Source organism: Acinetobacter sp. SWAC5 (assembly GCF_003419885.1).
GTDB lineage: Bacteria > Pseudomonadota > Gammaproteobacteria > Pseudomonadales > Moraxellaceae > Acinetobacter > Acinetobacter cumulans.
The window spans coordinates 57,672-115,342 of the sequence record NZ_QUWR01000005.1; the positions used below are offsets into that span (position 1 = coordinate 57,672).

The 57,671-nt window shown below is 41.6% G+C and carries 49 protein-coding genes, 6 tRNA genes and 1 riboswitch (2 of these 56 cut by a window edge); of the genes, 26 read left to right on the forward strand and 29 right to left on the reverse strand.

From position 1 onward, the window contains the following. From mraY to DYI81_RS05115, 8 genes are all read right to left on the reverse strand, one after another. Positions 1 to 789 carry the 5' portion of a phospho-N-acetylmuramoyl-pentapeptide-transferase gene (gene mraY / locus DYI81_RS05080; RefSeq protein ID WP_106983924.1) on the reverse strand. 330 nt of this gene lie to the left of the window's left edge, so 789 of the gene's 1,119 nt are visible here — the first part of the coding sequence; its start codon is at positions 787 to 789; the stop codon falls past the left edge of the window. Next, complete coding sequence (gene murF, locus DYI81_RS05085) at positions 790 to 2,199, reverse strand: UDP-N-acetylmuramoyl-tripeptide--D-alanyl-D-alanine ligase (RefSeq protein ID WP_117006904.1); 1,410 nt, start codon at positions 2,197 to 2,199, stop codon at positions 790 to 792. A 9-nt stretch (positions 2,200 to 2,208) separates the two neighbouring features. After that, positions 2,209 to 3,702, reverse strand: a complete 1,494-nt coding sequence (locus DYI81_RS05090) for a UDP-N-acetylmuramoyl-L-alanyl-D-glutamate--2,6-diaminopimelate ligase (protein ID WP_117006905.1) — start codon at positions 3,700 to 3,702, stop codon at positions 2,209 to 2,211. Between the two features lie 10 nt (positions 3,703 to 3,712). Further along, positions 3,713 to 5,539, reverse strand: coding sequence for a penicillin-binding protein PBP3 (gene ftsI / locus DYI81_RS05095; protein WP_117006906.1), 1,827 nt, complete (start codon positions 5,537 to 5,539; stop codon positions 3,713 to 3,715). A 13-nt stretch (positions 5,540 to 5,552) separates the two neighbouring features. Continuing rightward, a complete protein-coding gene (gene ftsL / locus DYI81_RS05100; RefSeq protein ID WP_106983920.1) occupies positions 5,553 to 5,885 on the reverse strand; it encodes a cell division protein FtsL in 333 nt (110 codons plus the stop codon). 10 nt (positions 5,886 to 5,895) lie between these two features. Beyond that, positions 5,896 to 6,807, reverse strand: a complete 912-nt coding sequence (gene rsmH / locus DYI81_RS05105; protein ID WP_106983919.1) for a 16S rRNA (cytosine(1402)-N(4))-methyltransferase RsmH — start codon at positions 6,805 to 6,807, stop codon at positions 5,896 to 5,898. A 348-nt stretch (positions 6,808 to 7,155) separates the two neighbouring features. Continuing rightward, positions 7,156 to 8,175, reverse strand: a complete 1,020-nt coding sequence (locus tag DYI81_RS05110; protein WP_117006907.1) for a sulfate ABC transporter substrate-binding protein — start codon at positions 8,173 to 8,175, stop codon at positions 7,156 to 7,158. A gap of 249 nt (positions 8,176 to 8,424) precedes the next feature. Beyond that, positions 8,425 to 9,426: a sulfate ABC transporter substrate-binding protein gene (locus tag DYI81_RS05115; protein WP_117006908.1), complete on the reverse strand. Its 1,002-nt coding sequence runs from the start codon at positions 9,424 to 9,426 to the stop codon at positions 8,425 to 8,427. A 374-nt stretch (positions 9,427 to 9,800) separates the two neighbouring features. Here DYI81_RS05115 and DYI81_RS05120 point away from each other — a divergent pair, with 374 nt between their 5' ends. From DYI81_RS05120 to DYI81_RS05135, 4 genes are all read left to right on the forward strand, one after another. Beyond that, positions 9,801 to 10,103 carry a hypothetical protein gene (locus DYI81_RS05120; RefSeq protein ID WP_117006909.1) on the forward strand — a complete coding sequence of 101 codons (303 nt, stop codon included), beginning with the start codon at positions 9,801 to 9,803 and terminating at the stop codon, positions 10,101 to 10,103. 141 nt (positions 10,104 to 10,244) lie between these two features. Further along, positions 10,245 to 11,753, forward strand: coding sequence for a glutamate--tRNA ligase (gltX, locus tag DYI81_RS05125; protein ID WP_117006910.1), 1,509 nt, complete (start codon positions 10,245 to 10,247; stop codon positions 11,751 to 11,753). Between the two features lie 91 nt (positions 11,754 to 11,844). Beyond that, positions 11,845 to 11,920: transfer RNA gene (locus tag DYI81_RS05130), tRNA-Glu, on the forward strand. A 175-nt stretch (positions 11,921 to 12,095) separates the two neighbouring features. Beyond that, positions 12,096 to 12,437 carry a hypothetical protein gene (locus DYI81_RS05135; protein WP_106983914.1) on the forward strand — a complete coding sequence of 114 codons (342 nt, stop codon included), beginning with the start codon at positions 12,096 to 12,098 and terminating at the stop codon, positions 12,435 to 12,437. Positions 12,438 to 12,461: 24 nt separating this feature from the next. Here the strand turns inward: DYI81_RS05135 and DYI81_RS05140 are convergent, their stop codons facing one another. Next, positions 12,462 to 13,388, reverse strand: coding sequence for a cation diffusion facilitator family transporter (locus DYI81_RS05140; protein ID WP_117006911.1), 927 nt, complete (start codon positions 13,386 to 13,388; stop codon positions 12,462 to 12,464). Positions 13,389 to 13,670: 282 nt separating this feature from the next. Further along, a complete protein-coding gene (ettA, locus tag DYI81_RS05145) occupies positions 13,671 to 15,332 on the reverse strand; it encodes an energy-dependent translational throttle protein EttA (protein ID WP_117006912.1) in 1,662 nt (553 codons plus the stop codon). 318 nt (positions 15,333 to 15,650) lie between these two features. Here ettA and DYI81_RS05150 point away from each other — a divergent pair, with 318 nt between their 5' ends. From DYI81_RS05150 to DYI81_RS05200, 11 genes are all read left to right on the forward strand, one after another. Continuing rightward, the gene (locus DYI81_RS05150; protein ID WP_117006913.1) at positions 15,651 to 16,928 is read left to right on the forward strand and encodes an aminotransferase class I/II-fold pyridoxal phosphate-dependent enzyme; all 1,278 of its coding nucleotides are present in this window, start codon (positions 15,651 to 15,653) and stop codon (positions 16,926 to 16,928) included. A 352-nt stretch (positions 16,929 to 17,280) separates the two neighbouring features. Then, positions 17,281 to 18,168, forward strand: coding sequence for an SDR family NAD(P)-dependent oxidoreductase (locus DYI81_RS05155; RefSeq protein WP_106983910.1), 888 nt, complete (start codon positions 17,281 to 17,283; stop codon positions 18,166 to 18,168). Positions 18,169 to 18,396: 228 nt separating this feature from the next. After that, entirely contained in the window at positions 18,397 to 19,179 is a 783-nt protein-coding gene (hisIE, locus tag DYI81_RS05160; protein WP_106983909.1) for a bifunctional phosphoribosyl-AMP cyclohydrolase/phosphoribosyl-ATP diphosphatase HisIE, read from the forward strand. Positions 19,180 to 19,197: 18 nt separating this feature from the next. Then, entirely contained in the window at positions 19,198 to 20,700 is a 1,503-nt protein-coding gene (locus tag DYI81_RS05165; RefSeq protein ID WP_117006914.1) for a UvrD-helicase domain-containing protein, read from the forward strand. Between the two features lie 44 nt (positions 20,701 to 20,744). Then, positions 20,745 to 22,139, forward strand: a complete 1,395-nt coding sequence (locus tag DYI81_RS05170) for an ATP-binding protein (protein WP_106983907.1) — start codon at positions 20,745 to 20,747, stop codon at positions 22,137 to 22,139. A gap of 340 nt (positions 22,140 to 22,479) precedes the next feature. Then, positions 22,480 to 25,317: a monovalent cation/H+ antiporter subunit A gene (locus DYI81_RS05175; RefSeq protein WP_106983906.1), complete on the forward strand. Its 2,838-nt coding sequence runs from the start codon at positions 22,480 to 22,482 to the stop codon at positions 25,315 to 25,317. A 4-nt stretch (positions 25,318 to 25,321) separates the two neighbouring features. Then, entirely contained in the window at positions 25,322 to 25,687 is a 366-nt protein-coding gene (locus DYI81_RS05180) for a Na+/H+ antiporter subunit C (RefSeq protein ID WP_106983905.1), read from the forward strand. Continuing rightward, positions 25,687 to 27,495 carry a monovalent cation/H+ antiporter subunit D gene (locus DYI81_RS05185; RefSeq protein ID WP_117006915.1) on the forward strand — a complete coding sequence of 603 codons (1,809 nt, stop codon included), beginning with the start codon at positions 25,687 to 25,689 and terminating at the stop codon, positions 27,493 to 27,495. Before DYI81_RS05180 ends, DYI81_RS05185 begins: the two co-directional genes overlap by 1 nt. A gap of 2 nt (positions 27,496 to 27,497) precedes the next feature. Next, complete coding sequence (locus DYI81_RS05190) at positions 27,498 to 28,019, forward strand: Na+/H+ antiporter subunit E (RefSeq protein WP_106983903.1); 522 nt, start codon at positions 27,498 to 27,500, stop codon at positions 28,017 to 28,019. After that, a complete protein-coding gene (locus DYI81_RS05195; protein WP_106983902.1) occupies positions 28,016 to 28,291 on the forward strand; it encodes a monovalent cation/H+ antiporter subunit F in 276 nt (91 codons plus the stop codon). The genes DYI81_RS05190 and DYI81_RS05195 overlap by 4 nt, the downstream gene beginning before the upstream one ends. A gap of 12 nt (positions 28,292 to 28,303) precedes the next feature. Next, complete coding sequence (locus DYI81_RS05200) at positions 28,304 to 28,699, forward strand: Na+/H+ antiporter subunit G (protein ID WP_106983901.1); 396 nt, start codon at positions 28,304 to 28,306, stop codon at positions 28,697 to 28,699. 99 nt (positions 28,700 to 28,798) lie between these two features. Here DYI81_RS05200 and DYI81_RS05205 read toward each other — a convergent pair whose 3' ends face one another. The 11 genes from DYI81_RS05205 to tpiA all read right to left on the reverse strand — a co-directional run bounded on the left by DYI81_RS05205 (position 28,799) and on the right by tpiA (position 36,010). Continuing rightward, positions 28,799 to 29,206 (reverse strand): ribosome-binding factor A, encoded by a 408-nt coding sequence (locus DYI81_RS05205; RefSeq protein WP_106983900.1) that lies wholly within the window; start codon positions 29,204 to 29,206, stop codon positions 28,799 to 28,801. Next, entirely contained in the window at positions 29,206 to 31,899 is a 2,694-nt protein-coding gene (gene infB, locus DYI81_RS05210) for a translation initiation factor IF-2 (RefSeq protein ID WP_106983899.1), read from the reverse strand. Before infB ends, DYI81_RS05205 begins: the two co-directional genes overlap by 1 nt. A gap of 10 nt (positions 31,900 to 31,909) precedes the next feature. Beyond that, positions 31,910 to 33,394, reverse strand: a complete 1,485-nt coding sequence (gene nusA / locus DYI81_RS05215; protein ID WP_106983898.1) for a transcription termination factor NusA — start codon at positions 33,392 to 33,394, stop codon at positions 31,910 to 31,912. Between the two features lie 35 nt (positions 33,395 to 33,429). Continuing rightward, positions 33,430 to 33,954: a ribosome maturation factor RimP gene (gene rimP, locus DYI81_RS05220; RefSeq protein WP_106983897.1), complete on the reverse strand. Its 525-nt coding sequence runs from the start codon at positions 33,952 to 33,954 to the stop codon at positions 33,430 to 33,432. 199 nt (positions 33,955 to 34,153) lie between these two features. Further along, positions 34,154 to 34,230, reverse strand: a tRNA-Met gene (locus DYI81_RS05225). 94 nt (positions 34,231 to 34,324) lie between these two features. Beyond that, positions 34,325 to 34,401 (reverse strand) — tRNA-Met (locus DYI81_RS05230). A 67-nt stretch (positions 34,402 to 34,468) separates the two neighbouring features. Continuing rightward, positions 34,469 to 34,545 (reverse strand) — tRNA-Met (locus DYI81_RS05235). Between the two features lie 66 nt (positions 34,546 to 34,611). Further along, a tRNA-Met gene (locus DYI81_RS05240) sits at positions 34,612 to 34,688 on the reverse strand. A 49-nt stretch (positions 34,689 to 34,737) separates the two neighbouring features. After that, positions 34,738 to 34,822, reverse strand: a tRNA-Leu gene (locus tag DYI81_RS05245). A 53-nt stretch (positions 34,823 to 34,875) separates the two neighbouring features. Further along, on the reverse strand, positions 34,876 to 35,205 hold the full coding sequence (gene secG / locus DYI81_RS05250; RefSeq protein WP_106983896.1) for a preprotein translocase subunit SecG: 330 nt from the start codon (positions 35,203 to 35,205) through the stop codon (positions 34,876 to 34,878). Between the two features lie 13 nt (positions 35,206 to 35,218). Continuing rightward, complete coding sequence (gene tpiA / locus DYI81_RS05255) at positions 35,219 to 36,010, reverse strand: triose-phosphate isomerase (protein WP_106983895.1); 792 nt, start codon at positions 36,008 to 36,010, stop codon at positions 35,219 to 35,221. A 278-nt stretch (positions 36,011 to 36,288) separates the two neighbouring features. On the opposite strand from tpiA, the gene pilB reads away from it, so the two are divergent. Genes pilB through coaE form a run of 4 tightly spaced genes read left to right on the forward strand, consistent with a single transcriptional unit; the run spans position 36,289 to position 40,741 of the window. Then, the gene (gene pilB, locus DYI81_RS05260; RefSeq protein ID WP_106983894.1) at positions 36,289 to 38,001 is read left to right on the forward strand and encodes a type IV-A pilus assembly ATPase PilB; all 1,713 of its coding nucleotides are present in this window, start codon (positions 36,289 to 36,291) and stop codon (positions 37,999 to 38,001) included. Between the two features lie 28 nt (positions 38,002 to 38,029). Further along, positions 38,030 to 39,256, forward strand: coding sequence for a type II secretion system F family protein (locus tag DYI81_RS05265; RefSeq protein ID WP_106983893.1), 1,227 nt, complete (start codon positions 38,030 to 38,032; stop codon positions 39,254 to 39,256). Beyond that, complete coding sequence (locus DYI81_RS05270) at positions 39,256 to 40,119, forward strand: A24 family peptidase (RefSeq protein ID WP_117006916.1); 864 nt, start codon at positions 39,256 to 39,258, stop codon at positions 40,117 to 40,119. Before DYI81_RS05265 ends, DYI81_RS05270 begins: the two co-directional genes overlap by 1 nt. 13 nt (positions 40,120 to 40,132) lie before the next feature. Next, a complete protein-coding gene (coaE, locus tag DYI81_RS05275) occupies positions 40,133 to 40,741 on the forward strand; it encodes a dephospho-CoA kinase (protein ID WP_117006917.1) in 609 nt (202 codons plus the stop codon). A gap of 46 nt (positions 40,742 to 40,787) precedes the next feature. Here coaE and DYI81_RS05280 read toward each other — a convergent pair whose 3' ends face one another. From DYI81_RS05280 to DYI81_RS05290, 3 genes are all read right to left on the reverse strand, one after another. Further along, the gene (locus DYI81_RS05280) at positions 40,788 to 41,663 is read right to left on the reverse strand and encodes a DMT family transporter (RefSeq protein ID WP_106983890.1); all 876 of its coding nucleotides are present in this window, start codon (positions 41,661 to 41,663) and stop codon (positions 40,788 to 40,790) included. 47 nt (positions 41,664 to 41,710) lie between these two features. Continuing rightward, positions 41,711 to 42,460, reverse strand: coding sequence for a 23S rRNA (guanosine(2251)-2'-O)-methyltransferase RlmB (gene rlmB, locus DYI81_RS05285; RefSeq protein WP_117006918.1), 750 nt, complete (start codon positions 42,458 to 42,460; stop codon positions 41,711 to 41,713). A gap of 145 nt (positions 42,461 to 42,605) precedes the next feature. Then, entirely contained in the window at positions 42,606 to 42,929 is a 324-nt protein-coding gene (locus DYI81_RS05290) for a pyrimidine/purine nucleoside phosphorylase (RefSeq protein ID WP_106983888.1), read from the reverse strand. Positions 42,930 to 43,501: 572 nt separating this feature from the next. Between DYI81_RS05290 and recN the strand changes: the two genes are divergently transcribed. The 3 genes from recN (at position 43,502) to ruvX (ending at position 46,287) form a co-directional block, all read left to right on the forward strand. Continuing rightward, complete coding sequence (gene recN / locus DYI81_RS05295) at positions 43,502 to 45,163, forward strand: DNA repair protein RecN (RefSeq protein WP_106983887.1); 1,662 nt, start codon at positions 43,502 to 43,504, stop codon at positions 45,161 to 45,163. 133 nt (positions 45,164 to 45,296) lie between these two features. After that, a complete protein-coding gene (locus DYI81_RS05300; protein WP_106983886.1) occupies positions 45,297 to 45,851 on the forward strand; it encodes a YqgE/AlgH family protein in 555 nt (184 codons plus the stop codon). Continuing rightward, a complete protein-coding gene (gene ruvX / locus DYI81_RS05305; RefSeq protein ID WP_106983885.1) occupies positions 45,844 to 46,287 on the forward strand; it encodes a Holliday junction resolvase RuvX in 444 nt (147 codons plus the stop codon). Before DYI81_RS05300 ends, ruvX begins: the two co-directional genes overlap by 8 nt. Before the next feature lie 82 nt (positions 46,288 to 46,369). Here the strand turns inward: ruvX and DYI81_RS05310 are convergent, their stop codons facing one another. From DYI81_RS05310 to DYI81_RS05320, 3 genes are read right to left on the reverse strand one after another with little or no spacing between them, the layout of a single operon-like run. After that, positions 46,370 to 47,377, reverse strand: coding sequence for an HlyD family secretion protein (locus tag DYI81_RS05310; RefSeq protein WP_106984096.1), 1,008 nt, complete (start codon positions 47,375 to 47,377; stop codon positions 46,370 to 46,372). Between the two features lie 37 nt (positions 47,378 to 47,414). Beyond that, positions 47,415 to 47,621 (reverse strand): DUF1656 domain-containing protein, encoded by a 207-nt coding sequence (locus tag DYI81_RS05315; protein WP_106983884.1) that lies wholly within the window; start codon positions 47,619 to 47,621, stop codon positions 47,415 to 47,417. A 2-nt stretch (positions 47,622 to 47,623) separates the two neighbouring features. After that, positions 47,624 to 49,705, reverse strand: coding sequence for an FUSC family protein (locus tag DYI81_RS05320; protein ID WP_117006919.1), 2,082 nt, complete (start codon positions 49,703 to 49,705; stop codon positions 47,624 to 47,626). Positions 49,706 to 50,115: 410 nt separating this feature from the next. Here DYI81_RS05320 and DYI81_RS05325 point away from each other — a divergent pair, with 410 nt between their 5' ends. After that, positions 50,116 to 50,898, forward strand: a complete 783-nt coding sequence (locus DYI81_RS05325; protein WP_106983882.1) for an IclR family transcriptional regulator C-terminal domain-containing protein — start codon at positions 50,116 to 50,118, stop codon at positions 50,896 to 50,898. Between the two features lie 326 nt (positions 50,899 to 51,224). After that, the gene (locus DYI81_RS05330) at positions 51,225 to 53,027 is read left to right on the forward strand and encodes an ABC transporter ATP-binding protein (RefSeq protein ID WP_117006920.1); all 1,803 of its coding nucleotides are present in this window, start codon (positions 51,225 to 51,227) and stop codon (positions 53,025 to 53,027) included. 67 nt (positions 53,028 to 53,094) lie between these two features. Here DYI81_RS05330 and phoU read toward each other — a convergent pair whose 3' ends face one another. Beyond that, positions 53,095 to 53,814: a phosphate signaling complex protein PhoU gene (phoU, locus tag DYI81_RS05335; protein ID WP_106984095.1), complete on the reverse strand. Its 720-nt coding sequence runs from the start codon at positions 53,812 to 53,814 to the stop codon at positions 53,095 to 53,097. Between the two features lie 81 nt (positions 53,815 to 53,895). Then, a complete protein-coding gene (locus DYI81_RS05340; RefSeq protein ID WP_106983881.1) occupies positions 53,896 to 55,248 on the reverse strand; it encodes a TolC family outer membrane protein in 1,353 nt (450 codons plus the stop codon). Positions 55,249 to 55,585: 337 nt separating this feature from the next. Here DYI81_RS05340 and DYI81_RS05345 point away from each other — a divergent pair, with 337 nt between their 5' ends. Both DYI81_RS05345 and thiC read left to right on the forward strand, forming a co-directional pair. Continuing rightward, entirely contained in the window at positions 55,586 to 56,554 is a 969-nt protein-coding gene (locus tag DYI81_RS05345; RefSeq protein ID WP_117006921.1) for a hypothetical protein, read from the forward strand. A 105-nt stretch (positions 56,555 to 56,659) separates the two neighbouring features. Next, positions 56,660 to 56,785, forward strand: a riboswitch (TPP riboswitch). 143 nt (positions 56,786 to 56,928) lie between these two features. Continuing rightward, a protein-coding gene (thiC, locus tag DYI81_RS05350; RefSeq protein WP_117006922.1) for a phosphomethylpyrimidine synthase ThiC crosses the window boundary here: on the forward strand, positions 56,929 to 57,671 show its 5' portion. It continues 1,159 nt past the right edge of the window; 743 of the gene's 1,902 nt are visible here — the first part of the coding sequence; the start codon lies at positions 56,929 to 56,931; its stop codon lies off the right edge, out of view.

Here is a 57,671-nt window from a genome sequence, read left to right on the forward strand (position 1 = left end):
CAAACCTGCGCCAATCATCGCCGCACAGATGACCACCAGCTCGGATGCATATTTCACATAAGGTACATGTAAATAGGTCGCAAAACGAATATCACCTGCTAGATATGCAAATACACCTAAACCAGCCGCCACCAATACGATTGGCATAATCGCCAAACCATCGAGACCGTCAGTTAAGTTCACTGCATTTGAAGCACCGTTAATCACCAAATATGTAAAGGCAATAAACCCTAAACCTAATGGAATTGCAGAGAGTGGCAAACTTAATTCTTTAAAGAATGGTATAAGCACATCCAGCATATCTGCAGTATGTTCAGGGTTAGGTTGCTGTGTTGCAATCACATACAACGCAATACCTGCACCTAATGAAGCAATTGATGTCCAAAAGAACTTTTTCTTTGCAGGCAAACCCGCATTGTCTTTGTATCGGATTTTAATCCAATCATCTGCCCAGCCTACGGCACCAAAAATCACCATTACACCGAGTACAATCCACACATAAGGGTTGGATAAATCTGCCCATAACAGGGTAGAAACACCAATCGATAGTAGGATTAAAATCCCGCCCATGGTTGGTGTACCCATTTTTTTTGCATGGTTTTCTGGTGCGAATGAACTTACCGCTTGACCATATTTCAAAGCTTGGAGTTTACGAATCATGACTGGACCCAAGGTCAAGCCAATTAATAATGCCGTCAATACACTCAGTAAAGAACGAAGTGTTAAATAACGGACCACTTGGAATGAGCTATGATAGCCCGCCAAGTGTTCAAATAACCATAACAGCATTTAGAGCTTCTCCATCAATTCAGCCATCAACGTTTCCATGTGGGTAAAACGAGAACCTTTAAACAGGAAACTCATGGACTGAGGTTGATGTGTTTCAACGAGACTAATCAAAAGAGGCAAGGCTTGCTGTTGATTCAGAAAAGCCTGCATTTTTTTACCATATTGTGTACTACGCGCACCCTCTTGCATAGCAGGTGCAAATTCACCAACTGCTATGACAAAATTGATGCCTTTAACCGAAACTAAATCACGACCTAGCATGTAGTGTTGCTGAGCCGCAGATGCACCGAGTTCGCCAATATCACCAACAACCATGACCCGTACACCCTCTTGCTGTGCCAGCACTTCTGCTGCCGCACGCATTGAGGTCGGATTCGCATTGTAAGTATCATCAATAAACAAATGTGTTTTATGTTGAATAAAGTTTAAACGACCTTTTGCACCTTGCGCTTGTTCTAAGCCAGTGACGATGTCATCTAAACCTATACCTATTGCTAAAGCAAATGCAGTTGCAGCCACCGCATTTTGTACATTGTGCTCACCTGCAAAAGGTAGGTTTACAAGGTGTTCTGCAGAAGGGGTATGCAACTTAAACGTTGCAGACTGTGCATGTAACTGAATATCGGTTGCATAAACATCACCACCTAGACCAAAGCTGATCTGTTGCTCTGTTTGTACTGCACCCCGAATTTGATCGGTAAAATCATCTGCCGCAGGCACAATCGATGTGCCCGCTTTTGCAATATGCGTATAAATTTCAGATTTTGCTAAGCAAATGCCTTCACGACCACCAAACTCACCTAGGTGTGCTGTACCGATATTCAAAATGCCCGCAACCTGTGGCTGTACCAGATTTGAAGTATAGTCAATTTCACCTTTATGACTTGCGCCCAGCTCCATCACCGCATATTGATGCTCTGAGCGGAGTTCAAGCAGCATCATCGGTACACCTAAATCATTATTTAAGTTACCACGGGTAATTAAAGTCGGGGCAAGGCGAGACAAAATACTGCCTAACATTTCTTTGGTGGTGGTTTTGCCACTACTGCCTGTCAGCGCAATCACTTTAAGCGCTGGGTGTTTGGCACGGCGATAAGCCCCCAAATGACCCAAAGCCAAACGTGTATCAGCAACCACCAACTGGCAAATATCTGCGTCTATAGGTTGGCTAACAATCGCCAACTGACAACCCTGCGCTGCAACTTGAGCCACAAAATTATGTGCATCAAAGCGTTCCCCTTTTAATGCCAAAAAGGCATCACCCAGTTCTGCATGACGCGAGTCAGTCAATATACGCTTAATGTCCGTGTCTGGCACACGATCATTTAACCAATAGCCTTGAGTAGCCTCAGCTAACTCAGATGCTGTCCATAGCTCTAAAGGCACCGTACTTGTAGTAGATGTATGCATGATGATTTCCTATTGAGCTGGATAGCTTGAATCTGTGCCCTGCAATGCATTAATCGCAGACTGCACCTCAACAACATCGTCAAACCAATGACGTACGCCATCGATTTCTTGATAATTTTCGTGACCTTTACCTGCAATCACAACAATATCTCCATCTTGAGCGTGTTGGACTGCAAATTTAATTGCTTCACGACGATCATGAATTTCATGCACGATATGGCCTGCAAACTGAATACCGGCTTTCATATCTGCAAAAATTTGTTCTGGGTTTTCAGTACGTGGGTTATCCGACGTAATTAAGGCCACATCCGCATAATCTAATGCTGCTTGTGTCATTAATGGACGTTTACCACGGTCACGATCCCCGCCACAACCAAAAACAGCCCAAAGATTTTGGGAAACATGTCGCTTAAGGGTAACGAGTACTTGAATCAGCGCATCTGGCGTGTGGGCATAATCAACAACAAATAAGCGCTCGCCATCACGGATCACTTGCATGCGGCCTGGTGCGCCCTTTAATTTAGGAGTGACTGCGATTAAATCTGCCAGTGCAAACCCTGCCTGCTCGGCTGCAATTAAACTCGCCACAATATTTTCAATATTGAAGTGGCCCAACAGCGGGCTATGCACGTCATACACAGCATCTGCGGTGATTAATTTAAAATGCGCGCCACTCAAACTATATTGAATATCACGCACTTCATAATCCGCTTTTTGCGTGGTTGAATAGCTTAGAATTTTAGGTTGCGCTGGATTTTGACGCGCAGCATTTAACATAACTGAGGCATGCTCATCATCAATATTAATGATAGCCACTTTAAGAGACTCAAAGGCAAATAAGCGAGACTTCGCTTCGGTATAAGCCTCTAAGGTTTTGTGATAATCCAAATGATCACGGCTTAAATTACTATAGGCTGCAATTTCAATGTCACAACCATTTAAACGCCCTTGCTCCAAACCGTGCGAGCTCGCCTCAATAGAAGCAAACTCTGCACCTTGCTGTGCATAATCATGTAAAGCATTTTGTAAGTGCAACGCATCTAAAGTTGTATGCGACGATGCTTCTAAATTTGGCAAAATACCATTACCAGTCGTTCCCATCACGGCACACTTTTTAGCTTGTAGCATCAGCAACTCAGCAATAAGACGAGAAATCGTGGTTTTACCGTTGGTGCCAGTTACTGCAATTACGCGCGCAGCAACAACAGGTTGAGTCGCTTGTAAATACTGCTTCTGCCATTGCCCCATCAGTTGACGCACATTAGGAATGGTTACGGCATTGGCTAAGTTTAAATCCACTTCAGAAATCACAGCCAAAGCACCGCAATCTAGCGCACTTTGGGCAAACTGTATGGTTTTTTCAGGTTGCGAATATGACGTCAGGGCAATAAAAATTTGCCCTTTTGCGACATGTCTGCTGTCCAGACTAAAACCCTGAAAAGGTTGTGTCATCCAGTCAGCAGTAGACGTTAGGCTGTATATCTCATTAAAACAAATCGTCATGGATTGTCTCTTACTGGATTTTAGGAGTATCTAAAGGTTTATCTAAAGGAACGTTCATTAAACGCAATGATTCTTGCATCACACGTGCAAATACTGGCGCTGCAACTAAACCGCCGTAGTATGCGCCTTTCGGGTTTTCCACCACCACAATCATGGCTAAACGTGGATCACTTACAGGTGCAACCCCTGCAAAGAGTGCACGATAATCTGTTTGCGAATAACCTTTACGGTCAGGACGTAATTTATGTGCCGTACCCGTTTTACCAGCGACACGATAACCAGGAATATTCGCCTGCTGTGCAGTCCCGCCTGGTAAGGTTACTGCTTCCATCATCAATAGCACTTGATCAGCAATTTTTGCATCAATCATTTGCTCGCCTTTCGGCGCTTCGTCTAATTTATATAAACTCAACGGCATCTTTTTGCCTTTATTGGCAATCATGGCGTATGCATCTGCAACTTGAAGCACGGTCGCATTCAAACCATAACCATAAGACATGGTCGCAACTTCTGATACATTCCACTTGCTCGGCGGTAAAATTAAACCACCACTTTCGCCAGGGAATTTCACAGCAGAGCGCTGACCGAAACCTAAACGCTTATAAAAAGTGGGTAATGTCGGATATGGCAACGATAAGGTAATTTTTGCGACACCAACGTTCGATGATTTTTGAATAATCCCACCTAGGGTTAATGCCCCATAGTTATGGGTGTCACGAATGGTATGGTTGCCCACACGCATCGACCCTGGCGAGGTATTAACCACCGTATTGGCCGTATATTTACCACTTTCTAAGGCCATCGCGACTGTTAATGGCTTCATTGTCGAACCTGGTTCAAATGAGTCAATCGCACCACGGTTACGCATGGCATCCTTATTCAACACGCCATTTTTATCATTCGGGTTATACGACGGCCAACTGGTCATGGCCAAGATTTCACCGGTTTTCACATCCACTGCAATTGCAGTTGCTGAACGTGCATTGTTTGCCACACCAGCAGCAGTCAATTCACGGTACATAATATATTGTAGGCGCGAATCAATACTTAAGGTAATGTTTTCACCCGGTTCAACTTCTTTAATCACTTCTGGGTCTTTAACTCGGTTGCCCTTTTTATCACGGACAATTTGTTGTTCACCATCAGTGCCTGCAAGACGTTGATTCAACTGCATTTCCAAGCCTTCAATCCCGACACTTTCACTATTGGTCAAACCAATAATTTGAGAGTTCGGCTGTGGCTGTGGATAGTAGCGTTTATAGTTTTTCTCGGTATATACCGCTTGAAACTCACGCTTCATAATCATGTCAGCTTGCTGCGGTGGTACTTCTTTTTTAAGTACCAAGTAGCGTGAACGCGGGCGCTCATTTAACTTTTTGCGAAGCTCTGCGCGATCCATGCCCACTGCATCTGCAAGTTCATCCAAGTTTAAATTTTTATCTGGCAGTTGACGCTTTAATTTACGGTTATGCGGATCATTGGCCAGCTGTGCCGTGGTTTCATCAAACAGTTTTTTGGTATCAAAATAATCACGCGGGTCCATCACCACCTTCATAACAGGTGTACTAATGGCCAAAGGCACACCATGACGGTCATAAATCACGCCACGCATCGCACGAATTTTTTCTGTTCTTAAAATATTGGCATTGGCTTTATTTTGCAAAAAGTCTTTGTTGATAATTTGCACATAAAAAGCACGTCCAACCAATGCAAAAAAGCACAGAAGAACCACACTCCACATTAAATAAAAACGCCACATATCAACACTAATGGCGGTTTTACCTGTGACAGACTGCTGTTTTTTTCGTGCTGTTTGCTTATTTCTCTTTTCAACCATTTGACAGCTAGCCTTATTTTTTCTCTTCTGAAGTTTGCGGCAAAGAAATCACCACCGTTTGCGCAACTGGCGGTGAATACATCCGAAGTTGTGTAACTGCACGTGTGCCAATTTGCGCCGTTGCTCCAAAAGTTTGTTGTTCAATCAACAAACGCCCCCACTCCGCGTTTAAGTCATCACGTTCACGGATATAGGTGTTCAATTGACGATAATCTTGACGGTATTCAAAGACTTGAAAAACCACAAAAATTGCACTAACGAAAACCAAAATCAACATGACGGCGTATGTGATCGTTTTTTTTAGCTTTAATTTTTTTGTGTTTTGTTCTATTGCTTCGGTTTTCATTCTTTGCCTTTTAAGCTAAACGTTCTGCTGCACGTAACCAAGCACTGCGTGAACGCGGATTGGCTTTTACTTCTTCATCGCTGGCACGAACACGGGATACTTTTTTCAATCGACGCGTATCTTCACGTTGTTGTGGCATACCCCAACTCGTATCTTCAGCCAAAGTCGATTCTTTTTGAATAAACTGTTTAATTAAACGGTCTTCCAATGAGTGGAAGCTAATCACCGCTAAACGCGCTTCTGGCTTTAACACGTCCACAGCTTGTGGTAGGAAAGCTTCAATATCATCTAATTCTTTATTAATGGCAATACGAATGGCTTGGAAAGTCCGTGTTGCCGCATGTTTATTTTTTTCCCATTTTGGGTGGGCAACTTTTACAATTTCAGCAAGCTCTGCAGTAGTTGCAATATAACCTGCGGCTTTAATGGCTTTGGCAATACGGCGACTATAACGTTCTTCACCATATTTAAAGATGATATTGGCCAATTCCTCTTCTTCAATATCCACCAACCACTCTGCAGCTGTTGGGCCTTGAGAGTTGTCCATACGCATATCAAGTGGGCCATTTCGCATAAAGCTAAAACCACGCTCTGCTTCATCTAACTGCGGTGACGACACGCCTAAGTCGGCCATAACACCATCTACAAGGTCGATGCCACGTGATTGTAATTCTTGTTGTAAGTCAGCAAAGCTGGCATGAATGATTTTAAAACGTGGATCTTCTTGTTCTAATTCTGCGGCCACTGCCAAAGCTTGTGGGTCTTTATCAAAGCCAAAAACACGTGCATTTTCATCTAATTTTGATAGCAATAATCGTGTATGTCCCCCACGACCAAATGTCCCATCGACATAGATTCCTGTAGTACGCCCAGCAAGCAAGGCATCAACAGTTTCGTGAAGTAATACAGAAATATGCGACATACAGAATCAATCATGACAGTAAAAAAGTAACTGCACATTATTACCTTGTTTTAGTAAAGCTCCAAACGACTTTTTGTACAGAAATATTACTTTCTATAGAGAAAACCGTTTTAGGCATTTATAAAACCAACTGTTGCAAGCTTTTCATCTATTGTTTGCGATAGATCACCCTACATATTCACACTAAAACACCATAATTCAGACAGCTACAGTCATTCATCTCCCGCAAACACAAATCCTTTTCAACCAGTAGCCTACAGATCAATGGCACAAAAAAAGCCCCTGCGAACAGAGGCTTTAAAATAACTTCGACTACGATTAACTCTTCAGAATGAATCCATTCATCAATTAACGCTTCGAATTATAAATTTGATCAAAAATCGCACCATTCACAAAGTGTGTTTGCTGTGCTTTTGCCCAACCGCCAAACACTTCATCAATGGTAAATGTTTTTAATGGTGGGAATTGTGCTTTATATTTGGCTAGAACAGCCGCATTACGTGGACGATAGAAATGTTTAGCTGCCATTTCTTGACCTAAAGGCGAATATAAATAGTTGATATAACCTGTTGCCAACCACTTGTTGCCATTTTTATCGACAGTTTTGTCGACAATTGCAACTGAAGGCTCCGTTAAAATAGACATTGAAGGATAAACAATATCAAACTTACCTTTACCCAAAGTTTTTTGGGTCACAAGCGCTTCATTTTCCCAAGTTAACAACACGTCACCAATGCCACGCTCAGCAAAAGTCGTCATAGAAGCTCGCGCCGCCGAGTCCATCACTTTCACATTGTGATACATTTTGCCGACGAATTCTTTCGCCTTCGCATCATTACCACCTGGTTGCTTCAGTGCATAGCCCCAAGCCGATAAGTATACCCAACGCGGTAAACCACCTGTTTTTGGGTTTGGTGTAATAATTTCTACACCTGGCTTGGTTAAGTCGCTCCAATCTTTAATATGCTTTGGATTGCCTTTACGTACCATAAACACAATTGTCGATGTATATGGTGCTGAGTTATACGGAAATTCCTTTTGCCAACCCGGCTGAATCTGACCAGACTTTACAATTTCATCAATATCATTGGCCAAAGCCAAAGTCACAACATCACCTTTCAAACCATCAACCACCGAACGTGCTTGCTTGCCTGAACCACCATGTGATTGTTTAAAATCAACAGAATAACCTGTACGCTTTTTCCAATATGCGCCGAATGACTTGTTAAATTCGTCATAAAATTCGCGAGTTGCATCATAAGATACATTTAAAAATTGGCGATCTGCCGCCTGAGTTGCTGTTGTAGGAAGCGCTAGACCTAGCGACAACAATGCACCACTCAACAATGCTTTGAATTGAAGTTTCATATCAGCACAAATCAAATATCTAAATTAATGCTAACTATATGAAAGAAAATCATTAATCGCAATTCACAAAATTAAAAGAACATCCGTTAAAGTAGAATAATTTGTTCTTTTATCATCTTGTTTTACTTATATAAAACTTCAAGAACACTTTACCTTTTCCATATATATACTGTTTTTTGCTTTGTATATAAAAAAAATGGATAACAGTAGTCATCCATTTTTCTTATCTAAACAACCTGTATTAATGCCTTATTTTTTATCACTATAAATTTGGTCAAAGATTGCACCATTCACAAAATGGGTTTGCTGTGCCTTTGCCCATCCACCAAAGACTTGATCAATGGTAAAGGTTTTTTGCTTTGGAAATTGAGCTGCATATTTCGTTGCAGCTTTACTATCACGTGGGCGGAAATAATATTTGGCCGCCAGCTCTTGTCCTTTTGGAGAATATAAATAATTCAAATAGCCTTTCGCCAAATTACGATTGCCATTTTTATCCACGGTCTGATCCACAATCGCCACAGATGGCTCAGCCAAAATCGAAATCGATGGATAAACAATATCAAACTTGTCCTTACCTAAGCCTTGTGTCGCCAGCAAAGCTTCATTTTCCCAAGACAGCAACACATCACCAATACCACGCTCCGCAAATGTCGTCAGTGAACCACGTGCACCCGAATCTAATACTTTGACATTTTGATAGAGCTTTTTAACCAATTCTTTGGCTTTCGCATCATTACCACCGGGTTGCTTTAAGGCATATCCCCATGCTGATAAATAAATCCAACGTGGCGCGCCACCCGTTTTTGGGTTTGGCGTAATAATTTCTACACCAGGCTTGGTCAGATCATTCCAATCTTTAATATTTTTAGGATTGCCTTTACGTACCAAAAAAACAATAGTTGAGGTATAAGGCGCAGAGTTATTTGGAAATTCTTTTTGCCAACCTTTTTTAATTAAACCTGCATTTACAATTTCATCAATATCATTGGCTAAGGCCAAAGTCACCACATCGGCTTGCAAGCCTGTCGCCACGGCACGTGCCTGCTTACCAGAACCACCATGTGATTGCTTAAAATTAACCTCTTGGCCTGTGCGTTGTTTCCAAAATGCACCAAACTCCTGATTATATTCTTGATAAAACTCACGGGTCGGATCATAAGACACGTTTAAAAAATCTTTATTCGCATATACAGAAGTTATAGCGCCACTTAAAAGCGCCAATACAGTTGAAGCTATTATTTTTTTCATTGCCAAGTCTCATTTCATTCTTGAAATGCACTATATAAATCTCAATACTCTTGCACAATATCTTGGCTAGATGATTAATTTGTTTAGATTTCTATTTTTTAGATATGCAAAAAACTGCTTAGAATTGATATTTTTTTGCTAAAACAATGCTTCAAAATTCTATTCTCCATGCTATCTTCATAGTTATTTGATATAAAGTAACAATTAAGGAGAAATCTGCTTTATTCAGGTAATCTAACTTGGTGTTTTATTATTTTTTTGTAAAAAATGTGATGTAGTTCTACTTTTTAATCAATTAACGTGGTTAAAGCGTAGTATTAGTATTAAAAAACACCAATAAAAGTTCCATTCATCAAATTAGGGGAAGATTGGACATGAAATTAAATCAATATATGCTTCTTTGTGTCGCTTTAAGTTTTTCAACTTTGCAATTCACGCATAGTGCTGCAATCAACAAGACGACCAGTGCAAAAGTAACTTTGCCAAGTGATAAAACGTCGCCGATTGAAAAAGCCTTAACACAACAAAAAAATGAGTCTTCTAAAGCGCAATCATCTGATGACAGCTTAAAAGTACTTACATCGCTTAAAACTGCACCTGCTCAAAGTTTTTTTGCCTCACAAAACCAAAGTTTTAGCCGTTTTGTTCAAGCGTTATTCTCTACAAATCCATCTTAAGTCTTTAACGCACATATTTTAAGCCCATGCATTCCCCTGCTTGGGCTCGAAGCCTGATCACTGAATGATAAATTAAGCATTAAGTGATCAGGCTTTTTCGTTATAATAGATCCCAATTTACATTCTGATTAATAATTGATTATGACTGTTCGTACTCGTATTGCACCCTCTCCTACTGGTTTCCCTCATGTAGGGACTGCCTATATCGCTTTGTTTAACCTATGTTTTGCTAAGCAACATGGTGGCGAATTTATTCTTCGTATTGAAGATACCGACCAACTTCGCTCTACACCTGAATCTGAAAAAATGATTTTAGATTCATTGCGTTGGTTAGGTCTAAATTGGTCTGAAGGTCCAGATGTAGGTGGCCCACATGCACCCTACCGTCAATCAGAGCGTATGGGCATTTATAAGCAATATGCACTGGAATTGGTTGAAAAAGGTCATGCGTTCTATTGCTTCGCAACAAGTGAAGAACTGGATCAAATGCGTGCAGAACAACAAGCACGTGGTGAATCTCCACGTTACGATGGTCGTGGTTTAAAACACACTGCAGAAGAAGTACAACGTCGTTTAGCTGCTGGCGAACCGCATGTCATTCGTATGAAAGTGCCTGAAGAAGGTATTTGTCAATTTAATGACTTACTACGTGGTGAAGTTGAAATTCCATGGGCACAAGTCGACATGCAAATTCTGCTTAAAACTGACGGCTTGCCAACTTACCACTTAGCAAACGTAGTCGATGACCATTTAATGGAAATCACGCACGTGATCCGCGGTGAAGAATGGATTCCATCTGCGCCTAAACATCAATTGTTGTATAAATACTTCGGTTGGGATATGCCTGTGCTTTGCCACATGCCACTTTTGCGCAACCCAGATAAATCAAAACTATCTAAACGTAAAAACCCAACGTCAATTAACTACTACAAAGACATCGGCGTTTTACCAGAAGCTTTGTTGAACTACCTCGGCCGTATGGGTTGGTCTATGCCAGATGAAAGTGAAAAATTCACGTTGGCAGAAATGATTGCTCACTTCGACATTCAACGCGTATCTCTTGGTGGCCCAATCTTTGATGTTGAAAAACTCAACTGGTTAAACGGTCAATGGATTAAAGCGCTTTCTCCAAGCGATCTGCTAGATACATTATTGGCTTGGAAAGCCGATCGTGCCAAATTAGAAGAAATTGCTGCTGCCATTCAACCGCGTATTAACTTACTTTCAGAAGCTGTGAATTGGTCTGCACATTACTTCAACCACTTCCCTACACTGAGCCAAGAGCAGTTTGTGAGTAAAAAACTCTCTGAAGAACAAGTTCGTCAAAGCTTACAATTTGCGATTTGGCGCTTAGAAAGTCTGTTCACTTGGAATAACGACACTGTTAGCCAAACGCTAATGGACTTAGCTGCGCAAATGGAAGTGAAATTACGTGATTTCATGCCTGCGTTCTTTATTGCGATTGCGGGCTCAACAGCATCTACACCTGTCATGCAAACAATGGTCACGATTGGTCCAGATTTAACTTTCGCTCGCTTACGCCATGCGCTTGAAATTGTTGGTGGTCCAAGCAAAAAAGAACTTAAAGTTTGGGAAAAACTCAATGAAAGCTTAAAATTGCCGAAAAATGACGCAGTTGATGAAGCTTAATTGAATTTTTAGTTGACGCATGGGCCTTATATCCATAATATAGCGCCCATACAGAGACACAGTGTTAAACACTGATCCTGTTGCCTCACTTGTCCCTATCGTCTAGAGGCCTAGGACATCGCCCTTTCACGGCGGTAACCGGGGTTCGAATCCCCGTAGGGACGCCATATTCAAGCAAATCAATATGGTTTGCTTATAAAAAAGCCCAAGCATTATGACTTGGGCTTTTTTTATTGCTTATCTATTTACTAAGACACTGAATCTTATACTGTTACTGAGTATTTTTTGCTTTCTGTACTATTCCGATTAAAATAATACTCAGCTCAAAATTATGGAACTGTAATGCAATACCGTTGCCCTCAATGTCAAAGCCCTAAAATTATGCCCATTGCGCAAGCAGGCCAACCCGCTGCACGCCCTGTTGTGCCTAAAAGTTTGGTATTTTTAATCCCTGCAATTTTCGTGTTGTTACTCCTGGTCATCATTAGTATTGCAATGTGGTTATTTGGCAATGGTGCAGGAAGCACCATACAAACAGCAACCGTTGTGGTTTTTATCATTTGCGTGATTGCAGGTTTCTTATTTTATCGCGACTTACCTGATTTCAAAATTTCAATGCAAGCCTTCATGCAGTCACAAAAAAAATGGAAATGCCGCGATTGTAATCATGAGTGGGAAGTTTAATTCCCACACTTGTTCACATCAGCATTAATGCTGATGTGAATGTTCATCCAAGGCATGATGATGTCCTTCTTCTGCCAGACATGCCTCTTCTTCAATCTGTAAAACCATCTCAGTAATCCCATGTTGATGGCTTAACATCTCCATCGCCTCTTTATATAAGCTGGTACGATCAGCACCCGGCGCATAAAGATGGACTGTCAAATGAATATTTTTAGAACTAATCGCCCACACTTTAAGTTGATGAATACTTTCTACACCATTCAATTGCAATAAATCTTTACGTAGCTTTTCAATATCAATCTCTTCTGGTACACCTTCTAATAATATATTTAAACTCTGCTTTAACAGTACCCATGTGCGTGGCAAAACCCAAAAACCAATCAGCACAGCAATCACTGTATCCACCCACATCCAGCCGGTGAAATAAATCAGCACAGCACCCAAAATCACGCCTACAGAGCCCAAAGCATCACTTAAAACTTCAAGGTATGCTCCTTTCACATTCAAACTGTCTTGAGAGCTAGAAAATAAGATACGCATGGAAATTAAATTAATGACAAGACCAATGCTCGCCACAATCAACATCCCCATACTTTGTATCTCTGGAGGGGTTGAAAAGCGCTGATAAGCTTCATACAAAATATAAATAGCCACGGCAAATAGCATGAGCGCATTAAATAAAGCTGCTAATATTTCAAAACGCTGATAGCCAAAGGTTCGTTTATTATCTGCAGGTAATTTGCCAATTTTAATTGCGACTAAAGCAATCGCTAAAGCTGCTGCATCGGTAAACATATGCGCGGCATCTGAAAGCAAAGCCAAACTTTGTGTAATAAAGCCCGCCACAACTTCGACCACCAAAAAACTACTGGTCAGTAATAATGCAAAGGTTAATTTTTTCGAATTTTCATCTGTTACAACGGCATGACTATGATCATGATGCTCGGACATTCAATTATCCTTCTACTCATTGAGCGAACTTGAGCATAACAACTTCTGTCGATGTAATACCATTACAACAACAGATCAGTTATGTATCATATTGAAACAGCCAATCAAAAACATGAACACCATAAAACTTGAATTTAAAACATCATCACATACGTTGAAGCAGAAATAGCAGTACTCGCTTTTGTATAATTTTAATTAACCTCATGACTTGTCTTAAATAGCACCAATTAAAACACAAAAAAATCAGCCCGAAGGCTGATTTTTTTACATCAAAATCGGCAATTAAACGCCAATTTTGCGATATTTTTGACGCTTAGTCACAAGGTCATCACCATCACGTTTACGGCGATATTCTTCAAACTCTGCATAATTACCAGTGAAGAATTCAGGTGTTTCACCTTCAAATGACAAGATGTGCGTTGCAATACGGTCTAGGAACCAACGGTCGTGCGAGATCACCATTACAGTACCAGGGAATACAAGAATTGCATCCTCAAGCGCACGTAAAGTTTCGATGTCCAAGTCGTTCGATGGCTCATCGAGTAAGATTACGTTTGCACCCATTTGCAAGATTTTCGCAAGCTGTAAACGGTTACGCTCACCACCTGACAATTGACCTACACGTTTTTGCTGATCTTGACCTTTAAAGTTAAAGCGGCCGATATACGCACGAGATGCGATTTCGTATTCGCCAATACGCAAGATGTCTAAACCGCCAGAAACTTCTTCCCAAACAGTTTTGTTGTCATCAAGCGTGTCACGGATCTGACCAACGTAAGCCACTTTAACTGACTCACCAAGCACAACAGAACCCGTATCTGGTTGCTGTTCACCAGTCATCATACGGAATAAAGTTGTTTTACCCGCACCGTTCTCACCCACGATACCTACAATGGCACATGGTGGAACAACGAAGCTTAGATCTTTATAAAGCGTACGATCACCAAACGATTTGCTGATGCCTTCAACTTCTACAACCTTATTCCCTAGACGCGGGCCAGGTGGAATGTAGATTTCAGACGTTTCGTTACGCTGTTGGAATTCACGCGAGTTAAGCTCTTCAAAACGCTCCATACGCGCTTTGTTTTTCTTTTGCTGACCTTTTGCATTTGAACGAACCCATTCAAGTTCTTTTTTCAATGCTTTAGCAAAAGACTCTTCTTGCTTGTTCTCTTGTTCTAGACGGGCATTTTTCTGCTCTAACCAAGAAGAGTAGTTACCTTGGTATGGAATACCCATGCCACGGTCAAGCTCAAGAATCCATTCAGCAACGTTATCCAAGAAATAACGGTCATGGGTAATCGCAACGATTGTGCCCGTGAAGTCTTTCAAGAAACGTTCTAACCATGCTACAGATGAAGCATCTAAATGGTTCGTCGGTTCGTCTAGAAGCAACATGTCTGGTTTAGACAATAGCAAACGGCAAAGTGCGACACGGCGACGTTCACCACCAGAAAGTTTAGATACGTCTGCATCCCAAGCTGGAAGGTTTAAAGCTGCAGCCGCTTGATCCATTTGGTTCACAATATTATGTGCATCCCATGAATGGATAATTGCTTCAAGCTTCTCTTGCTCTTTTGCAAGTGCATCAAAGTCTGCATCTTCAGCTGCATATTCAGCAAAAACTTCATCCAAACGTGCTAAAGCATCAAGTGGTTCACGTAAACCATCTTCAACGTTACCACGAACATCTTTGCTTTCGTCTAGTGGTGGCTCTTGCTCTAGGTAACCAATTTTAATACCGGGTTGAGCACGCGCTTCACCTGAGAAATCTTTGTCTACGCCCGCCATAATACGAAGCAAGGTAGACTTACCTGCACCGTTTAGACCAAGTACACCAATTTTAGCACCTGGAAAGAATGATAAAGAGATGTCTTTTAGGATTTCGCGCTTAGGCGGAACCATTTTCGACACACGGTTCATCGTGTAAATATATTGGGCCACGTAGGACTCCTCAATAAAAAACCAAAATTGGGGCTCAATTACACCCCGAGCTCAAAAAGAGCGAAAAAATAATCGGTGCATTATACGATAAAAGCGCCAAAAACATAAGAAATGCATCACAAGTTGCATCGTTTGTTACAACTAAAGATATGTTTATTTTTTAAACATGCTCAGACACACTATTTTTCATGCACATTGTGCAAAAAACAGTACACATATATGAGTAAAACAGCTATATATTTCATTATTTATGCACTTTTAATCATATAAAGTAGTGCTAGACTCCATTCATAATGAACTTAAGAAGATGACAATAGAATGACTTATAAAGACGAAACTTTGGCTATTCATGCGGGCTACACACCTGAAGCAACCACTAAAGCTGTGGCTGTTCCAATTTATCAAACCACTTCTTATGCGTTTGACAACACACAACATGGTGCTGATTTATTTGATTTAAAAGTTCAGGGCAATATTTATACCCGTATTATGAACCCAACCACTGCGGTACTGGAGCAGCGTGTAGCTGCACTTGAAGGCGGTATTGGGGCTTTAGCTTTGGCCTCAGGCATGGCGGCTATTACCTATGCAGTGCAAACCATTGCAGAAGCTGGCGACAATATTGCCTCGGTTTCCACACTCTACGGTGGCACCTATAATCTCTTTGCACACACCCTGCCAAAACAAGGCATTGAAGTGCGTTTCTTTGATTATCAAAATCCTGAAGCATTACGTCAACTCATCGACGAAAAGACCAAATTGGTCTTTGTTGAATCTATTGGTAACCCACTGGGTAATATTATTGACCTAGAAGCCATTGCTAAAATTGCCCACGAATACGGCGTCCCTGTCATCGTCGACAACACTGTTGCTACGCCTGTGCTGCAAAAATCTTTTGAATTTGGTGCCGATATTGTGGTGCATTCATTGACCAAATATATTGGCGGTCATGGTAATTCAATCGGTGGCATTATTGTCGACAGCGGTAAATTCCCATGGGGCAAATATCCTGAGCGCTTTCCGGCATTAAATACGCCAGACCCAAGCTATCACGGTGTGAATTATGTAGAAGCACTGGGCGAGGCAGCTTATATTGCCCGCGCCCGCGTAGTACCGCTACGCAATACTGGCGCAGCCATTAGCCCACAAAATGTATTTTTAATTTTGCAAGGCCTCGAAACCTTAAGTCTACGTATGGAACGCCATACTGAAAATGCGCAAAAGGTGGCGGAATATTTACAAGCTCATCCTAAAGTAAAATGGGTCAATTATGCAGGATTAAAAGACCACCCTCAGCATGCATTGGCACAAAAATATGTGAAAGGTAAACCTTCCGCGATTTTATCCTTTGGCGTACAAGATGGTCTTAAAGGTGGCACACGCTTCATCGATGCATTACAACTGTTTACTCGCCTCGTCAATATTGGCGATGCCAAAAGTTTAGCTTGCCATCCCGCAACCACCACGCATCGTCAGCTCAATGAGTCAGAGTTAAAAGCAGCTGGTGTGAGTATCGACATGGTGCGCTTGTCCGTGGGTATCGAGCATGCTGATGATTTGATTGCTGATTTAGAACAAGCGCTGGCACAAGTTTAATTTTATTTTCTTTGCCAAGTAGGTTACAGCCCTAAAAATCAATTCAAAACCCTCTTATGCACCCCTATTAAGAGGGTTTTTCTATGCTTTCCACACTATTCTGTGATCTTTCTCATTTTATCCCTTGTCTTCGCACTTAAATATTGTTAAAAGTAAATCACAATAATGAGTAATTTTAGAGCAATTACTCTAATAATATTTTTATATTTCAATAGCTTAAATCCTATCTTTTCTTTTTAAATACGTTATCATTGCAAGCATATTTTCGCTGCCACTGTCCCTAATCAAGCACAGCCAGCCACGTAATAAAAAAAACGCACAGTCTCACATTTATTCAATCAGGGTATTAAACGTGAACCAAAGATTAGAAAAACGCTTTCAAGACAAAGTGAACGGTAAAATTGTTTTGATTACCGGCGCTTCCAGCGGTATTGGCCTTACAGCAGCACATCGCCTCGCCGATGCAGGTGCACATGTGCTCTTGGTTGCCCGCACCCAAGAAACCCTAGAAGAAGTCAAAGCTGAAATTGAAGCCAAAGGTGGTAAAGCTTCAGTTTTTCCATGTGATTTAAACAACATGGATTCTATTGATGAGGTGTCAAAGCAAATCCTCGCTTCTGTCGATCATATTGATATTCTGATTAATAATGCAGGACGTTCAATCCGTCGTGCCGTGCACGAATCCACTGATCGTTTCCATGACTTTGAACGTACCATGCAGCTGAATTACTTTGGTGCAATTCGTTTGGTGATGAACATTTTACCGCAAATGATGATTCGCCGTGATGGTCACATTATTAACATCAGTTCAATTGGCGTGTTAGCAAATGCGACCCGTTTCTCGGCTTATGTAGCATCTAAAGCCGCGCTCGATGCATTCAGTCGTTGCTTATCTGCAGAAGTGCATTCACATAAAATTGCAATCACATCGATTTATATGCCTTTAGTGCGTACGCCAATGATTGCGCCAACCAAAATTTACAAATATGTGCCAACGCTCTCTCCTGAACAAGCAGCTGACCTCATTGCCTATGCCATTGTGAAGCGCCCGAAAAAAGTGGCGACAAATCTTGGCCGTTTAGCCTCGATTACCTATTCGATTGCGCCAGACATTAACAACAAATTGATGTCGATTGGTTATAACCTTTTCCCAAGTTCAAGCGCTTCGGTGGGTCAACAACAGAAACTCAACTGGGTGCAAAAAGCATACGCGCGCTTATTCCCAGGCGAGCACTGGTAAGTTTCGCTAGTCTGTAGGTCTACATGACTAAGCCTATTTAAGTGAAGCCCAATTTCGATTGGGCTTTTTTATGTCTATGAATATTTTGGCAATATTCGACACTTTAAAAATTGCTTAAGTTTTAGTTACTCTCTTACGCCATGATGCCGTACACTATGGTTCGCGATTTTTAAATCGTGACTCGATTGAGTAACTTTATTTATTTGAACAAATTTAGGTGTAATCCACATGAACAATCTGCAATGGCTCGATGAAGTAAAATTTAACGAACAAGGCTTAGTGCCTGCTATTGCTCAGCATCATCAAACTGGACGTATTTTGATGGTGGCGTGGATGAACCGCGAAGCACTGGCTTTAACAGCTGAAAAAAATCAAGCGGTGTACTTCTCTCGCTCACGTAGCAAACTGTGGTACAAAGGCGAAGAGTCTGGTCATTTTCAAACGGTACACGAAATCCGTTTAGACTGTGATGCTGACGTGATTGTGCTTCAAATTGAACAACACGGTGGTATTGCCTGCCATACAGGCCGTGAATCTTGCTTTTACCGTAAACTGACAGCAACGGGCTGGGAAATTGTTGATGCGCAGCTTAAAGATCCATCTGCAATTTATGGTGAAAAGTCTGCAAATCCACATACCATTGCAATGAATGCCTCAAATGCGCAGTCTGAGCAAGTGGAAGTTCTCGACTACTTAGGCAAAATGATGGCTGAACGTAAAGTTGCAGACCCTGACTCTTCTTATGTGGCTAAGCTATACCACAAAGGCTTAAATAAAATCTTAGAAAAAATTGGCGAAGAAAGTGTTGAAACGATTATTGCTGCCAAAGATTTTAAAACTGAAGCCAATGAAGATAATAAAAACGACCTAATCTACGAAGTGGCTGATCTGTGGTTCCATACCATTGTAATGTTGGGCTATTTCGACCTAGACCCACAATTGGTTTTAAACGAATTGGCACGTCGCCAAGGCCTATCAGGCTTGGTTGAAAAAGCTAATCGTAGCCACTAAGCAACTAGGCATTGAACAGTGACTAATCCCAAAAAGCCGAGCGCAACCTATGAGCAAGCCACTGCGATAGATAACGCACGGCTGGGGAAATCTTTTAAAGTCATTGCCTATGCTGGCACAGGTAAAACCACAACTTTACAAATGATCAGTGAGGCCATGCCACAAAGACGTGGCATGTACTTGGCCTTTAACAAAGCCATAGCAACTGAAGCACAGCAAAAGTTTCATGGTAATGTCGACTGTCGAACTTTTCACTCCTTGGCCTTTCGTAGCGTTCCACGTGGAGTCACAGACAAGCTTCGCCTGCCTCGTTTAAGCCCAAGTTTCATCGCGAAAGAATATCGCTTAACGCCAATTACGCTACGTCGAATGATGGGTGGGCGTTATGAACAATATGTGCTCATGCCTTCTCGCTTGGCCAGCTTAGTGGCCAATGCCGTCAGCTATTTCTGTTCGACCAGTTCGCAGTACCCTGCACCGCGCCACATTCAAGCGCCTAGCTGGTTACATGCAGATGATATCGATACGCTACAAAAACACCTTTACCCTGCCGTTGAACGCCGTTGGTTAGAATCAATCGACCCGCACCATCAAGCAGGGATTGGGCACGATATTTATTTAAAATTGTGGGCATTGTCTGAACCCAATATTCCCGCAGACTATGTGCTCTTTGATGAAGCACAAGATGCAGATCCACTGATGCTGGGCATTTTGCTCAAACAGCGCAATACGCAAGTGATTTATGTGGGCGATGCCCATCAGCAAATTTATGCATGGCGTGGCGCAGTCAATGCCATGCAGCAATTGCCTTTGCCTGAGTCTCGTCTCACCACTTCATTTCGTTTTGGTGAAGAAATTGCACTCAATGCCAATGCCATTTTAGGTGCATTGCATGAAACCGTGCCCTTACTCGGCAACCCCCTGCTCAATTCCAAAGTAGTCAACAAACCCCATACCAAGCAACGTGATGCTATTTTGTGTCGTACCAATGCACGGGCAATGGAACTTTTATTGGCAGGCTTAGTCCATGGTGACAAAGTCAGTTTACAAGCCGACCATGCCAAGCTTAATCGTTTTGTCGATGCAGCAGCCATGTTAAAACAAGGTAAGCGTGTCGTGGATGTACCTGAATTGGCATGGTTTAACTCTTGGCATGATGTACACGAGTACTGTGAAACCAATGACGGTAGCGACATTAAGCCTTTAGTCAAACTGGTGGATGATCATGGTACAGATCCTTTAAAGCGCGCCTTGGCCAAAATCACCCCCATTGAGCAAGCCGACTATATTATTTCGACCGCCCATAAAGCCAAAGGCTTAGAGTGGGATCGGGTTCATATAGAAGACGACTACCAATTTCGACTTAATGAGAAAGACTATAAAATTAGTGACGAAGAGTTAAGATTACTTTACGTGGCTTGTACACGTGCTAAAGTAAGCTTAAACATCCATCATATTTATGATTTGGTGCAGATATTAAAACGAGAAATGCCGAAATCACTGCGCCAAGCTGTGAGCTAAGACCTGTCGCCCGATAACCTGCTCCAGCCAGAAACAGGTGTCTTATGAAAATACAATCAATTCAACTTAAGCACGCTTTACACTTTACCGACCTAAAAGCCGAATTTAATTACCACGACCTGCCTATTAGCTTAATTTTAGGCGAGCAAAGTAGTGGTAAAACCTCTCTTTTACGTCTGAGCTATCAAGCACTCACATGGTTTGCGGCCCGCTATAAAGACCTGCGCACAGCAGGCGTCGTGATGCTTGATCAAGATATTATGCTCACGCGATTGCAGTCTAAAATTGATATTCAAATTCGCTTTCCAGAAGATATTGGGCATTTTCCAGAAAGCCCAGATACAAGCAGTGAAGATCCTCAGCTGTGTCGTTGGCAACTATACAAAACCATCAATAGCCAAGGTATTGGCATTAGTAAGGTAGATACCCAACAACTTGAAGATTTGGTGCTGATCTATCAACGTGCCATGCGTGATGACCCACTTTTGGGCATGCCTTTAATTGCTTATTACCCCGCAGAGCGCTTTGTCAATGATGTGAATTTGCTAAATAAAAATAATCCAGCAATTTTTCAGGCCGCCTATGCTTACGAAGTTTCGGCTATTCCATTTACAACGTTTAGCCGTTTCTTTGAATGGTTCCGTGAAGTAAGTGATATTGAAAATGCTCAAAGTGCGCAATTGGTCCAACAGATTTTAGCCAAAAGCCAAACTGCAACTGAGTCAGATAAATCACAACACTTTATAGAACAACGACTACTTCAAGCGCATAGTGAAATGCACGCGCCTGCTCTGGCGGCTTTAAGACATGCCATTCGTATCGTATTACCTGAAATCAGCAATGTTTGGTTGCAATATCACCCAAAGCTACAGTTTATGGTGAATTATGACGGCCAAATCATGATGTTTCAGCAACTCTCCAACAGCATCCGCAATCTTGTTGCACTGATTGGCGATATCGTTCGACGCTTATGTCTATTAAACCCTGCCAGCCTCTATCCTTGCGATGAGGGTGATGGTGTATTGATGATTGATGCCATTGATTATCAATTGGATGGCAATATGGCAGCTGTAATTTTAGAGCGTTTACATCAAGCCTTTCCGCGCTTACAAATTCTCGCTACAGGCGAACGCCCTGAACTTTTAGAGCGCGCATCACGTTTTCAATGTTTAAAATTGGAAAATAAACAGCTATACAGTCTTCATCCTGAAGCATGGCAACAGCAATTTGAACATATTTATGCAAGTCTACATTTAGAAGATCACCCTAAAACAGAGGATGCTACTCCTCTGCCTATCGAAATCTTACAACCCGACGTTAACCCGATCCAAAGTCTAGTGAATCAAATTAGCGAACAACTGAATGAACAACAGCGTTTAGAACTTATACAACGCTTACAATTTGAAGATGACAATTCCAATCAACAACATTTGCTCTAAATCCAAAGCCATCAAGCCACTTTGAGTTTAACATTTACAATACGGCCAAAATGCCTTGCGGACTGTACAATACACCACCCCATGCACTGAAGCATGCGGTATATAATGACCTTCTCTTGCATAAAAAGATTGAAGTTGTGCATTGCCTGTAATATGATCGGTTTTACTTGCAAATTTCATATTAAAATCGGAATTTGCTATCGCTTATTTGCTGCGCAATACAGCACTTTATATTTTTAAACACATAAATGCTTTCAAGATTAAGTTTTGGACTACTCTTTGCGGTCCTTCAGTCCTTGAAAGATTGAGATTCACTCTAGGCTTAGGCCTAATCACGACAATGGATACGAGTGTGCTGCCGATTATTATCTTATTACCTTTAGTTTTAGGCACAATCCTTATCCCATGGCTGAAACAATTCTCACGAGGAGCGACAGCCTTTGGGGCAATTGCTGTCAGTTTAAGTAGCCTCACGCTACTACTGACACAAGCCAAAGCTGTTTTTAATGGTCAAGTGATTTTAGAAACTTGGCATTGGCTTCCGCAATTGGGGCTGAACCTGAGTTTTCGTTTAGATGCATTAGGATTGTTATTCTCTTTGCTAATTACTGGCATCGGAACACTCATCTTTATCTATGCCTATTACTATCTCAGCCCAAAAAATTCACTCAGCAAACTCTATACGCTCCTTATGTTGTTTATGGCGGCCATGCTGGGGATTTCATTATCCAATAACTTAATGTTGCTGTTAGTGTTTTGGGAACTGACCAGTATTTCTTCTTTCTTATTGGTTGGTTATTGGAGTAACTACGAGGCTGCACAACGTGGCTCACGCATGGCACTCACCATTACCGGAATGGGTGGGCTGTGTATGCTGGGTGGATTTATCCTGCTCGGACAAATCACTGACACCTATGAAATAGATCAAATTTTAACGATGGGTGGCTTAATCCAAAGTCATGCGCTCTTTGTTCCAATGCTCCTACTTATCCTCATGGGTGCATTTACCAAAAGTGCGCAGTTCCCTTTTCATTTTTGGCTACCCAATGCGATGGCAGCACCGACGCCAGTCTCTGCATACTTACACTCCGCAACCATGGTCAAGGCAGGTATTTTCTTACTTGCCCGTTTACTGCCAATTTTTGCAGGAGCTGCGCTTTACCATAATCTCGTGACCTTTATCGGGTTGTTTACCCTTTGTATGGCTGCATTCTTCGCCATTTTTAAAGAAGATTTAAAAGGCCTACTGGCTTATTCAACCATTAGTCATTTGGGTCTTATTGTGTGCTTGCTTGGTATCGGTTCACCTTTGGCGGTGGCCGCAGCCATTTTCCACATCATTAACCATGCGACCTTTAAGGCAGCGCTGTTTATGATTGCTGGGATTATTGACCACGAGTCAGGCACTCGTGATTTACGCAAATTAAGTGGTCTATGGCAATTACTGCCGTTCACCGCAACCCTTACCATGATTACTGCAGCCTCTATGGCAGGCGTACCATTGACCAACGGTTTCTTATCCAAAGAAATGTTCTTTACGGAACTGTTGGCAAATTTAACGGGTCCAATCATGTTTGGTTCTGCGGTGGTTGCGACTTTTGCTGGCATTTTTGCCGTGGCTTACTCTATTCGTTTGGTTCACGGCGTATTTTTTGATGGCCCAATCGGCAAGCAAGTGCCTAATAAAGATGCTCACGAGCCTGCTTTTGGGATGCGTGCACCAGCAACATTGTTGGCCATTTTATGTATTCTAGTGGGCTTATTCCCTGCCCTCTTGGTCGAAAATATTGTTAATCGTACCGCACAGGCCAGTACACAAAATTTTGCCTTTGAAGGTACACATCTGGCTATTTGGCACGGATTTAATTTGCCATTACTGATGAGTGCCATTGCTTTGGTCGGAGGGATTATTTTCTATTTTGCCTTGGCCAAAGGCGGACGTATTCGAGAAATTGACCTTGATCCAATTTTAGGAAAATTCCAAGGTAAAGTTCTATTTGAGCTGTTCTTAAAACATTTATTATTAAATTCACGCAAATTTAAACGTGCCACTGAAACAGGTTCACTCCAACGCTACCTCATGTGGATTGTAGTGTTTAGCATTTTTGTGATGGCATTACCGCTCTTTTCTCAAGGCTTAATGACAGGTACGCGTGAGCTAACCAGTGCGCCATTGATTGCGATTGTACTTTGGTTATTGTTGTTCTCTGCGTGTTGGATGATGCTATGGTTCCACCACGAACGCATTAAAGCGGTGCTGATTAGTGGTGCAGTTGGTCTTGTGGTGACCATGGTCTTTGTTTGCTTCTCTGCACCTGACCTTGCACTCACCCAAATCACTGTTGATGTGGTCACTACCGTACTACTGCTCATGAGTTTATCGCTTTTACCACAGCTTACACCTTATGAGTCGAGTGTTTCTCGTCGTTGGCGTGATGCCCTGATTGCAATTGCAGGTGGTGCAGGTATTGCATGGATCAGCTGGCTCATTTTGACCCGCGATCATAATTCAATTTCATGGTTCTTCATGCAACAATCGATTCCACTAGGTGGTGGTACCAACGTCGTGAATGTCATTTTGGTCGACTTCCGTGGATTCGATACCTTCGGTGAAATTACGGTATTAGGCATTGCTGCCATTGGCACGCTGTGCTTGATGGACGGTATGCGTACCCATGGTACTAGCATTACACAAGGCCTGACCTATCGTTTCAATCCATCACCACTGATGTTCCGTATTACAGCCTCTTGGATTTTACCTTTAGCACTTGTAATCAGCCTGTACATTTTCTTACGTGGCCACAATCTACCAGGCGGTGGCTTTATTGCAGGTTTAATTACTTCTTTAGCTTTGGTAATTCAGTACATTGCACTGGGTCAAGACCATGCCGAGAAATTGCTCAGAGCAAAATCAGGACGTTTATACGAAGTTTGGATTGGCATTGGTTTAGTGATTGCAGGCCTAACAGGGATCGGTGCATGGTTCTTTGGTCGCCCCTTCCTGACCAGTGCACATTTTTATGTGTCGCCACCACTCATTGGTGAAATGCATTTAGCAACGGCTGCCTTATTTGATGTCGGTGTTTATATCACCGTCGTCGGTGCCACAATGTTGATGATTTCCGTCTTGGGCGATTCGCGTCACTCAAGTATGTCTGGCCCAGTACCAAAAGGATAAGCACATGATCAGTTTAGAACTTCTAATGGCTTCTGCGATTGGCTTACTGACCGCAACAGGCATTTACTTAATTCTCCGTGCACGTACTTTCCCTGTGGTTCTTGGTCTGGCCATGATTGGTTATGCCGTAAATTTATTTTTATTTGCCATGGGCCGTATTCAAATCAATGCGCCAGCGGTATTGACTGAAACCACCAAAGCAACTGACCCACTTCCACAGGCTTTAGTACTCACTGCCATTGTTATCGGCTTTGCCACTACGGCATTTATTGTGCAATTGGCGCTGCGTAGCCGTTATGAAACAGGAACAGACCACGTTGACTCTAAAGAAGAAATACCACCAATCGATTCGCGTGAGGATGAGCCATAATGACTAGTTTTATGCACTTCTTTACGCAACACACACCGATTTTTAGTATTTTAATTCCTGCGTTTACAGCGTTCTTGTTGGTCTTGCTCGGCAACCCGGGTTCTGGTTCATTAGCACAAGACCGCCGTCAACCATGGCGCCGTGGTCTCAGCTTACTGTCACTCATTCTAGGTGCTTTAACTTCAGTTTATTATTTAATCCTTGCCAGTACAGGTGAGGTACATATTTATAATCTGAGCGAATGGGCAGCACCATTCGGCATTGTTTTGGTACTCGATCAACTGTCTGCATTTATGCTGGTTTTAACCTATGCACTGGCCCTCCCAGTGATTTGGTTTGCCAGTAAAGAATGGGATGAACGTGGACGCTACTTCCATGCAATGTGCCATTTTTTATTGATGGGCTTATGTGGTGCATTTCTTACAGGCGACTTATTTAACTTATTCGTCTTTTTTGAAATCCTACTCATGGCATCTTATGTCTTGCTCCTACATGGTCAAGGCAAAGCACGCTTCCAGTTGGGTATTCACTACGTCACCATTAATTTATTGGCTTCTGCACTGTTCTTAATTGGTTTAGGCTTAATTTATGGCAGTGTCGGCAGTCTAAATATGGCCGATGTCGCACGTTTAATGCCTCTATTAGAAAATGATCAGCATCGTCTAGCTGTTGCTGGTGGATTACTTCTCTTTGTAGTATTTGGCATTAAAGCAGCCATGTTACCAGTGGGCTTTTGGCTACCAAAAACCTATGCCGTAGCAACTACACCCGTTGCGGCATTATTTACCATTATGACCAAAGTCGGCATTTATGCGATTTTACGTATTAATGGAACGGTATTTGATGATGCAGTGAGCCACAGCATTCTACAAGCCTTATTACTTGTGATTGGTTTAGTCACCTCTGTTTATGGCGTGATTGGCGCAATTGGTGCAGAACGTCTGCGCCGCTTTGTTGGCTTTATGATTTTATCGTCTATCGGTACGATCTTAATTGCCCTATCACTCATGAATACACAAGCTTGGGCCGCTGCACTGTATTATCTAGTTCACAGTACTCTCATTGGTGCAGCCTTTTATTTGCTCTGTGGCTGGATTACCTCTCAGCGTGGCGAATTTAAAGATCATTTTAAAATTGCGCCACAGATGAAACAGCACAAAGTGGTTGCACTCACCTACTTTATTATTGCGCTGATGATGGCGGGGTTGCCACCTTTTAGTGGCTTCTTAGGTAAAGTCTTTATCTTACAAGCGACTGCAAACTCTCCATATCAATTGCTGATTATATTGGTGGTGCTTTTGGTCAGTTTACTCAGTATTTTAGCCATGACACGTGTTGGTTTTATTCTTTTTTGGCGTGCGACTCAACCAGAAGACAATCCTGCTGAAAAAGCCTATACCAATTATCAAGTCTTGCCCGCAATTGCACCTAAGCGCAACGATAAAACCATTTATGTCCTTCTGGCTGGCTTAATCGCCTATATGGCATTTGCCGCACCCATCTATCAATATACGCATAGCACAGCGGTACAGATTCAAAATAATGCCCTGTATGAAGGCTTATTATTGAAAAAAGATGAAACAGGTGAAGTGATTAGCGTACAACCGTTTGATCCAGAAAATCTTCCAGAGACCAAATATGGCGGTGAAGTTGTTGACCCGAATGCACATCTAATTCCATATTTAATTCCTGAGCAAACCTTAAAAGGTGGGCATATTTCAGAATTTAAACAGCGTCAAATTCAGGGACAACATCAAGCAGATGAACAACCAGAGAATGACCAACTCAAACCGATGGAGGCACCTTGAATATGAAAAACACCTCGTTTCTAGAACGCTGTTTTCCACATCCGTTCGTCTCCATCATCACGGGCTTAAGTTGGTTGATGTTGGCGCACAGTATTGATCCTGCATCACTACTCATGGCAGTCATCCTCGCCATTGGTATTCCTTACTTAGTCAAACCCTTTATTGCCCGTACACCCAATATTAATTGGGTAAAGGCAATTCAATTAGGCCTTGTGGTGCTATGGGATATTATTGTCAGTAATATCCACGTAGCTAAATTGGTGCTTGGGCCGACTGATAAATTGCACCCAAAATGGTTTCGTGTGCCTTTAGAAACGCAACATGAGGAAGTTAACACCTTATTAGCGATGATCATTACCACCACACCAGGCACAGTCTCCGCAGGGATCGACCAAGACCGTGGTGATATTTTGGTTCATGCACTTAGCACAGATGACACTGAATCAGAAATTCAAACCATCAAAATGCGTTATGAACAACCACTGATGCAAATTTTTGGGGTTCAGTCAGGAGAGCATGCATGATGATCTTACCTTATGCACTTGGAATCTGCCTCATTGCAGTGACCATTTCTATGCTCTTATGTCTCATCCGTTTAGTGATGGGACCATCAATCGTCGATCGCCTTTTAGCACTCGACACCTTATTTCTAAACGCGACTTGCCTGATTGTGATCTTGGGCATTTATTGGATAAGTACGTCTTTATTTGAAGGTGCTTTATTGGTTGCAATGCTAGGCTTTGTTTCTACAGCAGCGCTTGCACGCTACTTTACCACTGGCCATGTGATCGATTAAGGAGCAACCATCATGCAATTGTTAATGGAAATCTTGGTTTCGTTCTTTCTCATTTGTGGCGCTTTCTTTATGTTGGTGGGTGGCATTGGCATGGTCCGCCTCCCCGACTTATTTATGCGTCTACATGCACCGACCAAATCAAGTACATTAGGTCTCGGTAGCTTCTTGATTGCAGCCATGATTTATTCTGCATTTCAAGGCCGGTTTGGCTTTCCTGAACTTCTACTCACACTCTTTGCCTTCATCACTGCGCCAGTTTCTGCCAATTTAATGGCACAAGCAGCTTTACACCTGCGTTTACGCTCAAAAGGTGGCGAAGTGCCTGAAGCTTTAGACCGACCGTTGCCTTGGCAACGTACGCGCCGTCGTGCATTTCATCAAAAACCATCTCAGGATGAAGTGAAATAGCTTCGTTTTCTAATTTACTGGCGATTATGATTTAATAATAACTGCTGACATAAAAAAGCCACCCGAAGGTGGCTTTTTTATGTGATCTCAAATGAGATCTTATTCATCATCTTTTTGTGTTGCATCTGTAGGAGGTAAATCCTTCACAGCTTCAGCAATCAAACCAAACATATAGTTACCATACGCATTGGTTTTATCGTAGTGAAAACGCAAGCGCGGTGTAATACGCGTCTTAATGCGGTGACCCAACTCGTGGCGTAAGAAACCTGATGCTTTATTTAAAACATCTAAAGTCTCTTTATTCGCCTCTTCGTTTTGGTCATCACCAAGTTCACGACCCATTACGGTCACATAAACTTCTGCATAGCCTAGATCAGGACTGACCTTCACCGCAGAGATGGTCACAAGACCACCTAAGCGAGGATCTTTCAGCTCTTGACGAATCAGTTCAGACAACTCGCGTTGTACTGTATCCGCCATTCGCTTCAGACGTTGACTGCCTGCCATTACAGACTCCGTTTAACCAATTGAACATCATAAACCTCAATCTTATCTTGAGCTTTGATGTCTTTATAGCCTTTAACTGCAAGACCACATTCCATACCGGCACGAACTTCTTCAACCACATCTTTATAACGACGTAGAGATTCAAGTTCACCTTGGAAGACAACCACATCATCACGTAATACGCGAATTGGTTTATTACGATGTAGCATACCTTCAAGTACCATACAGCCTGCAGCTGCACCAAATTTACTTGAGTGGAACACTTCACGTACTTCAGCAACACCAAGGATTGTTTCACGGTGTTCAGGTGCAAGCTTACCGCTCATTGCATCTTTCACGTCATCAATCAATTGATAAATAACTGAGTAGTAACGAATGTCGATACCATCTGCATCTGCTTTTTGACGTGCAGTATTGTCAGCACGTACGTTAAAGCCAAGCAGTACAGCTTCAGAAGATTCTGCAAGTGTTACGTCAGACTCAGTGATTGCACCAACACCCGAACCAATAATACGTACTTTCACTTCATCAGTTGCAAGATCAGCAAGTGCTACGTGTAGTGCTTCTAAAGTACCACGTACGTCTGTTTTAAGAACAACGTTAACAATAGGAACATCTTTCTTGCCCATAGACGCCATAATGTTTTCAAGGCGCATTGCAGATTGACGTTCAAGACGTTTTTGACGTTCACGATCCATACGCGCATCAGCAACTTCACGTGCTTTTTTCTCGTCGCTTACAACAAGAACTTCGTCACCCGCCATTGGCGCTTCTGGAAGACCCAAGATTTCAACAGGAATCGAAGGACCAGCAGATTTAATACGTTGACCATTTTCATCTGTCATTGCACGTACACGACCGTAAGATGCACCTGCAAGAACAAGATCACCTACTTTCAATGTACCGTTTTGTACAAGAATCGACGTTACCGCACCACGGCTGTTATCAACACGTGCTTCAATTACAACACCTTGCGCTGCACCTTCTTCAGATGCTTTCAACTCAAGCATTTCAGCTTGGATTGAAATAAGGTCAAGTAATTCATCAATACCTTGGCCAGAATGTGCTGAAACCATTGCAACCGGTACATCACCGCCCCATTGTTCAGGCACGATTTCTTTGGTTGTCAATTCGTTCAATACGCGATCTGGATCTGCAGATTCTTTATCCATCTTGTTGATTGCAACAATGATTGGAGTACCCGCAGCACGCGCATGGTCAATCGCTTCCGCAGTTTGTGGCATTACACCATCATCTGCCGCTACAACTAGAACCACGATATCTGTCGCTTTCGCACCACGTGAACGCATTGCAGTAAATGCTGCGTGTCCCGGAGTATCTAGGAAAGTGATAATACCTTTGTCAGTTTTAACGTGGTAAGCACCGATATGCTGTGTGATACCGCCCGCTTCGCCTTGTGCAACTTTGGCACGACGAATACGGTCAAGAAGCGATGTTTTACCATGGTCAACGTGACCCATGATCGTAACCACTGGCGCACGCGTAGATTGTGCACCACGTGCTTCTTCAGCTGCTTCAAATAAGTTGTCTTCTGCTTGAGTTTCAGAAACTAGAACCGGGTTATGGCCCATTTCTTCAACAACAAGAGCAGCAATTTCTTGATCAATCGCTTGGTTTTGCGTAACTAACTCACCCATTTTCATCAGTGATTTAATAACTTCGCGCACCTTGATTGCCATTTTTGCAGCTAAGTCAGCAACAACAATCGTAGAACCAATTTCTACATCATAAACTTGTTTTTTAACTGGTTTTTCAAAGCCATGTTTGTTTGCTTGGCTTGATTTTAAACCACGTTTATGTGAGTTATCACGGAAAGACTGCTCTTCACCACGGCGACCGCCTTTTTTAGGTGAACGTGTATTATTCGTGTTTGTACCACGTTTAATTTCACGGTCTTCTTTCGCAAATGAATCTTCATAAGCCTGACCAACAAGGCCAGCTGCTAATGGAGAATCGTCAATTACACGAATCGTTGCTGTAGTGTCTTCAGCAGAATATTTCGATGCCATTTGACGCATTTGCTCAAGCGTACGTTGTTGTGCTTCTTCAGCAGATTTACGACGTACTGCTTCTTCAGTTGCTTTTAACTGAGCCGCTTGTTCTTCACGCGCTTTTTTCTGTGCCAATGTTTCAATTGGTTTAGAAATCGGCTTGTTGTTTGACTTGCGTTTTACAACAACCGCCGCTTTAGGCGTTTCTTGTTTCGCGCTTTCTTGCTTCGCTGCCGCACGCATTGCTTCTAAAGCTTGTTTTGCTTTAGATACAGGTTGAGCAGTTGCTTCTTCTTTTGCAGATGCAACTGGAGCAACAGTTTCACGCGCTTTTTGATCTGCTTGAGCTTTAGCCAAAGCTTCCGCTTTAATTTGTTCTGGATCAGGCTTAACAAATGTATGCTTCTTACGAACTTCTACATTAATCGTTTTTGCCTTACCTGATGTACTTGCCACTTTAGCAGTACTGGTAGTTTTACGTTTCAACGTGATTTTTCCTGCATGTCCATCGTCTTGACCATGAACTTTCTTCAAATGGTTAACGAGAACATCTTGTTGTTCGGTGGTAATAATATCATCAGATTTACCTTGCGGTAGACCTGCATCACGAACCTGTTCCAGCAGCGTCTCAACGGGGCGACCCACGCTAAGTGCTAACTCTTTAATCGACTTGTCCGCCATATATTACCTCCTAGTTAAACCATGATTCGCGCGCTTTCATAATTAGTTGACCCGCTTTTTCTGAACCTAAACCTTCGATATCTGAAATATCGTCAGTTGCTTGGTCAGCTAAGTCATCTACAGTTACCACACCGCGAGCAGCAAGCGCATACGCGATCTCTTGTGTCATGCCTTCCATTGCAGCTAGCTCTGGGCTCGGCTCTTGAACATTTTCCTGTTGTTGTAATGCATCTGCCAATGCAACTTCTTTCGCACGGCTTTGCAATAATTCAACAGTTTCAGCATCAAGCTCAATCTCATCAAATGTTTCTGCAGGAACATATGCAATTTCTTCGAGAGATGTGAAGCCCATTTCTACCAGCGCCATTGCTAAATCTTCAGCAATATCTAAACGAGTCACAAACATATCTAGATATTGTTGTGCTTCGTTTTGTTGACGCGCGTAGTATTCTTCTTCCAGCATCATGTCTAGCTTGTAGCCAGTCAATTCAGATGCTAAACGTACGTTTTGACCTTGAGAACCAATAGCACGAGCCAATTGATCACTCGCAGCGAAAATGATATCTGCAGTATGTGCATCTTCATCAATGACAATACTTGATACATCTGCTGGCTCAAGCGCACTTGCAATATACTGCGCTGGATCATCTGACCACACGACAACATCAATACGTTCGCCATTAAGCTCTTGTTGTACCGCTTGGATACGTGTACCACGCATACCAATACAAGCACCTACTGGATCAATACGATGATCGTTTGTTTTCACAGCGATTTTAGCACGAACACCTGGTTGACGCGCTGCTGCTTTAATTTCAATGATTTCTTCAGAAATTTCTGGAATTTCTTTTTTCATTAAAGCAATCAGCATTTCTGGCTTAGAGCGTGACAATAATAATTGAGCACCACGGCCTTCACGGTTCACACTATATAAAATCGCATTTACACGTTGTTTAGGACGCAAAATTTCTTTTGCAATCATTTCTTCACGTGCAAGATATGCTTCAGCATTGTCACCTAAGTCGATGATAAAGCCATCTTTGGTTTGTTTTTTAACTTCACCGTAGATTAACTCACCCACTTTTGATTCATAAGCATCTGCAACCAATGCACGCTCAGCTTCACGAATCTTTTGTACAATCACTTGTTTCGCAATTTGCGCTGCAATACGGCCAAAATCAATCGATTCAACTTCAAGCTCACGAATATCACCAATAGACCATTTTGCTGGATCTACATCTGAAATTGCATCCTGACATGCAGGCATTTCATGATCTTCGTCGGCAACAACTTCCCATTGACGGAAAGTGCTGTAATCACCAGTTTTACGGTCGATTTCCACACGTAAACGCGCTTCTTCCGAATGTGTGCCTTCATAGAATTTCTTTTTCGTCGCTGCAACCAATGCTTGCTCTAGCGCTTCAAAGATCGCCTCACGAGGTACACCTTTTTCGTTACTAACCGTTTCTACCACGGTAAGAATTTCGCGTGCCATAAGTCACCTATTCGTTCAGATTCTTATTTATAGAATTAATCTTGGTAGATCAAATTTGCTTTATCAATATTATGGCTGTCGATTTCAAGCACTTGTTGCTGTTCGACTTCCACTTGAATGATTTCATTTTCTAGATCTACAGCCACCAATTTAGCCTGAAACTTACGGCGGTTTTCTACAGCACTAATTAAGCGTAAAGCCACTTGCTGACCGATATATCCCGACATTTGTTCAAGTTGGAAGAATGGACGATCCCAACCAGGTGAAGACACTTCAAGTGCATACTCACCTGAAATTGGATCATGCACATCCAGCATTGCGCCAACTTGTTGCGTTACACGTACGCAATCTTGCACGCCAATACCGCGACCTTGTTCAACTTCACCATCTTCATTGATCACAGGTTCTGCGCCGTCATCCACTGCTTTGTCGATGTAAATACGCAATAAAGAACGCTTGCCTTGAGGCATGAATTCAATACCCCAAAGATCTACACCACATGCCTGCACTGCTGGAGCGATTAGATCCTGGAGTGCCTGAGTTTTATTTGATAGCTTCATTTACTCTCGTTAAATTTGTGCGATTCATTGGCCAGAAACAGCCAGAAAACAACCTATAGTGAAGCGTCATTTTATGACCAAATCATGTCGACACTGCACAATAGCCAATAAAAAAGGGCGTAAACGCCCCTAGTATTGCACAGAAAACTAAAGTCCACTGTGCAAAAAGGCCCACCTTTTTGTGAGCCTTTTAGAAACTTGGTAGCGGGAGCTGGATTTGAACCAACGACCTTCGGGTTATGAGCCCGACGAGCTACCAGACTGCTCCATCCCGCATCAACGTGCAAAAATTATATACAATTCATTCCTAATTTTCAATCGAAAACATTGTAATGATTTGCCTGATCGCGTTGCACCGAAGATCAGAAATTGGTAGCGGGAGCTGGATTTGAACCAACGACCTTCGGGTTATGAGCCCGACGAGCTACCAGACTGCTCCATCCCGCACCGACATGCAATTTATATCAACCTAAATAGGCTGTTTATTTATGTTTGCTTCACAAATAAAGTCGATTGGTAGCGGGAGCTGGATTTGAACCAACGACCTTCGGGTTATGAGCCCGACGAGCTACCAGACTGCTCCATCCCGCACCGACATATGATTTATCTCAACCAAATTGGCTGTTTATTCATGTTGTTTTCATAAATAAAGTTGATTGGTAGCGGGAGCTGGATTTGAACCAACGACCTTCGGGTTATGAGCCCGACGAGCTACCAGACTGCTCCATCCCGCATCAACAGATTTTAGCTACAAAGCACCAACTTATGTTCTGGATTATAAGTTGGTGCGGAAGGGGGGACTTGAACCCCCACGCCCGAAAGCACTACCACCTCAAGGTAGCGTGTCTACCAATTCCACCACCACCGCAGCTGTGTCGCATTCTAGACGCATCACTCAAAAAAAGAAAGAACTAATTCTGATTAGTCTGCGCTTTTTGGTGCAGTTGGCGAAGTTTCAGGCAATTTAGCAGGAGCAGTAGGTACATTAGAAATTGCTTTTAAGCTATACGCATCTGTAGATTGTTTCTTCGCAAAAATGGCCAAAGTTAAGCTTGTTACGAAGAATAACGCCGTTAAAATCGCCGTTAAACGCGTTAAAAAGTTACCTGAACCTGATGCACCAAACACGGTCGCAGCACCACCACCACCGAATGATGCACCTGCATCAGCACCCTTACCATGCTGAACCAGAATCAAAACAATCATCAAAACGGCTAAGATAATGTGTACTACCAACACGAAAGTCTGCATGCTGCACTCCTAATTATTTTGTATTCGCAAATGCCTGAGCAATTTTATAAAACGATTCGGCATTCAGAGAAGCACCACCTACTAGTGCACCATTGATATCCGGACAAGCAGCTAACTCTACTGCATTTTCAGGTTTAACACTACCGCCATATAATAGCGCCATTGTTTGACCTATAGGCGTGATCTGACTAATGCCTTCTCGAATAGTTGCATGCATCGCTTGCGCATCTGCTGGCGATGCAGTTTTACCTGTGCCAATCGCCCAAATTGGCTCGTAGGCAATAACTATTTTTTCCCATTGCTGAGCATTTACCACACTCGCAATATCACAAATTTGCTGTAATACCACTTGTTCAGCTTGACCATTTTCACGTTGTTCAAGGCTCTCACCCACACAATAAATGACGGTTAAACCTGCATTAAGCGCATTTTTAACTTTTTCATTTAAAATATTTGGGGCATCACCAAAAAATTCACGGCGTTCTGAATGACCTACCAGTACAAACTCAATTTGGCTATCTTTAAGTAATTCAGCACTCACCTCACCTGTATATGCACCTGTACCTGCTATACGTGAAACATCTTGTGCAACCGTTGCAATATGACGATTTGCACTTTGTAATTCTGCTTGAATGCTTTGAAGTGCAATGCTGATTGGCGCAATACCAATCTGACATGCAGATTCAGCAATTTCTTGATCTTGCAATAATTTTTTTAAGTTTTGAACCAGCTGCTTGGCATCTGCTTGCATTGGATTCATTTTCCAATTGCCAACCACCCAAGGCGTAATCGTCGAACCCGACATATATAACCTATAAAAACTTTCGATGAAAACGGGCACATTCTACACGGAATTGTGAAATTTAATGAAAATTTCCACTGACATTTGAGGATAATTTTTTTATTTAAGCCCACTGACTACAATTTATTTTACATTTTTTCTGCTTAGATTAAGGCCCAGTTCAAAGTTTTTCCCGATATTAAGGTAGTGACATCATTTTCAGATATGGTATTTTTATTTAACGAAAGTATAATTTCAATAAAACCAATTATAAACAAATTGAAGCATAGGTTTATTTACGCATGACAGCATTACAAGGTTCTCCACGATTTACAGGATTTATTCGTCGCTTAGTCGACGAAGGGCACATTTCTGCTGAAAACATGCAACAAGCAATGTTGAGTGCAAAAAAAGCCAACCAAGACATCGTAGCCTATCTTGTCAGCGAAATTGGGCTATCTGGCCTCACCATTGCTGAAACGATCTCTATTGAATTCGCTGAACCTGTTTTTGATATTAGTGCTTACGATGCGAGCCAAATCATTCGTGAAGGCTTAGATGAAAAGCTCATTACGCGCTTTCGGGTCTTACCTATTTTTAAACATAGCAATGTTCTTTTTGTTGCAACGAGTAACCCAACCAATATTGATGCAATTGATGCCATTCGATTCAGCAGTAAAATGCAGACCGAAGCCATTATTGTTGAACATGCCAAACTAGAAAAACTAATCGAACAACAGTTTGCCGAAGAAAGTACCTTTGAATTTGATGATGATTTTGATTTAGATCTTGACGATGGAACCAGTACACCCCAGCCACAAGATTCTGAAGATGAAGAAAAAGGCGAAGAAGCACCAATTGTTAAATATATTAACAAATTGCTGGTTGATGCGATTCGTATGGGCGCATCGGATTTACACTTCGAACCTTATGAAAAAAGTTATCGTGTCCGTTATCGTGTAGATGGTGTATTACGCAATATCACCAACCCTCCCCTACAATTGGCCAATCGCTTGGCATCACGTTTAAAAGTGATGTCACAGATGGATATTTCCGAAAAACGTATCCCACAAGATGGCCGTATTAAACTCAAGCTATCAAAAACAAAATCCATCGACTTCCGTGTCAACTCACTCCCAACATTATTTGGTGAGAAACTGGTACTGCGTATTCTCGATCCTTCTAGTGCCATGCTAGGGATTGATGCATTGGGTTATGAGCCTGAGCAAAAAGAATTGTTCATGCAAGCACTTGATAAACCCCAAGGTATGCTACTCATCACAGGTCCAACAGGCTCGGGTAAAACCGTATCGCTCTATACGGGTTTAAATATTTTAAACCGAGAGGACACCAATATTTCCACAGCCGAAGACCCTGTGGAAATTAACTTGGAAGGCATTAATCAAGTTAACGTCAATAACAAAGTTGGTTTAACCTTCGCTGCAGCATTAAAGTCATTCCTGCGTCAAGATCCAGATATTGTCATGGTTGGTGAGATTCGTGACCTTGAAACAGCAGAGATTGCGGTTAAAGCTGCGCAAACGGGCCACATGGTGATGTCAACACTGCATACCAACAGTGCCCCAGAAACCCTAACCCGCTTACGCAACATGGGTGTACCTTCTTTTAATATTGCAACTTCAGTCAACTTAGTGATTGCACAGCGTTTGGCGCGTCGTCTTTGTTCACAATGTAAAGCACCCGTTGAAGTTCCGCACCAAAGCTTAATCGAGCTTGGTTTTACCGAAGAAGATCTCGCAAATCCAGATTTTAAGCTTTATCAACCCGTCGGATGTTCAGAATGTCGCGAAGGCTATAAAGGCCGTGTCGGTATTTATGAAGTAATGAAAGTGACACCTGAAATTTCTCGCATTATCATGGAAGATGGTAATGCCATACAAATTGCAGATGCCTCAGACAAAGCAGGGTTTAATAATTTACGCCGTTCTGGCCTCATTAAGGTTATGCAGGGGGTGACTTCCTTACAAGAAGTCAATCGTGTAACCAGTGAATAATTTAGTATTTATAAAATAAGGATAAATCATGGCTGTCAAAAAAGGGCAGATGATGCCAACCTTCAGTTATGAAGGGGTTGACCGTAAAGGGGCCAAAATTAAAGGGGAAATGCCTGCGCGCAATATGGCGCTGGCAAAAGTCACTTTGCGTAAGCAAGGGATTACCATCAAGAATATTCGTGAAAAGCGTAAAAATATTCTTGAAGGCTTTATGAAAAAGAAAGTGACAACCTTAGATATCACGATCTTTACCCGTCAGTTGGCCACCATGATGAAAGCTGGTGTTCCATTGGTTCAAGGTTTTGAAATCGTCGCTGAAGGCCTGGAAAACCCTGCCATGCGCGAAGTTGTGTTAGGGATCAAAGGAGAAGTAGAAGGTGGTAATACCTTCGCTGGTGCTTTACGTAAATATCCACAATACTTCGATAACCTATTCTGCTCATTGGTGGAATCAGGCGAGCAGTCTGGTGCACTAGAAACCATGCTGGATCGTGTAGCCATCTATAAAGAGAAGAGTGAACTTCTCAAACAAAAAATTAAAAAAGCCATGAAATATCCTGCGACAGTTGTTGTTGTCGCGCTGATTGTTACAATCATTTTAATGGTCAAAGTTGTTCCAGTTTTTGAAGAACTCTTCACCTCTTTTGGTGCAGACCTTCCAGCTTTCACCAAAATGGTTGTGAATATGTCGCAATGGACACAACAATATTGGTTTATTCTAATTATTGTTATTGCTGCCATTATTGCTGGTTTTCTTGAAGCGAAAAAACGTAGTAAAAAATTCCGTGATTTTCTTGATAAAGCTGCACTCAAAGCTCCTATTTTTGGTGACCTAGTTTATAAGGCGATTATCGCGCGTTATAGTCGTACGCTGGCAACCACTTTTGCTGCGGGTGTACCCTTAATTGATGCGCTAGAGTCTACCGCAGGCGCAACCAACAACTGTGTCTATGAAGAAGCGGTCTTAAAAATCCGCGATGATGTCGCAACTGGTCAACAATTGCAGTTTGCCATGCGCGTTACCAATAAATTCCCATCCATGGCGGTGCAAATGGTAGCGATTGGTGAAGAATCTGGTGCTCTCGATTCAATGTTAGACAAAGTTGCAACCCATTATGAAAATGAAGTAGATAATGCCGTAGATGGCTTAACAGCAATGATGGAACCTCTAATTATGGCAGTTTTAGGTGTACTTGTTGGTGGTCTCGTAATTGCCATGTATTTACCAATCTTCCAAATGGGTTCCGTGGTTTAATGCAAGATTTAGTAGAATATTTAATTCAAAACCCAACAGCGCTTTATTGCGTTGTTGGGATTTTTAGTCTCTGTATCGGCAGTTTTTTAAATGTCGTTATATATCGCACCCCAAAAATGATGGAACAGGAATGGCGGACTGATTGCACACTTTTCCTTCACCCTGAACAACCTATCATTGATGAAACTAAAATTACCTTAAGCAAACCTGCCTCAACCTGCCCTAAGTGCCACACTCCAATTCGCTGGTATCAAAATATCCCCGTGATCAGCTGGATAAGCTTAAAAGGCAAATGCGGGAGTTGCCATAACCCAATTAGTATTCGCTATCCTTGTATCGAATTACTCACAGCTGTCTGTGCTTTAATTGTTGTTGCTGTCTTTGGCCCAACGTTACAAATGCTCTTTGGTCTCGTGCTGACTTATATGCTGATCGCACTGACTTTTATCGATTTTGATACACAGCTTTTGCCAGATCGCTACACCCTCCCCCTAGCTGCCCTAGGTTTAGGGATTAATAGCTATGCTATTTATGTCTCTCCGACCGCTTCGATTTGGGGTTATTTACTGGGTTTTCTATGCTTATGGACTGTCTATTACGCATTTAAACTCATTACAGGCAAAGAAGGCATGGGCTATGGTGATTTTAAATTATTAGCGGCTTTAGGCGCATGGATGGGGCCACTCATGTTGCCTCTCATTGTGCTTTTATCCTCTTTTGTTGGTGCGATTATCGGTATTATTTTGCTCAAAGTTCGTAAAGAAAACCAGCCATTTGCTTTTGGCCCTTATATTGCCATTGCTGGTTGGATTGCTTTTTTATGGGGTGAGCAAATTATGAAAATCTATCTCGGTCAAGCATAAAGGTAATCTCGGCATGACATTTATTTTGGGTCTTACAGGTGGTATTGGAAGCGGTAAATCTGCTGCAAGTGCATGGTTTGAATCTCAAAATATCACTGTAGTCGATGCCGATATTGTGGCACGAGAAGTTGTAGCGCCTGGGCATGGTGCATTACTCGATATTCAACGTGCGTTTGGTGATTGGGTTTTACTCGACAATGGTGAATTAAACCGCCCTGCTTTACGTGAACATATTTTTAAATCACCTGAAGCACGTAAAATCTTAGAACAGATCACTCACCCTGCCATCCGCCAATCCATTATTCAGCAACTACAGCATGCCAGCAGTCCTTATGTCATCTTGGTTTCACCTCTTTTGTTTGAAACCAATCAACATGAGCTGACCCATCACACCCTTTTAATTGATGCGAGCGAATCCCTACAAATTCAACGTGCCAGCCAACGTGATGGCCAAAGTGTTGAACAAATTCAAAATATCATCCAAGTACAAATGTCACGGGCGGATAAACGAGCCTTGGCTGATGATATTGTTGTGAATGATGGTCATCTCGATCATTTATATCAACAGTTAACAGTCCTACATCAACAATACTTAAAACGCGCAGAAAAAAAGCAGTCTTAATACAGACTGCTTTTTTTGCACATTCATTCACAGATCATTCAGCAACTTAACGACGACGCAACCAACGCCATGGCTGTAAAGCACCTATTGCCATCCCGAACAAACCACAAATAATCGCAAAACTTAAAGGCTCATTCAGCAATGGAACTGCCAAAATTGCAGCCATAAATGGTGCCAGTGTGACAATGCTGCCCGCCTTAAAGGCTCCAAGGCGTTTAATCGCTTCCACATAGGTTAAGGTCGCAACAATCACCACAAAAATGCCATGATATAAAACTTGCGCCAGCAAATGCATCGGCTCAGGTTCACTTAAATGCTTAGGCAGAAATAAAAGATAAATTGGCACAAATACAATCGCTGACCATACAGCAACCCCAGCCATCGCATGCCATGCGCTTAATTGCCACTGTCTTAGCAAGACGCTAAAAACGCCCCACCAAATGGCACTCATGACAAATAGGAGATCCCCTAGACCAAATGCGACCCCAGTTTCACGATACATTAAGAAGCTCATGACACTAATCGCGCCAATCATAATGACTAGGCTCGCCCAAGTATGCCGATCAAAAGCCTGCTTAAATAAAGCGAAGGCAGCGATTGCTGTACACAGCGGAATAAAGCCATTGAGAAAAATAGCAGCATGCGCAGCTGGTGCATAATGAAATGCAGAATATGCTGTTAAACAATATCCTACACCACCAATCATGGCTAAAATAAAGGGTTCTTTTTTCCATAAAAAAGCGGTGTCTTTTTTATAGATTAAGATCGGCATTAATATACAAAAGGCCAATAAAAAGCGCAGTGCGGTAATATCCCATGCACCGATTCCCCAGTTTGCACTGAGCCGTGCAGTCAGAGTAAATCCCCCCCAAATACACATTGTAATCAGAACATAGAGATAACCTTGTTTTTGGGGAGACATAAACTTTTATTTCTTAAATTAAGTCAAACTCACTCAATATGAGTGTATTAGTGATTACGCTGGCGACATACTTCGTACAAAGCCATACCTGTAGCAACACTGACATTCAAACTTTGTAAATTACCATTCATTGGAATATATACCGTTTGATCACACTGCGACTGCGTAATTGGGCGTAAGCCTGTATCTTCAGCGCCCATCACTACACAAACTGGTGTGCCTGTAAAATCAAACTGTTGGATTGGCAATGCTTTTTCATCCAGCATAGTTCCCACAACACGCACATTAAACTCTTCTTTTAAATGCGCTAAGGTACGTGCCAAATTGGTCACTTGAATAAATTTAACTTTTTCTGCCCCACCCGCTGCCACTTTACGCGCTGTTGGTGTAAGACTCGCTGCACGATCGCGAGGTACAATCACCGCATCAACCCCCATTGCGGCCGCAGTACGGATACATGCACCTAAGTTGTGAGGATCTGTAATATGATCCAACGCCAACAAGATCGGCTGTGTTGAAGCAGCCATCAACGTATCTAAGTCTTTTTCATTGAGCGTAGGGTATGGACGCACAGCGGCCACAACGCCTTGATGGAAAGGCTGACCTGCTAGTTTTTCTAAGGTGTCACGGCTCGCTTTTTGAATGCTGATACCAAACGGTTCAGCCAATTCAAATACATGCTGTAAACGCTGATCATCACGGCCTTTTAAAGCAAATAAAGTTAAAACGCGCTCTGGCTCTAGCTCAAGCAATGATTCCACTGCATGAACGCCATAATAATATTCAGGTTTTGCCATGAACGGCCTCTTAACGACAACAATTGGAGAGATATAAAATAAAAAATCCTGCAAAGCCAGCTTTACAGAATTTTTGCGATAGCATTAGTTTAACTGATTCAGGGCAAAATTTCCTTGCCTTACTTCAATTTGGCTACGGAATCGCTTAGCCTTCAAAATGACATACGTAATCTAACACTTCATCTGTTTCAATTTTAAAACGGCTTTCACCCGGCACATAGAAGGACTGACCTGCACGGAACAATTCGCTTTCTTCGCTATCGCCAATTTGTACACGGCATTCACCTGAGATGATTTCCATACGCTCAGGGACATGTGTTTCAAATGTCAGTGGCTTTTCCGTTGGAAGCAAAATACCCAATGTTTTCTTGGTACCATCTTCAAATTGAACGGTATGGCTAATGCATAGACCACCAAAATAAACATTTGATTTTTTTACAACTGATACATGATCAAACTGCGCTGACATGCGTATTTCTCCAGATAAAGCATATTTATAATATTTAGATTGAGTTAGTTTAATTCCGCCACTTGAACTAATCAATCAATGAATGCACAGACGGAATCAAGTAATCATGCCGCCTTCATCGCCAAAGCTCATATCCATATTGACGATTCTGCTTCAAAAGCTGACTGAGTCTAAAGCAACTATTTTTGAATCTCAAATCACTTTTTATGATACAAAAATATGACATGTAAAACTTTGTCTATGAGCACTTTAAAGAATCATTGGACTTGAAGCTATCATAAAATAAACTAGCGAAGAACATGCCAAAATTAGACCAACAGCTTATTTTTTGTAAAATTACTGTAGCTATATCTAAGTTAAGTGACCAAAACATGACAGTATTGTGATCAATACTCATATTTACCCCCATGAAATATCGGCGATGATGATCATCATCACTTCTCCTCTATCATCTTGTCCAAATTGCGTTAAAATGATGCTGTTTTTCGGTCTTATCTCAACTAAGCCGTCTTGTGAGAAAAACAAAACTTGTCTATCTTAAAACTCAAACTCTTCGCAGCTCGGATGCGTGTATGCTGACACATTTAACTCTGATCAATTTTGCATTAGCCGACCATTTAGCCATTGATATTGAAAAAGGTTTTAACGTTTTAACGGGTGAAACTGGCGCAGGTAAATCCTTGTTATTGGATGCCCTCTCAGCGTGTTTAGGAGAACGTACAGATACCAATTATGTGCGTTATGGATCAGATAAAGCCGATGTTACAGCCACCTTTAGTTATCAAGAAGGCTCACCAGAAGCGCTTTGGCTAAAAGAGCAGGAGTTAGATGATGAGTCAGGGGAAATCCATTTACGTCGTGTGATTTTTGCAACGGGTCGAAGTAAAGCATGGATTAACGGCCGACCAAGTAGTCTATCTGAGCTCAAAGAGTTGGGGCGCTTACTGGTTCAACTGTATAGCCAGCATAGTCAGCAACAATTACTCGAACCGCCTTATCCAAAACACTGGATCGATCGTTATAGTAGCTTCCATGAACCTGCACAAGCAGTACGTGATGCATATAGCCTGTGGCATAAAAATATTCGACTGCATCAAACCGCACTCGATGCACAAGCGACACGTAAGCAAAGAATTGAAACCTTACAATTACAGCTTGAAGAACTCGAAGAACCTGTACAGCTAGACTACAAAGAGATTGAACAAGAGTTCGATCGTTTAAGTCATCATGAACATATTATGCAAGACTGTGGTTATGGTCTGGCTGCCTTAGATGATGCAGAACAAAATATTAACCAAGAAATTTCATCTATTTTGCGCCGTTTAGAGTCACATGCGGGACGTAGTGAACAACTGTCTGAAATTTACAATGCTGTACTCAATGCACAAAGTGAATTAGATGATGCGACAGCAAACTTGCGCCAGTTCATTGACCGTCAAAGTTTTGATCCTGAACGAATGGAAGAACTCAATACCCAGCTTGAAGTCTTCCATCGTTTAGCACGTAAATACCGTACACAACCTGAACTTTTAAAAGAGCAATTTGATACTTGGCAAACTGAACTACAGCAATTGCATGAATTGGAAGACCCTGAAACCCTTGCAGAGCAAGTGGAGTTGTCTTACCAAGACTTTTTAGCAAAAGCTGAACATTTAGACCATATTCGCCGTGAAGCAGCGACACCATTAGCCAAACAATTAACCGAGCAAGTTAAACAGTTGGCGTTGCCTGAAGCACATTTTGAATTTAAATTTGAACCACTCGAGCAAGCCTCGAGTGAAGGTTTAAGTTTCATTCAGTTGCTCTTTACCGCAAACAAAGGCATTCCTGCACAGCCCTTGGCAAAAGTTGCTTCTGGTGGTGAATTATCGCGAATTGCCTTGGTGATGCAGGTGATGAATGCCGAAAAAACCGATGCCGAAATTATTGTTTTTGATGAAATTGATGTTGGTATTAGCGGTGGTACAGCGGAAATCGTCGGTCGTTTATTGGCTGATTTGGCACAACATGTGCAGATTTTATGTATTACTCATCAGGCACAAGTGGCCGCACAATCAGACCAACACCTATTGGTTAAAAAGCGTCAGACTGACCCAGCCAGCAGTACAATTTTAGAATTAGAAGAAGACGGCCGTATTCAAGAATTAGCGCGTATGACAGGTGGTGTAGAAATTAGCGAAACAACACTCCAACATGCTAAACAGTTACGCAATCTAAAATTTCAACACGCTTAAGCCCAAATCAGCAAAAGATACGAATTAAAACGCGCCAAATGCAAAAAGTATTTGGCGAAATCTTATTCCTCTTGTAACGTGTAATAAATTAAAGATCATAAAGACAATCATAGAGATAGGGAGACGCCCTTCGGTGAGCAAACAATATCTGACGCATCAATGTTTGATTGCACCGCCAGATATGCAAGATGAATTTTTTGCAAATACGGTGATTTATTTGGCACGCCACGATGAAGATGGCGCGCAAGGCATCATCATTAACCGCCCTTCTGGCCTGCAAATTAAAGAGTTGCTCAACGATCTGGAAATTAATGCGGATAACGTCAATCCGCATGAAGTTTTGCAAGGTGGTCCCTTACGTCCAGAAGCAGGCTTTGTACTTCATACGGGACAACCCACATGGCATTCATCCATTGCGGTAGGTGAAAATGTCTGTATTACTACATCAAAAGACATTTTAGATGCGATTGCACACAATGAAGGTGTTGGTCGTTATCAAATTGCATTAGGCTATGCCAGCTGGAGCAAAAACCAATTAGAACAAGAGATTTCTCGTGGTGATTGGCTCATTTGTGACTCCGATATGGATTTAATTTTTAACTTGCCATACAGTGACCGCTGGGATGCAGCCTACAAAAAAATGGGCGTCGACCGTAATTGGCTTTCTTCCGAGATAGGACATGCCTGATTTATCTTCACCGCATTTAATTATGGCCTTTGACTTTGGCACACAAAAAATGGGCATGGCTGTTGGCCAATCGCTTATTGAAAGCGCCAATCCATTACCATTATTTCCCATGAAAGATGGAATTCCGGTTTGGGATGATTTACTTAAAATTGTGAAGCAATACCAACCGACTTTATTTTTGGTGGGTTTGCCACTCAATATGGATGATAGCGAATCAGAACTTTCTGCACGAGCACGTAAATTCGCCCGCCGCTTACGCCACCAAACCAATATTGAAACCTTAATGGTGGATGAACGTTTAACAACACGTGAAGCACGGGATGAACTCGATCATTATCAAGCCCAAGGGCGCGCTAAAAAGCTCTCTGCAGACAGTATTGCTGCTGCTTTATTTATTGAAAGTTGGTATCGAAACCCTGAAGGTTTAACACCTTAAATCAGATTTCATTCATAAAAAAAAAGCATCTGAATCAGATGCTTTTTTTATTTTTAGATGAAAATTTGAAATGAACGATTTTTTATTGCTTATCTTCTAAAATATGAACTGTCACAGTACGACCTGCAACAAATGCCAATTCATTTTTAGGAACTTCATCTAAAACAATTTTTACCGGAACACGTTGTGCCAAACGCACCCAACTAAAGGTTGGATTCACATTGGCCAACAAACCTGTGGTTGAAGTTCTTTCCCTATCTTCAATACCTGAAGCAATCCCTTGAACGTGCCCTTTTAAGCTATGAGAATCCCCCATTAATTGAATCGATGCGGGTGCGCCCACATAAATTTTATTCAATTTAGTTTCTTCAAAATAACCCACCACATACAGTTCTTCACGGTCAAGTAAAGCTGCAACAGCTTGACCCACTTTGACATAATTACCTGCTTTTAATTCAAAGTTGGATAATGTGCCATCTGCAGGTGCAACCACTTCTGAACGCTTTAAATTCAATTGTGCTAAATGCAAATTACTGGTTGCCACTTCAATTAATGCTTTTTGCTGAACAATATTGGCTTTGGCTTGCTCAATCGATGCCTGCATTTGTTCATGCTCTGCATGAGATTGGTCTCTTTGCGCAAACATTTGGTCTTGTTCTTGTTTTGAAATTGCGCCATCCATTAAGTTTGAATAACGATTTGCATTTTTGTCTGCTAAATTTCTAGTGGCTTCAGATTTTATAACATTGGCTTTGGCCTGTAGTAACGAGGCTTCCGCCGAGGCTAGGCTTGCTTTCGCTTTCGCCAAATCAGATTTCGCTTGCTCAACATCAAGAGATTGGCGTGCAACATCGATTTTAAATAGAACTTGCCCTTTTTTCACCGTTTGGTTGTCTTGAACCAAAACTTCAGTAATTAAACCTGAAACATCCGAAGAGACCTGAATTACATCACCTCGAATACGTCCATCACGTGTCCATGGCGCTGCATTGTAATAGTTCCAAATATGTGTAATTGCCAATATCGCAAAAATCGCAACAACCAGTAAACCTACGGGTCGTATGATTTTACGCAAATCAAAAGATGCCATTTTCATTTTACCTCGTTCATTTCAATTATTTGTGTGCTTAAACAGAACACACGATAAAACCCCAATGGATTAGCCATAGTAAAATGACATAAACACATAAATAGAAAACGCTAGGTAACGGGATCCACCCTTTTGCGATTAAGGGGTCTATTACTAACATCGCTAAGCGCAGCACAACGTAAGCAATTACGCTCTGCACTAAAAGCATGGGGACATAAACACCATAGATATTGAGTTCACCCATATTTATGCTCCCACCCAATGTGTTTGTTCAGTTTTATCAAAACTTGCATGACACAAACTGCTTTGAATATTGTTAAGTGAAATCTGTAGTCGCTGAGAAAGATCCGAATTTTCCATATCTAAAGCTCGAATTTTTAATGTTTGAATTTGGCTTAATATTTCATTTCGATACTGACCTTCTGCTTGATATAGCTCTTTCGCACGGAAGTAATCATCTAAATGAGACTGTAACGCTGCCAAACTTAGGCAAAGTTCAGGCTCGTCATTCAACTTAGAAATCAGCTCTTGAAGACGGGTTAAATCAATAACCGCACTGGACTCAATCAGGGCCAAATTAATCTTTTTCTTTAATAAGTCTGATTGCACTACTTTGGTATTGAGAATACCAATCCGATCGAACATGCCACGTAGGTGAATGCGGAAGTTCACTCCATAAGGGATATATAAGGCTTGCCTGATATCTTTGTAATGTAAGGCCAAAATACGCTGTGCCGTAATATCTGGCGACATCGCTCGAACCAAATGAATTACATAAACAGAAATAATTGGACCAAGTACCGTGCCAATAGACGCATCAAAAAAGAAGATCTGATCTAACGAATAACGATTTTGAAAGTTAAGTCCCATAATCGTTCCCATAAGGACAGGTAAAGCCAAGCCAGTTAAGGGCGGATGAGGAAACATCATTAAGCAATACATTACAAATGGCGCAAGAACCAAGGCCAACTGCCAAAACTCGGTGACGTGCGGAAAAATACCGTAGGCATAAATAAACACCATAACCCCTGCATAAATATTCCCACGAATAAACATTTTCAAAGCAGGCACAGGGTTATCCATCGACGTCAAAATACATGCACTAATTGCCGCCATTTCAGCCAACATAAATGCGGCCTTCCAGCCACTCATAATCCAAAAACCTGTGGCAATCAGCACAATTAAAAATGCAGAAATTCCTCCTCGCACCGCCATCCCATGATCTCGATGTAGACTTGGATAAGTAGTGGTTAAGGGCGCAACACTCTCAGGTAAAGATGCATCACCTTTTTGTATGCGCTGCCAAATCAATTTAATTGCACGTACATTCTGAATAAAATGGCGAATATCCATTTTAAAGCTCTGAATAACCACTTGTTGTGATGAGGTTGCCACCGCCGATATATTGGCAAAATCCTGTTCAAAACTTTCAGGTAAAGTGTTTAATTCACGCTCAGAAAAATCTTCATGTGTATCCAAAAATTCAACAATATGTTGTCTTGCAAGCTCTAGCTGTGGTCGATAATTCGTATCAATTTCATCGAGTTGTTTAATGCGTTCTGCCATGGCAACCATATTACTCACCAGCATACTGAGCTGATGCAATAACTCTTGTAAGGGTTTGGTCATCCCCTTCAAAGTTGATTTTTCATAAGTCAAATGCACGGCCATGACATGAATATCAGCAATATCACGTGCAATATGACTCAGCGCCGTGCTGTAATTTTCTAATGCTTTTTCATCTATTAATATTTTTTCAAAAAGCTGTTTTGTATCTAAAAGTGCTTTTGACACTCGGGTTTTTACAGCAGGCCCAATATGCATTGGAAAAATAGTGGTCGTCACAATCGCACTACACACCACCCCAACCGTAATTTCTAAAAACCGCCCTACAGCCATATCAAATATAGAGCTGGTATCGATGTTATAAATAATGTTGTAGCAAATAATCACCGTGGTATAGCCCGCCAACATACACACATAACTACGCGGGGTTCGGTCTAACAGTGAAATATAAAGACAAAAACCCACCCAAAAGGCTAAAAAGAAAGTAAATAGCCAAGGGGTGTTAATTAAAAACGGTGTAACAGCAACGGAAACGACCGCACCCAATAGCGTCCCTAAAACGCGATACAAACTTTTAGAAGACGTCATGCCTGCATAAGGATTGGCAATAACAAATACAGTGCCAATCGCCCAAATGGGATAGGCCAAATTTAAAGCGAATGCAACATAAAGTGAAAGCATGCCTGCTAAAAACGTTTTAGTCGCAAAAATCCAGTCCATTTTATTCGGACGAAATGCAAGTAATTGTTTGGTTAATAACATGTCTTTCTCAAAGATGATGCTTTTAAACCACGAACTCACAGGGATGACTCGACCTGAGCAGGTCCAACATCCAATACGATGCCTACGTAGATATGGTTTAAAAGCAAAGAAATTTGGCGAAAGAATGCACCAACCCAAATAAAGGTTAATAATTCGCCATTAGATATTTTGGTTGCATTTTTTCAAATTTAGCATTTAAAGTCAATATAAATTATCCAATAGTGATAATTTAACTTATTTTATCTTCATACTTTCTAATTAAAATGCAATCCAAGAGCCAAAGATTCTCCTTTGAAGCTCACAGCTGACATACAGAATGTGTCGAAAACTCCTGCAGAGCAGCAGTGTTTTTGTTATAAAGTAACTCTTAATTTGAAATTTTCCGCTTATTTTGAGCAAGTAGGTTTTTTATGGCCCTATCCAGTTTTGGTAAAATTCTTACTGTCTTGGACTTATTCTCTATTTCACGTCCCGTCATTAATGTCGATATCATCAGTGAAGAACTTGGCTTATCAAAACCCACGAGCTACCGCTATTTAAAAGAATTGGTCTCTGTAGAACTATTACAACGCCTAAGTGGAACCTCTGGCGATTATACATTGGGCTCAAAAATAGCCGTTTTGGACTATATTTCACGTACCACAGATCCCTTGGTCCAAATCAGCACGCCGTTTATGCAAGATATTGTCGAACGGACAGAGTTTTCTTGCCTATTAACGCATTTAAATCATGATTCCTGCATTGATCTACATGATGAAGTGTATAAAAACACCTTGCTGCTGTCGTATGGTCGCGGTTGTCCACGTCCTGTCTTTGTCGGTTCATCAGCCAAAGTTATGATTTCACATTTACCTAAACAGATGATGCTGGATTACTATCAACGCTTTGCAGAACAATTATCAGCAGTCAATTTTGCGCAAGATCAGCATGAGTTTTTAGAAAAAATGAAGAAGATTAAAAAGCAAGGCTATTATTTTTCTGTAGGTGAACTCGATCCTAATATTTCTGGTTTGTCCGTGCCGATCAAATTTTCCAGCAAAGAACCACCACTCGCACTGACCTTGTTAGCATCTAAAAACCGCTTTGAGTTTGTCAATCTACAAAAACTCATTGAGATTTTGCAAGAAAATGCCAGTTTAATTGAGAAAAAGGTCAATACACTGGCTGAGCAAACACAGCATTCACCTCTATAAAAGCATCTTTGATTGCACAAAAATAGTTGAATATTTAGATAGATTCTCATAATATGATTATTGTTCTTCATCAACCTTAATGTTCCATGACATCTTTGTGCGATATAAAGAAGACACTCCTCAGAAGTAAAAAGCTCATGTTTCCATGGGCTTTTTTCTTGTCTCAATAAAAGTAATGTCTCTGGTCGAGGGCACTTTGTTTTGTCTGGTCGACTGTAGACTTATACTTATGCAATTTTGCTCACAATTTAATACAAGGAAGTCGCTTGTTGGTATGGGTTGAAATACTTACACTAAAATCAATTCAACAATAAAAATAACTGCCCATGAGCCTCTGGCAACTCTTTCATAAGTTACGCCCCTTTGTGCATCCTTATAAATTATTGGTTATCGCGACCTTAATTTTAACGCTTATTGGCGCCTTAACAGCACAAGTCAATGCACTCACCTTGCAATATGCCGTCGATCGGATCAATTCGCTGTTAGAGGCTGGTCAGGGTCTCGCCGAAGGCTGGCGCATCTTAATCACCATTAGCATCATTTTATTAAGCAAAGAAATCCTCAATGCGGTGGTGCAATTTGGTCAAAAATTTTATGGCGAGAAACTGCGCATTTTTGTATCGCAAGATTTAGCTCAAGGCATTATTGAAAAATTTCTCACCTATCGCTTGGCTTTTTTTAATCACGATGCAAACCAAGCGGGTAAATTACAAACTCGTATTGACCGTGGGATTGGCTCTCTCACCCGCTTGGTGCAAATATTTTTTATTGATATCTTGCCCTTATTTACCAGTGCCATTATTGCACTCGGGCTCATGTTTTATGCCAACATCTATGTCGGATTAGTTGCCCTTAGCATTGTGCCAATTTACTTTTGGCTGACCTATAAACAAGCGCAAAAGCTCGGGGGATGGCGTAGAAACTTACGTGACGGTCGTGAGAAAAAAAGCCAAGGGATTTTAGGTATTATTAATTCAATTACCGTCATTAAGTCGTTTAATCGCGAATCGATTGAAGCAGAAAAACAACTAAAATTACAAAAAGAACTCACCCACAACCAAATGCGCACGCGCCAAACCAGTTTTGTGTTTGATGGCTTAAAAACCTTTATTGAACAAATTGGCATTGTGCTCATTATTATCTTAACAGCCTATTTTGTGCTCGATGGACAAATGACCATTGGGATGATTATGTACCATGTTTTACTCTTTAATAATGTTTCAGCTCCGATTCGCTCTTTGCATCGCATCTATGATGAAGTGAATGATGCCATGATTTATGCCGAAAGCTTCTTTGGCATTCTTGAAGCGGATGATGAAATTGAACATTCTGGCCCCTTAAAGCCATCAATTCAGGGTGAATTTAAACTACAAAATGTCGACTTTTCCTATCCCAATGGTCATCAAGCTTTAAAACAGATCAATATGACTATTCAACCCAATAAAATTACTGCCTTAGTCGGTTTGTCGGGTGCAGGAAAATCGACCTTAATTAGTCTCTTAGACAAATTTTACCAATCTCAAGCAGGAACAATTCAGATTGATGGGATTCCCCTGCAAGACATCGATACGCATTATTTACGTGAACATATTGGTTTAGTTTTGCAAAAAAATCATATTTTCCAAGGCACAATTTTTGAAAATATTCGTTATGGTAAAACCCATGCCAGCTTAGACGATGTCATTGAAGTTGCAAAAAAAGCCTCAATTCATGAGCAAATTTTGCAACTCGAACATAGCTATGACACAGATGCACTCATGCTGTCCGGTGGCCAACAACAACGCATTGCCTTAGCACGAATGTTTTTAAAAAATCCACCGATTATTTTTTTAGATGAACCTACAGCCAGCTTAGATGCGATTGCCACTGAGCAAATCAAACACAGCCTCGATGAAATTAAGCAAGGGCGTACAGTGGTCATTATCTCCCACAGTTTGTCGCAAATTATTGATGCCGATTACACCTATGTGATGAAAGATGGATGTATTACAGAACATGGCGAACATCATCAGCTTTATCATCAAGAAGGTGTGTATAAAGATATTTTTGATGCGATGGCCAAGAGCCTCAATATTGAAAAAATTGCCAAAACCTTTGAAGAAGATGGTGAAGAAGAAACACATAGTTAAGCAAACTATACGCACTTAAAAATAAAAAAGCCTGCAATTCGCAGGCTTATAAGCTCCATTCAGTCGCTTAGCGCTGAACCTTCAACTCAATTTCTTCGACACTGGTATGGCGCACATCTAGGCCTTTCACCATATAAATCACTTGCTCTGAAATATTGCGTGCATGGTCACCAATGCGTTCCAAAGAACGAAGTACCCACATCACATTAATCACACGCGTAATATGGCGCGGATCTTCAATCATATAGGTCATTAAAGTACGTGTTGCAGACTGATATTCACGGTCAATATCGGCATCAGCCAACAGTACTTTTAAAGCCTGATCTACATCTAAACGTGCAAAAGCATCTAAGGCATCATGAATCATGACACGCACTTGGTTACCAATATGACGAGTTTCCATGTAACCGCGAGGTGAACCACCCTCTTCACATAAGCTTTGTGCTATACGGGCAATTTTTGCAGCTTCATCACCAATTCGTTCTAAATCTGTATTGGCTTTGGACATTGCAATCACCATACGCAAATCAATAGCTGCAGGATGACGACGTGCCAAAATTAAGGTCAGCGCTTCATCAATTTCTGTTTCTAAACGATTTACTGCATTGTCTTGAAATTGCACATCAATCGCCATCGCGGCATCGGTATCCAATAAAGCATGGATTGCATTTGCCACCTGCTGTTCAACCAAACCACCCATGGTCATAAACTTCGTGTTTACACCTTGTAAATCTTCATTAAATTGAGACGAAATATGGTGATTTAAAATCGGGTTGTTTGGGCTCAATGCATGCACTCCACAGCAACAAATTTAGAGAATTTAATAGGCTCTATTAGAACATATCCATTATGAAGCTTTTATGACGACTTAAGGTTTATTTATACGCATATCGACCGTAGGTTGAGACAGCCAGATGTTCATTTCTTCAAGGTCAGTTTCACTCAACTTACCCACAGCCGCTTTAAGCTTCAATACATGGACCAAATAATCATATTTGGTATTTAAATAATCTTGCTTAGCAGAAAAAGCGTTACGCTGCGCCAATAGTACATCGACCATGGTTTTTAAGCCCTCACGGTACTGTGCTTGTGAAGCCTTCGACACCGTTGCAGAAGACTCCATTGCAGCTTTACGCGCTTGGATCTTCGTTTGATCTGTGTCTACCTGCATATAGGCTTGCTTGACATCCGTTGTGGCTTTACGGACAGCTGCGTCTAATTCTGCTTCACTTTTTTGCACATTCACTGCGGCTTGTTTAATCGACTTCTGCGTACGCCCACCCGTATACAGATTCCAATTCATTTCTACACCCACTTGGTTAAACTGACCATCTTGCGACATGATCGAGTTTGGGCTTTGCTTGGCATAACCATACGTACCAACAGCTTCAATTTGTGGGTAAAGTGCCGCTTTTTCGACACGCTTTTTATCTTCGGCATAACGTTGTTGCATACGTGCTTGCAAAATACCGAGGTTCTGCCCCATGGCTAAATCTTCCCAAGCCTGCATACTACTTGGAACAGGTTTCTGAAATTCAAAATCATCACGTAGCACGGCTAAATTTTCAGTATAAGGGCCAATCATTTGCTGGAGTTTTTCTTGTGCCAACACCAATTGTACTTGTGTGGCCATGCGGTTCGCCCGCGCATTTTGATACTGCGCATTGGCTTCACTCACATCGCTTTTAGCCACTAAGCCTTCTTTGAGCTTGGCATCCATCATTTTGAGCTGTTCAGATAGTGCTTTTTCTTCTTGTAAATTAGCCACGGTTAAAGCTTGCTGACGCAGTACATTAAAATAGGAATCCGCGACATTTAAAATATGATCTTGTCGTTGTAACCGAAGACTAATTTCACTCAAATTAATTGAGGTTTTGACTTGCTTTAACCCTTCCCATGCATCCCAGCGAAAAAGTGGCTGGCGAGCTGTTAAAGCAATTTGTTTACTGGTCACACTGCTAGGCATATTCAACCCTGCCGATGCACCTGATGTATTTTCACCTTGGTTTTTACGGGTCACATTGCCCGATAAGCTAATCGTGGGCAATAAATTGCCTGAAGCAATACCAAGGTTCAATTGATCGGCTTTATACTGCAACTGATTGGCTTGCCAAGTAGGATCAGACTGTTTTGCTCGTTCATAAGCATCGACCAAATCCAAGGCAGTGGCCCATGGACTTAAGAACAACGCACACGTACAGAGTAAGTAATTTATCTTCATTTTTTTTGGCAAATCCCTGCAATTCTTTATCGCTTCTTTGACATTCAATCTGAAGTCAAAGCAAATACTAAAGCGATTTATGCAATTTTCCGTATGATTTTTATTAATTTTTTACAGTGATTCTTATAATTTAGCGTATTTTCCTGAAATAATCATAAACGCTGACAACGCTGTAACAAAGCAATGCACAATACTACACATTCTTCATGCTTTTGGCGCTATAAAATACCGACATTCTATCGGACAAATTTCAATTTTTTGTGACTGGGTGACTGTGTCTTTACGTTCTTTTTTTTCTGTTCCATACAGAATTCTCCTTATTGGTTGCATAATTGCAATGGTTGCCTGTCAGCAACAAGATGAGCCACACCCAATTAAAGAGCAAATTGAAACGCCTAAAGTGCAAAATACGGCAGTTGATCTCACGCTCATGTGCCAAAATATTAAAAAAAATATGGCTGAGATTAATGATCAGCGTACCACTTTTGCCCTAGAACAAATTAATCAAGATTTAAAAGTTTGTTTGCCTTTGCTTAATCTTGAGCAACAAAAAGCCTTATTAAGCCTATCCTTACAAATGTACGATAACTTTTTGCAGGTTAAACGTACTCCTGCACAGCAAATCGCCTTTGAGCGCTATGCGTTTGATATGGCACAACATCCCACCATTCATCAGAGTCATTTTGAACAGCTGACCGCACGGGATCAATACTTACTCAAACATCAAGGACAAGCCTATGTCGAAGTGGTGGATGCAGGCAATGAACAACTGAGCTACCGTCGTAGCCCTGAATATCTGGCCCGGATTTTTGCGCCATATATGCCAGAGGCTGAAAAAGTATTTATTGAAAACTTGGCGCATCAAAATATTGAAACTGCTATTCAAGACAAAAGCCTGCTCATTGAACCCTTTGAAGTGGCACGGCGCGCGCTCTATTGGGAAGATTATATTCAACAATATCCACAAAGTAGCTACTTAAGTGATGCTAAATTGCTTCTCGCACAATATCGTTATTTTTTATTTATTGGTGCACCCAAAAGCCCCGTATCAGAAGGCTATCATGACCAATATTCTGTACGAGTAAGCTCTTGGGAGGAAATTGAAAAACTCTCCCAACGCCATGATTCTGAATTATCAAAATTGGCGAAGAAATTTATTCAGTTCTATCACATGAGCGAAGAGCAACGTAGACAAAAGATTCCTGCCCCCGCATCTGCAACTGCCGAACAGCAATTGATACATTATCTTGATTTAACACGCCAAAACTCTAGCAAAGACTGTTTTAGTGATGCTATCTGTCTGTGATGTATACACATCATCACCTTGTTAAATCTTCGCAAAGCATTTTTATCGTACTGATTACTGTCGCTTCGTGCTTTGTTTTTCAGTACAACTCCGCTAAAATTTGAGCATCGCTTGACGGAGCGCGGGTAATCTCCCGCTGAGATCACTTAAAAGCATTACATGCTTTTAAAGGTGAGTACCGTTGAACCTGATCAGGTTAATACCTGCGTAGGAATCAAGCCAGCTAAAAACTGAAAGCCTATATGTTGTCTATTGGTCGGTAGAAATACCCTGCTTTTTACATATTTTTATATGTTCAGGCGCGCCATAAGTACAACTTGCCCCTGTTTTTGGTCGTGCTTGATTCGTTGATGTCATTCATAAGGATCATTGTAATGAACCAATTAACGAATCTCACCGCTACAGATCTTTCTGCTCAACATGAGCAAGATGCTAAAGATCTCACTCGAATTTTACCTGCATCACGTAAGGTATATCTCCAAGGCTCACGCCCAGATATACAAGTTCCCATGCGTGAAATTGCATTAACAGATACACCAACCGAGCAAGGCCTCGAAAAAAATCCGGCACTGATGGTCTATGACACCTCTGGCGTGTATACCGACCCAAATGTCAATATCGATCTCAATGTCGGCTTACCTCACGTGCGTGAAGCTTGGATTGCCGAGCGTAACGACACAGAATGTTTAGACACACTCAGCTCTAAATTTGGCCAAGAACGCCTACGTGACATTCGTACGGCAGAGATTCGCTTTGCACACATACAAAAACCACGCCGTGCAAAAGCTGGAAAAAATGTAACGCAAATGCATTATGCCAAACAAGGCATTATTACCCCAGAAATGGAATACATCGCAATTCGTGAAAACCAACGCCAAAGCGAAGGTGTGGATATGCGCCAGCATGCAGGTCAAAACTTTGGCGCACATAATTTAATGGAAATCACACCTGAATTTGTGCGTAAAGAAGTCGCTGAAGGCCGCGCGATTATTCCAGCCAATATTAATCACCCTGAAATTGAACCGATGATTATTGGTCGTAATTTTTTAGTCAAAATTAATGCCAATATTGGCAACTCGGCATTGGGTTCAAGCATTGATGAAGAAGTTGCCAAAAT

What these genes read in the sequence shown, in the direction of transcription:
- murF (WP_117006904.1), bottom strand. Translation starts at nt 2,199, where the DNA reads ATGCATACATCTACTACAAGTACGGTGCCTTTAGAGCTATGGACAGCA.
- DYI81_RS05090 (WP_117006905.1), bottom strand. Translation starts at nt 3,702, where the DNA reads ATGACGATTTGTTTTAATGAGATATACAGCCTAACGTCTACTGCTGAC.
- ftsI (WP_117006906.1), bottom strand. Translation starts at nt 5,539, where the DNA reads ATGGTTGAAAAGAGAAATAAGCAAACAGCACGAAAAAAACAGCAGTCT.
- ftsL (WP_106983920.1), bottom strand. Translation starts at nt 5,885, where the DNA reads ATGAAAACCGAAGCAATAGAACAAAACACAAAAAAATTAAAGCTAAAA.
- rsmH (WP_106983919.1), bottom strand. Translation starts at nt 6,807, where the DNA reads ATGTCGCATATTTCTGTATTACTTCACGAAACTGTTGATGCCTTGCTT.
- DYI81_RS05110 (WP_117006907.1), bottom strand. Translation starts at nt 8,175, where the DNA reads ATGAAACTTCAATTCAAAGCATTGTTGAGTGGTGCATTGTTGTCGCTA.
- DYI81_RS05115 (WP_117006908.1), bottom strand. Translation starts at nt 9,426, where the DNA reads ATGAAAAAAATAATAGCTTCAACTGTATTGGCGCTTTTAAGTGGCGCT.
- DYI81_RS05120 (WP_117006909.1), top strand. Translation starts at nt 9,801, where the DNA reads ATGAAATTAAATCAATATATGCTTCTTTGTGTCGCTTTAAGTTTTTCA.
- gltX (WP_117006910.1), top strand. Translation starts at nt 10,245, where the DNA reads ATGACTGTTCGTACTCGTATTGCACCCTCTCCTACTGGTTTCCCTCAT.
- DYI81_RS05135 (WP_106983914.1), top strand. Translation starts at nt 12,096, where the DNA reads ATGCAATACCGTTGCCCTCAATGTCAAAGCCCTAAAATTATGCCCATT.
- DYI81_RS05140 (WP_117006911.1), bottom strand. Translation starts at nt 13,388, where the DNA reads ATGTCCGAGCATCATGATCATAGTCATGCCGTTGTAACAGATGAAAAT.
- DYI81_RS05150 (WP_117006913.1), top strand. Translation starts at nt 15,651, where the DNA reads ATGACTTATAAAGACGAAACTTTGGCTATTCATGCGGGCTACACACCT.
- hisIE (WP_106983909.1), top strand. Translation starts at nt 18,397, where the DNA reads ATGAACAATCTGCAATGGCTCGATGAAGTAAAATTTAACGAACAAGGC.
- DYI81_RS05170 (WP_106983907.1), top strand. Translation starts at nt 20,745, where the DNA reads ATGAAAATACAATCAATTCAACTTAAGCACGCTTTACACTTTACCGAC.
- DYI81_RS05175 (WP_106983906.1), top strand. Translation starts at nt 22,480, where the DNA reads ATGGATACGAGTGTGCTGCCGATTATTATCTTATTACCTTTAGTTTTA.
- DYI81_RS05180 (WP_106983905.1), top strand. Translation starts at nt 25,322, where the DNA reads ATGATCAGTTTAGAACTTCTAATGGCTTCTGCGATTGGCTTACTGACC.
- DYI81_RS05185 (WP_117006915.1), top strand. Translation starts at nt 25,687, where the DNA reads ATGACTAGTTTTATGCACTTCTTTACGCAACACACACCGATTTTTAGT.
- DYI81_RS05190 (WP_106983903.1), top strand. Translation starts at nt 27,498, where the DNA reads ATGAAAAACACCTCGTTTCTAGAACGCTGTTTTCCACATCCGTTCGTC.
- DYI81_RS05195 (WP_106983902.1), top strand. Translation starts at nt 28,016, where the DNA reads ATGATGATCTTACCTTATGCACTTGGAATCTGCCTCATTGCAGTGACC.
- DYI81_RS05200 (WP_106983901.1), top strand. Translation starts at nt 28,304, where the DNA reads ATGCAATTGTTAATGGAAATCTTGGTTTCGTTCTTTCTCATTTGTGGC.
- DYI81_RS05205 (WP_106983900.1), bottom strand. Translation starts at nt 29,206, where the DNA reads ATGGCAGGCAGTCAACGTCTGAAGCGAATGGCGGATACAGTACAACGC.
- infB (WP_106983899.1), bottom strand. Translation starts at nt 31,899, where the DNA reads ATGGCGGACAAGTCGATTAAAGAGTTAGCACTTAGCGTGGGTCGCCCC.
- nusA (WP_106983898.1), bottom strand. Translation starts at nt 33,394, where the DNA reads ATGGCACGCGAAATTCTTACCGTGGTAGAAACGGTTAGTAACGAAAAA.
- rimP (WP_106983897.1), bottom strand. Translation starts at nt 33,954, where the DNA reads ATGAAGCTATCAAATAAAACTCAGGCACTCCAGGATCTAATCGCTCCA.
- secG (WP_106983896.1), bottom strand. Translation starts at nt 35,205, where the DNA reads ATGCAGACTTTCGTGTTGGTAGTACACATTATCTTAGCCGTTTTGATG.
- tpiA (WP_106983895.1), bottom strand. Translation starts at nt 36,010, where the DNA reads ATGTCGGGTTCGACGATTACGCCTTGGGTGGTTGGCAATTGGAAAATG.
- pilB (WP_106983894.1), top strand. Translation starts at nt 36,289, where the DNA reads ATGACAGCATTACAAGGTTCTCCACGATTTACAGGATTTATTCGTCGC.
- DYI81_RS05265 (WP_106983893.1), top strand. Translation starts at nt 38,030, where the DNA reads ATGGCTGTCAAAAAAGGGCAGATGATGCCAACCTTCAGTTATGAAGGG.
- DYI81_RS05270 (WP_117006916.1), top strand. Translation starts at nt 39,256, where the DNA reads ATGCAAGATTTAGTAGAATATTTAATTCAAAACCCAACAGCGCTTTAT.
- coaE (WP_117006917.1), top strand. Translation starts at nt 40,133, where the DNA reads ATGACATTTATTTTGGGTCTTACAGGTGGTATTGGAAGCGGTAAATCT.
- DYI81_RS05280 (WP_106983890.1), bottom strand. Translation starts at nt 41,663, where the DNA reads ATGTCTCCCCAAAAACAAGGTTATCTCTATGTTCTGATTACAATGTGT.
- rlmB (WP_117006918.1), bottom strand. Translation starts at nt 42,460, where the DNA reads ATGGCAAAACCTGAATATTATTATGGCGTTCATGCAGTGGAATCATTG.
- DYI81_RS05290 (WP_106983888.1), bottom strand. Translation starts at nt 42,929, where the DNA reads ATGTCAGCGCAGTTTGATCATGTATCAGTTGTAAAAAAATCAAATGTT.
- recN (WP_106983887.1), top strand. Translation starts at nt 43,502, where the DNA reads ATGCTGACACATTTAACTCTGATCAATTTTGCATTAGCCGACCATTTA.
- ruvX (WP_106983885.1), top strand. Translation starts at nt 45,844, where the DNA reads ATGCCTGATTTATCTTCACCGCATTTAATTATGGCCTTTGACTTTGGC.
- DYI81_RS05310 (WP_106984096.1), bottom strand. Translation starts at nt 47,377, where the DNA reads ATGGCATCTTTTGATTTGCGTAAAATCATACGACCCGTAGGTTTACTG.
- DYI81_RS05315 (WP_106983884.1), bottom strand. Translation starts at nt 47,621, where the DNA reads ATGGGTGAACTCAATATCTATGGTGTTTATGTCCCCATGCTTTTAGTG.
- DYI81_RS05320 (WP_117006919.1), bottom strand. Translation starts at nt 49,705, where the DNA reads ATGTTATTAACCAAACAATTACTTGCATTTCGTCCGAATAAAATGGAC.
- DYI81_RS05325 (WP_106983882.1), top strand. Translation starts at nt 50,116, where the DNA reads ATGGCCCTATCCAGTTTTGGTAAAATTCTTACTGTCTTGGACTTATTC.
- DYI81_RS05330 (WP_117006920.1), top strand. Translation starts at nt 51,225, where the DNA reads ATGAGCCTCTGGCAACTCTTTCATAAGTTACGCCCCTTTGTGCATCCT.
- DYI81_RS05340 (WP_106983881.1), bottom strand. Translation starts at nt 55,248, where the DNA reads ATGAAGATAAATTACTTACTCTGTACGTGTGCGTTGTTCTTAAGTCCA.
- DYI81_RS05345 (WP_117006921.1), top strand. Translation starts at nt 55,586, where the DNA reads ATGGTTGCCTGTCAGCAACAAGATGAGCCACACCCAATTAAAGAGCAA.